Annotated in this window: 40 protein-coding genes (2 of these 40 running past the window's edge); 22 read left to right on the plus strand and 18 right to left on the minus strand. The window is 42.5% G+C overall.

Translation table 11 applies throughout. The features are described 5' to 3' along the window. On the minus strand, window positions 1-1,569 hold the 5' portion of the coding sequence (locus tag C2869_RS21220) for a TonB-dependent receptor (RefSeq protein ID WP_108604814.1). 876 nt of this gene lie to the left of the window's left edge; 1,569 of the gene's 2,445 nt are visible here — the first part of the coding sequence; its start codon is at window positions 1,567-1,569; its stop codon lies off the left edge, out of view. A 798-nt stretch (window positions 1,570-2,367) separates the two neighbouring features. On the opposite strand from C2869_RS21220, the gene C2869_RS21230 reads away from it, so the two are divergent. Next, window positions 2,368-2,910: a hypothetical protein gene (locus C2869_RS21230; protein ID WP_108604816.1), complete on the plus strand. Its 543-nt coding sequence runs from the start codon at window positions 2,368-2,370 to the stop codon at window positions 2,908-2,910. Between the two features lie 210 nt (window positions 2,911-3,120). On the opposite strand, the gene C2869_RS21235 is transcribed toward C2869_RS21230, so the two are convergent. Further along, the gene (locus tag C2869_RS21235; protein ID WP_108604817.1) at window positions 3,121-3,483 is read right to left on the minus strand and encodes a response regulator; all 363 of its coding nucleotides are present in this window, start codon (window positions 3,481-3,483) and stop codon (window positions 3,121-3,123) included. A 220-nt stretch (window positions 3,484-3,703) separates the two neighbouring features. Between C2869_RS21235 and C2869_RS21240 the strand changes: the two genes are divergently transcribed. The 3 genes from C2869_RS21240 (at window position 3,704) to C2869_RS21250 (ending at window position 8,695) form a co-directional block, all read left to right on the plus strand. Continuing rightward, window positions 3,704-4,096: a hypothetical protein gene (locus C2869_RS21240; protein WP_108604818.1), complete on the plus strand. Its 393-nt coding sequence runs from the start codon at window positions 3,704-3,706 to the stop codon at window positions 4,094-4,096. Window positions 4,097-4,252: 156 nt separating this feature from the next. After that, window positions 4,253-5,545 (plus strand): efflux RND transporter periplasmic adaptor subunit, encoded by a 1,293-nt coding sequence (locus C2869_RS21245; RefSeq protein WP_108604819.1) that lies wholly within the window; start codon window positions 4,253-4,255, stop codon window positions 5,543-5,545. 21 nt (window positions 5,546-5,566) lie between these two features. Continuing rightward, complete coding sequence (locus C2869_RS21250) at window positions 5,567-8,695, plus strand: efflux RND transporter permease subunit (RefSeq protein WP_108604820.1); 3,129 nt, start codon at window positions 5,567-5,569, stop codon at window positions 8,693-8,695. A 183-nt stretch (window positions 8,696-8,878) separates the two neighbouring features. Here C2869_RS21250 and C2869_RS21255 read toward each other — a convergent pair whose 3' ends face one another. Both C2869_RS21255 and C2869_RS21260 read right to left on the minus strand, forming a co-directional pair. Then, the gene (locus tag C2869_RS21255; protein ID WP_108604821.1) at window positions 8,879-9,259 is read right to left on the minus strand and encodes a cytochrome b562; all 381 of its coding nucleotides are present in this window, start codon (window positions 9,257-9,259) and stop codon (window positions 8,879-8,881) included. A gap of 208 nt (window positions 9,260-9,467) precedes the next feature. Beyond that, window positions 9,468-11,870, minus strand: a complete 2,403-nt coding sequence (locus C2869_RS21260) for a DNA polymerase II (RefSeq protein WP_108604822.1) — start codon at window positions 11,868-11,870, stop codon at window positions 9,468-9,470. A gap of 342 nt (window positions 11,871-12,212) precedes the next feature. Here C2869_RS21260 and C2869_RS21265 point away from each other — a divergent pair, with 342 nt between their 5' ends. Then, entirely contained in the window at window positions 12,213-14,210 is a 1,998-nt protein-coding gene (locus tag C2869_RS21265) for a TonB-dependent receptor plug domain-containing protein (protein WP_108604823.1), read from the plus strand. Beyond that, window positions 14,198-15,205, plus strand: a complete 1,008-nt coding sequence (locus C2869_RS21270) for a type 2 periplasmic-binding domain-containing protein (RefSeq protein ID WP_108604824.1) — start codon at window positions 14,198-14,200, stop codon at window positions 15,203-15,205. The genes C2869_RS21265 and C2869_RS21270 overlap by 13 nt, the downstream gene beginning before the upstream one ends. A gap of 30 nt (window positions 15,206-15,235) precedes the next feature. Here C2869_RS21270 and C2869_RS21275 read toward each other — a convergent pair whose 3' ends face one another. From C2869_RS21275 to C2869_RS21305, 7 genes are all read right to left on the minus strand, one after another. Next, the gene (locus C2869_RS21275; RefSeq protein ID WP_108604825.1) at window positions 15,236-15,673 is read right to left on the minus strand and encodes an IS1096 element passenger TnpR family protein; all 438 of its coding nucleotides are present in this window, start codon (window positions 15,671-15,673) and stop codon (window positions 15,236-15,238) included. A 548-nt stretch (window positions 15,674-16,221) separates the two neighbouring features. Then, the gene (locus C2869_RS21280) at window positions 16,222-16,629 is read right to left on the minus strand and encodes a hypothetical protein (RefSeq protein WP_108604826.1); all 408 of its coding nucleotides are present in this window, start codon (window positions 16,627-16,629) and stop codon (window positions 16,222-16,224) included. Then, entirely contained in the window at window positions 16,607-19,894 is a 3,288-nt protein-coding gene (locus C2869_RS21285; protein WP_108604827.1) for a reprolysin-like metallopeptidase, read from the minus strand. The genes C2869_RS21280 and C2869_RS21285 overlap by 23 nt, the downstream gene beginning before the upstream one ends. Before the next feature lie 109 nt (window positions 19,895-20,003). After that, window positions 20,004-21,278: a permease gene (locus C2869_RS21290; protein WP_108604828.1), complete on the minus strand. Its 1,275-nt coding sequence runs from the start codon at window positions 21,276-21,278 to the stop codon at window positions 20,004-20,006. After that, the gene (cueR, locus tag C2869_RS21295; protein ID WP_108604829.1) at window positions 21,278-21,697 is read right to left on the minus strand and encodes a Cu(I)-responsive transcriptional regulator; all 420 of its coding nucleotides are present in this window, start codon (window positions 21,695-21,697) and stop codon (window positions 21,278-21,280) included. The genes C2869_RS21290 and cueR overlap by 1 nt, the downstream gene beginning before the upstream one ends. A 265-nt stretch (window positions 21,698-21,962) precedes the next feature. Further along, the gene (locus C2869_RS21300; protein WP_108604830.1) at window positions 21,963-22,736 is read right to left on the minus strand and encodes a class II glutamine amidotransferase; all 774 of its coding nucleotides are present in this window, start codon (window positions 22,734-22,736) and stop codon (window positions 21,963-21,965) included. A 30-nt stretch (window positions 22,737-22,766) separates the two neighbouring features. Then, window positions 22,767-23,153 (minus strand): hypothetical protein, encoded by a 387-nt coding sequence (locus tag C2869_RS21305; protein ID WP_159084266.1) that lies wholly within the window; start codon window positions 23,151-23,153, stop codon window positions 22,767-22,769. A 364-nt stretch (window positions 23,154-23,517) separates the two neighbouring features. Here C2869_RS21305 and C2869_RS21310 point away from each other — a divergent pair, with 364 nt between their 5' ends. The 4 genes from C2869_RS21310 to C2869_RS21325 all read left to right on the plus strand — a co-directional run bounded on the left by C2869_RS21310 (window position 23,518) and on the right by C2869_RS21325 (window position 27,522). Beyond that, window positions 23,518-24,414 (plus strand): acyltransferase, encoded by an 897-nt coding sequence (locus tag C2869_RS21310; protein WP_108604832.1) that lies wholly within the window; start codon window positions 23,518-23,520, stop codon window positions 24,412-24,414. Window positions 24,415-24,546: 132 nt separating this feature from the next. Then, a complete protein-coding gene (locus tag C2869_RS21315) occupies window positions 24,547-26,487 on the plus strand; it encodes a TonB-dependent receptor plug domain-containing protein (protein WP_159084267.1) in 1,941 nt (646 codons plus the stop codon). 66 nt (window positions 26,488-26,553) lie between these two features. Continuing rightward, window positions 26,554-26,796 carry a sulfurtransferase TusA gene (gene tusA / locus C2869_RS21320; RefSeq protein ID WP_108604834.1) on the plus strand — a complete coding sequence of 81 codons (243 nt, stop codon included), beginning with the start codon at window positions 26,554-26,556 and terminating at the stop codon, window positions 26,794-26,796. Between the two features lie 519 nt (window positions 26,797-27,315). Next, entirely contained in the window at window positions 27,316-27,522 is a 207-nt protein-coding gene (locus C2869_RS21325) for a hypothetical protein (protein WP_159084268.1), read from the plus strand. Between the two features lie 222 nt (window positions 27,523-27,744). Here the strand turns inward: C2869_RS21325 and C2869_RS21330 are convergent, their stop codons facing one another. Both C2869_RS21330 and C2869_RS21335 read right to left on the minus strand, forming a co-directional pair. Then, window positions 27,745-29,670: a methyl-accepting chemotaxis protein gene (locus C2869_RS21330; RefSeq protein ID WP_159084269.1), complete on the minus strand. Its 1,926-nt coding sequence runs from the start codon at window positions 29,668-29,670 to the stop codon at window positions 27,745-27,747. 151 nt (window positions 29,671-29,821) lie between these two features. After that, window positions 29,822-30,025 carry a hypothetical protein gene (locus C2869_RS21335; RefSeq protein WP_108604837.1) on the minus strand — a complete coding sequence of 68 codons (204 nt, stop codon included), beginning with the start codon at window positions 30,023-30,025 and terminating at the stop codon, window positions 29,822-29,824. Between the two features lie 917 nt (window positions 30,026-30,942). Here C2869_RS21335 and C2869_RS21340 point away from each other — a divergent pair. Then, the gene (locus C2869_RS21340; RefSeq protein ID WP_108604838.1) at window positions 30,943-31,149 is read left to right on the plus strand and encodes a hypothetical protein; all 207 of its coding nucleotides are present in this window, start codon (window positions 30,943-30,945) and stop codon (window positions 31,147-31,149) included. 159 nt (window positions 31,150-31,308) lie between these two features. On the opposite strand, the gene C2869_RS21345 is transcribed toward C2869_RS21340, so the two are convergent. Beyond that, window positions 31,309-34,890, minus strand: a complete 3,582-nt coding sequence (locus C2869_RS21345; RefSeq protein WP_228710721.1) for an acyl-[ACP]--phospholipid O-acyltransferase — start codon at window positions 34,888-34,890, stop codon at window positions 31,309-31,311. Window positions 34,891-35,168: 278 nt separating this feature from the next. Between C2869_RS21345 and C2869_RS21350 the strand changes: the two genes are divergently transcribed. The 7 genes from C2869_RS21350 to C2869_RS21380 all read left to right on the plus strand — a co-directional run bounded on the left by C2869_RS21350 (window position 35,169) and on the right by C2869_RS21380 (window position 45,925). Further along, window positions 35,169-35,900, plus strand: a complete 732-nt coding sequence (locus C2869_RS21350) for a helix-turn-helix domain-containing protein (RefSeq protein ID WP_108604839.1) — start codon at window positions 35,169-35,171, stop codon at window positions 35,898-35,900. A 167-nt stretch (window positions 35,901-36,067) separates the two neighbouring features. Further along, window positions 36,068-36,262, plus strand: a complete 195-nt coding sequence (locus C2869_RS21355) for a hypothetical protein (protein WP_108604840.1) — start codon at window positions 36,068-36,070, stop codon at window positions 36,260-36,262. 427 nt (window positions 36,263-36,689) lie between these two features. Further along, entirely contained in the window at window positions 36,690-40,004 is a 3,315-nt protein-coding gene (locus C2869_RS21360; protein WP_108604841.1) for a transglutaminase family protein, read from the plus strand. 116 nt (window positions 40,005-40,120) lie between these two features. Next, complete coding sequence (locus tag C2869_RS21365; RefSeq protein WP_108604842.1) at window positions 40,121-42,634, plus strand: circularly permuted type 2 ATP-grasp protein; 2,514 nt, start codon at window positions 40,121-40,123, stop codon at window positions 42,632-42,634. A 13-nt stretch (window positions 42,635-42,647) separates the two neighbouring features. After that, window positions 42,648-43,538, plus strand: a complete 891-nt coding sequence (locus C2869_RS21370) for a transglutaminase family protein (RefSeq protein WP_108604843.1) — start codon at window positions 42,648-42,650, stop codon at window positions 43,536-43,538. Window positions 43,539-43,550: 12 nt separating this feature from the next. After that, entirely contained in the window at window positions 43,551-45,005 is a 1,455-nt protein-coding gene (locus tag C2869_RS21375; protein ID WP_108604844.1) for a circularly permuted type 2 ATP-grasp protein, read from the plus strand. Further along, window positions 45,005-45,925, plus strand: coding sequence for an alpha-E domain-containing protein (locus C2869_RS21380; RefSeq protein ID WP_108604845.1), 921 nt, complete (start codon window positions 45,005-45,007; stop codon window positions 45,923-45,925). Before C2869_RS21375 ends, C2869_RS21380 begins: the two co-directional genes overlap by 1 nt. Before the next feature lie 135 nt (window positions 45,926-46,060). Here C2869_RS21380 and C2869_RS21385 read toward each other — a convergent pair whose 3' ends face one another. Next, window positions 46,061-46,807, minus strand: a complete 747-nt coding sequence (locus C2869_RS21385) for a hypothetical protein (RefSeq protein ID WP_108604846.1) — start codon at window positions 46,805-46,807, stop codon at window positions 46,061-46,063. Between the two features lie 315 nt (window positions 46,808-47,122). Between C2869_RS21385 and C2869_RS21390 the strand changes: the two genes are divergently transcribed. Together C2869_RS21390 and rpmE are read left to right on the plus strand one after the other, a co-directional pair. Beyond that, the gene (locus C2869_RS21390) at window positions 47,123-49,522 is read left to right on the plus strand and encodes a beta-galactosidase (protein ID WP_108604847.1); all 2,400 of its coding nucleotides are present in this window, start codon (window positions 47,123-47,125) and stop codon (window positions 49,520-49,522) included. Between the two features lie 234 nt (window positions 49,523-49,756). Then, window positions 49,757-49,972 carry a 50S ribosomal protein L31 gene (rpmE, locus tag C2869_RS21395; protein WP_108604848.1) on the plus strand — a complete coding sequence of 72 codons (216 nt, stop codon included), beginning with the start codon at window positions 49,757-49,759 and terminating at the stop codon, window positions 49,970-49,972. Between the two features lie 507 nt (window positions 49,973-50,479). On the opposite strand, the gene pmbA is transcribed toward rpmE, so the two are convergent. Further along, on the minus strand, window positions 50,480-51,814 hold the full coding sequence (gene pmbA, locus C2869_RS21400) for a metalloprotease PmbA (protein WP_108604849.1): 1,335 nt from the start codon (window positions 51,812-51,814) through the stop codon (window positions 50,480-50,482). 162 nt (window positions 51,815-51,976) lie between these two features. On the opposite strand from pmbA, the gene yjgA reads away from it, so the two are divergent. Then, entirely contained in the window at window positions 51,977-52,504 is a 528-nt protein-coding gene (yjgA, locus tag C2869_RS21405) for a ribosome biogenesis factor YjgA (protein WP_108604850.1), read from the plus strand. An 88-nt stretch (window positions 52,505-52,592) separates the two neighbouring features. After that, window positions 52,593-55,463: an Ig-like domain-containing protein gene (locus tag C2869_RS21410; RefSeq protein WP_159084270.1), complete on the plus strand. Its 2,871-nt coding sequence runs from the start codon at window positions 52,593-52,595 to the stop codon at window positions 55,461-55,463. A 97-nt stretch (window positions 55,464-55,560) separates the two neighbouring features. Here the strand turns inward: C2869_RS21410 and tldD are convergent, their stop codons facing one another. Together tldD and C2869_RS21420 are read right to left on the minus strand one after the other, a co-directional pair. After that, window positions 55,561-57,015 (minus strand): metalloprotease TldD, encoded by a 1,455-nt coding sequence (tldD, locus tag C2869_RS21415; RefSeq protein WP_108604852.1) that lies wholly within the window; start codon window positions 57,013-57,015, stop codon window positions 55,561-55,563. Continuing rightward, window positions 57,012-57,671: the 3' portion of a carbon-nitrogen hydrolase family protein gene (locus C2869_RS21420; RefSeq protein WP_108604853.1), read on the minus strand. 183 nt of this gene lie beyond the right edge of the window; the window shows 660 of its 843 coding nt (coding positions 184-843); the start codon falls outside the window, past its right edge; it ends in the stop codon at window positions 57,012-57,014. The genes tldD and C2869_RS21420 overlap by 4 nt, the downstream gene beginning before the upstream one ends.

Raw genomic sequence — 57,671 nt, forward strand, 5'->3', positions numbered from 1 at the left:
TTGCTGAGCATATTCTTGGGTTGTGATCTGCTGTTGGGCATGTTGCGCAAAAGCGGCAGAGGCAGACACATCGCCAAAGTAGCCGCCTTGCACATAATCATTTTCTATAGCTAAACGCACCAAGCGTTGCCCAATAGAAAAACGCCAATGGTCAGCTAAGGTTAGGTCTACATTAGCAAACAGGCTTTTTTGTTCGATATTTTCCTGACGATCTGAAAAAAACCAAGTGTCGTGACCTATAACACCAAACGTATTAGGGTCAGATTGTGCTGCGGCTTGATAATCCTCATGCCAATAAAACGGGATATAACTGGAGTAAGCGGTTTCGATCCCTTGGTAAATTTCTTGCTGCTGCCAGTTGTTATGCTCTTTGGCGTATTGGCCACCAAAGGTCAGCAGCCAATGTTTGTTCTGATATTCAGACAATAACTCTAAATTGTATTTACGAAAATGAATAGGACGGTTACGGATCGAGTTAGCAGGTTGGCCATGATTTAATTGTGCATCAAGCTCGGCATTATAATTTGAGTTGAAATCGCCTACCCAGTAATCCAAACCTTGTGAAACACGACTAAGATCTTCAATTCTTTTATATTGGCGATCCACCACTGAGCTATTTAACGACAGGGTCAAGTCCGCTATTTGATGACTTACCAATAACTCAGCTAAGGTGAAGTCATCAGAAAAGTGCTCTCTGAAACGAGCCGCCGCCTTATGACGACCAAAATGATTTAAGTTAGGGTTCCAATTACTTAAGCCACCGGTTTTTTGGTATTGGTGGTGAATTAACAAATTAACTTCAGTGGCATCAAAATCATATAACGCTGATAAACGCAGACCTGTGGTATCAAGATAGTTGATATTTTTTTCTGGCTCGACACCTAAGTGAGCCATTTTCTCGTAAGTTGTGGTGTTAACGTACCCCAGATTATCGATCCATCCACCGACTTTATCTTTAAATACTGACAGGCGGTAAGCGGATTCTTGACTGTTAGCCAAATTAACCGTTGAAGATAAGTGGTAACCCGCACCACCACCTTGCACCTGCGACATACCAAGCGATGAAGTCAAGGAATTATCAAACGTCGGCTTATTAGGGATATAAGCAATCATGCCCCCCATAGCCGATTCACCGTGTAATAAAGATTGCGGCCCCTTAACTAGCTCTATACTTTGCATGTCGATAGGTAACAAATCTGGCGTCATACCGGTTTGCGCGATTGAGGTTTTACTAAGAAAGACCGAAGTTAACGGCTTTTGAAAACGGCTAGACGGCAAGCTAACCCCACGAATAGCAATACTTTGCTGCCCTGGACCAAAACCTGGAGAGTAAGATGCGCTAGGCATTAATGATATGGCGTCAGCAAAACCTGTTATATGCAATGAGTCGATATCATCGGCCGATATTAGCTCAATATCTTTGGCAATTTGCTGTAATGGCGTTGCCTTTTTTAACGCTGTAATTGAAATAACTTCAATATCTTGCCAATTTTCATTAGCAGAAACTGAATGCGAAACTAGACATAAATGCGCACAGAAGCACAGTAAAACGTTATCGAGTTTTTTCATTATATTTCTTATCTACAGGAAAGGGGGTTGCCGAATTACGACGCATTACAAATAAAGATTGTCACAATCTTTAACTTGAGAATGATTATATTACTGAAATTAAACAAAAATAAAGGATTGATAGTACCGCAAAATCACAGAGAAATATCGAAATATTGGTCAGTTCACAAATATTTTAAAAAACCCCCTAAACCCCTGAATATAAAGAGTTATTTTTTCAAAACAAGTGATTGAATGTTAGCGGCAAGTCGCCATTTTTTATGCACCTTTGTTGCAACCGCTCACTTAAATATTGCGTTTTACGATAGATTTTTATTACATAATTTTAACAGTAATTAGAGGTAATTTACATAACAGCGCTTAAATTTCAGCCAGATAAGGAAAGTCAGCTAAATCAAGCCTATGAATGAGTCGAACGAACTCTCGTACTTTTTCAATTTAATTTTGATTAGTTGAAACAATGCTAGCTATTTTTGTAGGTTCGACGCTTGCGTCGTATTTAAAGCTTTTGACGAAGCAGCAGCTTCGACCTACAAAAGATTCAACAGATCATTTTTTATTGAAACAGTACTAGCGCTTTCCGAGCCAATTACTCAACTTCGAAGCCAAACCTATAGCAAAAATCTTATTCTGGGTTAACTCTATGTCATTAACGATATTAATCATAAAACTCGAGCAAGAAGACTATACCTACATGTATTAAGCGGATAGCGTAATACAATTAGGACAATGTCTCACATCTAAAACCCCGTATATAAAACTATAATTAAGCCGTTAAGAATGGATATCACGAGGACGATGATGATTAACGTTATCACTCACTTCATCAAAGCTTACGAGCAACTACATTTATTAGCCGAGTTATACCCTGAACTTGGCAATTTCTATTATGGCGCGGACCGCTATTTAAAGTATCACGCACTAATCAATACGCGCGTGTTTCTCAATAACGGCGGTGACGCGGCGCAACTGTGTGAAGTTGCTAAACGCATTGGCTTGTCGAACATAGGTTACAATTTCGCATATGAAAGTACTTACCTAGCGAAAAACCAAGACGTTAATCAAACCTCGCGAATTTTACAGGATGTAATGGACAATACAGAACAAGCTTGTATTTTACTGGCTAACTTGGCGTTATTAATTTCAAACAATGAGCAAAACCCACAAACCTTAATTCAGTTGATCGGACAAATTCAAAATGCCGAATTGAATGATGAATTTACAGAAAAAAATAAGCAGTTATTATTAGAACTAGTAGAAGCCCAACAACTTAGGCTAATGCAAATGCCAAGTCCAATCAGTGCAATTGAATCACCCCAAGCACAGGTTATGGTTGCCTAATTTATAATCTGTGCGAAGTTTTACAGAGGTGGGATGTTGACGAGCATTTCTGCTTGTGAACCTGCAATTGTAGACGAGCATTTATGCTTGTAGAACCTGCAAGCATAACTCAAAAGAGCAAGTCTAAAGTCTCGCCCACAAGCCTGCAAGCCAAGCCTATAAGGTAACGTGAATGGGGAGAATCCCGCCCCCCAACTAAGCAAACCGTTTTTATAAAACCTTATTCACTGTCGCAATTAGCTTGTCTGGGCTAAACGGCTTAACAATCCAGCCTGTAGCGCCTGCGGCACGGCCTTCTTGCTTTTTATCCATTCCGGCTTCTGTCGTCAGGAGTAAAATAGGCGTAAATTTAAAAGCAGCTATATCCCGCACTTGTTTAACCATAGTAATACCATCCATCACAGGCATGTTGATATCACTTATTATCAATTTAATATCGCTGTTATTTTTTACCGCATCTAAGCCTTGCTGACCATCTTTAGCTTCAACAACTGTGTGACCCGCCCCTTTCAAGGTAAATGCAGTCATTTGGCGCATTGATGTTGAGTCATCAACGATTAAAATCTTCGCCATTTTCATCTCCGGTTTTTATGATTTTCAACGCTAGCATAATGCGTCATTTTTGCAGGTATGTGCGCAAGAATAAACGCAATATTTAAAAAATAGGTTAAAGCGGCTGCTAAAAGCTAGTATTAACCAACAATGTCTTTGTACCTTATAAGTAATCTTAATGATTAACTATCGTTTTTTTGCGATTTATTTCATAATATAAAACGAGACTTAAGGAAGTGAGATGATACGCAGCGTTATTTTAATTGTTTTATTAATCACGGCTAACTTTGGCGCCCTCGCCAAAGCGTACTCGTGCGTTAAAATGACGAACCTGTCTGCACTGCAATCACCGCAAAATGAGCACAAACAAAGCTCAAATCATGATTGCTGCCCATCTCAGAAAAAACAGCAAGTTGAAGTACAAGTCAGCCAGTTGCCTAACCTACAAGCCGAACAACAAAATCAAGCTGAAAGTAATCTGTGCCAATGCCCTGAGCAATGCACATTTTCATTAGGCTTTAGTTATGTTGCAAAACCGCTATCTGCACCCATCAATTTAGACGGCAAACCAAATTATTATCAAACGACTATTGTGGTCAATATTCAGCCCTTATTACGCCCCCCCATCTCCTAATTAATTATTTGTTTATCAAAATTAATTCGCGAGTTACTCATGCTTTATTTTTATCGCATATAGTCTTCTCGCTCAGGCCTTATGGTTCATTGTCAGCGCTTTGACTATAGATGAGAGAGCTAGCGTTGCCATACATTATTAATTAAGAGATTTATCATGTTTAACGCATTTAAAACTTATGCTTGGTTAGCTAACTTCTTGTTGCTAACAAGCTTATTGCTTTCTAACCAAACTTGGGCAGCAAATGAGCATTTATTATCAGATTTACAGCCAGCACCTGCGGCCTTACCCAGCGACACAGCTCAAGCGACGCCAATTTACATGTGCCCTATGCATCAACACATTAAGCAAGACAAGCCTGGCGTGTGTCCTATTTGCGGCATGGATTTACAGCTTAGTAAGTCAACAATTTCAACCTCTGAACTCGGTATTGAGCTGAGTGGTGAATTACAACAAAGCTTGGCAATAAAAATAGAGCCGGTCGAGATAGGGCCATTGTGGCGTTATTTTGCAACAACGGCAGAGGTCAATTATAACGGCGATAACACCCACCATTTTCATTCTCGCGTATCGGGTTGGATCCAACAAACCGATCTCACGTCTGCCCAAATGCAAGTTAAGGCTGGGCAAGTGTTATACACGGTGTATTCGCCCGAGTTACAAGTTGCACAAAATGATTTACTCAATGTCATTGATGTAACAGGCAATAACCCTAAGCAAGCGGAACATAAGCGCCTGTTAAGCAAAGCCAAGCAACGCTTAACCCTATTGGGTGTTAGCCCTAGAGTGATAAACCAAGTAATAAAAGAAAAGCAAACACTGACTTACGTACCATTTTATGCCAGTCATGATGGTATTGTGATTAAAACAATGTTGGCTCATGGCATGTATATTGAACCTGCCACACAGCTTTTAAGTATTGCTGATCAATCTTCATATTGGCTGTCGATCAACATTCCACAATCTCGTCGAGATTGGTTTACCTTAGGCACTGAATTTGATGTTAGCGCTTTTGGTCAAGCACAAACCTTAGTCAGTGGCAGTATTGATTACTTTTATCCTGATCTCCATGTCGCGAATCAAACCCATATAGCTCGCTCAACGATTCAAGCTAGCACGTTAAAAGTGGGGCAAAAAGTTAAAGTGGCCCTGTATGGTGGACGGGTAAATGAACAACTGCATATTAATCGCCACGCGTTACTCAGTTTTGCCGATACGACTAACCGCGTCGTGGTAAAAAATAAAGCAGGACAGTTTGTTATTCGACCAGTCAAGGTTAGCCTTCTAACGCAGGAACGGGCAGCTATTAGCCAAGGTTTAGAAGCTGGTGAGTTAGTGGTTACTTCTGGTCAGTTCTTGTTTGATTCAGAAGCGTCGTTACAGCAAAGCATCAACCAATTAAATAGCAACCAAGCTGTAGAGCATGACGCAAGACATCAGCATCATTAATAACACGGACATAAAAACACTATGTTGAACTTAATTATTGATGGTGCCATTAAGCAGCGCCAAATCGTGTTGATGCTGAGTATTTTGCTAACGCTTGCCGGTATTGTCGCTATACAAAATACTAAAATAGACGCGATCCCCGATCTATCTGACACGCAAGTCATAGTCCATGCCGAATTTGCCGGTTTACCTCCCGAACAACTGGATGAACAAGTCACTTACCCTCTTAGCCGCGAGTTACAAAGTGTCGCGAAAGCAAAAACCGTGCGCGCTTATTCGTATTTCGGTGAAGCCTTTTTATACGTTATTTTTGAACAAGGTACAGATATTTATTGGGCGCGTAGCCGTGTACTTGAGCAATTGTCTCAAGCACAAGCTAGATTACCCAATCAAGTTAAAACACGAATTGGCCCAGATGCCAGTGGCGTAGGCTGGGTTTATCAGTATGCGTTAATTGATCCTAGCCAAACTCAAGATCTAGCCGAATTAACCCGCTTACAAGACTGGTATCTCAAACCTAATTTACAAGCTGTGCAGGGTGTAGCTGAAGTCGCCACGGCCGGAGGCATGCAAAGCCAAGTGGAGATTGTGCTAGATCCGCTAGCGATGTCAGCTTATCAGGTCAGTTTAAGTCAAATAAAATCTGCGGTAACGCGCCATAACCAAAGCACTGGCGGCGGTATGTTGGAATTGGCTGAACAGGAAGTCATGTTAGTGAGCAATCAAACCCTAACATCACTAGAGCAGATCCGCCGTCTGCCGATCAAAGCCAATTTAAATAAAGCTATCCAACTCGCCGATGTAGCCGACGTGCGTTGGAGCCCTGCTTTTCGCCGCGGGGTGACCGAGTTAAATGGCAATGGGGAAGTGGTGAGCGGTATTATTGTTATGCGCCAAGGTGAAAACGCCTTAACGACAATCACGGCGGTTAAACAAAAGCTAGCGCAAATTAAACAAGGGTTACCGACTGGCGTTGAAATTGTTGAGGTTTATGACCGCTCACAACTCATACATCAAGCCGTCGATAACTTAAAACACAAGTTACTGCTCGAAATGCTGTTAGTAGCCGCGGTGATCATTGTATTTCTTTGTCATTTAGGCTCTAGCCTGATTGCGATTATTTGTATTCCGTTATCAGTCGCTTGCGCTTTTATTGTCATGCAACAATTTGGTGTAAGCGCCAACTTAATGAGTTTGGGCGGTATTGCCATTTCTATTGGTGCGTTAGTGGATGCCGCTATTGTGATGATAGAAAATGCACATAAACACTTATTGCAGTTTCAACGTCAGCATCAACGCTTGGCACAACCTCATGAGCATTGGCAATTAATTGGCCACGCTTGTCGAGAAGTCGGCCCCACCTTATTTATTTGCTTGTTGATCATGACCATTAGTTTTTTACCGGTATTTGCCTTAGATGGCCGTGCGGCTCTGCTGTTTACGCCATTGGCTCTTACCAAAACTTTAAGCATGGCGGCCGCTGCCGTATTAGCAATAACGCTTGTGCCTGTGTTAATGGGATGGTGGATCCGCGGTAAAGTGTTAGATGAACAACAACACAAATTAAGCCTTGGCTTAAGTCGACTGTATCGGCCTATTTTACAAATGAGTTTAAACTCGCCCAAAGTTAGCATTGTTATTGCCATCTTAATTTGTGGTTCTGCTTACTGGCCGCTCTCGCAGTTGCAGTCAGAATTTATGCCAGAGATCCGTGAAGGCGATTTAATGTATATGCCGACAACGCAACCCGGCATTAGTCTACAAAAAGCCTCGCAACTGCTACAACAAACTGACAGGCTAATCAAAAGTGTGCCTGAAGTGAAAAGCGTATTAGGCAAAGTCGGGCGCGCGCAAACCGTAACCGATCCTGCCCCTGTCACTATGTTAGAAACCATCATTCAATTTAAGCCAAAATCTGAATGGCGAGCCGGCTTTAACCAACAAGACATCATTAACGACTTAGACTCTCGCTTGCAAATACCAGGCTTAACCAATGCTTGGGTACAACCCATTAAAACCCGAATTGATATGCTATCCACTGGGGTTAAAACACCATTGGCGCTGCAAATTAGTGGCTTTGACCAAGCTGAATTACAAACCCTAGCCACACAAGTGCGCACGCAATTAGCCAAACTAGACGTTGAGCAACACCTGTTCGCCGAGCAGCCCAGTTCTGGCAACTATCTTAATATCGAGCTAAAGCCACAAGCGTTACGCGAATACGGCATGACAGTGAGTGACCTACATGTTTGGATAAACCAAGCCATAGGCGGGCAAACTTTTGAGCAAATGTTCAAAGCAGAAGAACGTTTTGCGATTAAATTACGCTTGGCTAAAGCTTATCGACAAACGCCCGAAGCCATCGCTAGTTTGTTAATTGATACACCAAGTGGTGCGCAAGTCACATTAGATACACTCGCCTCACTGAATTTTACTCAGGGCGCAAGCTTAGTTAAAAGCGAAAATGGCTTAAAAACCGCCACCTTGTTTATTAGTACGCAGCACAACGCGCAAGACTATATTCAACAAGCTACGCCTTTGCTTAAACAAGTAGACTTACCTGCACGCTATTTTGTGACTTGGTTAGGCGATTATCAGCAGCAACAAGCGGTTACCCAAAAGTTATTGTGGATAGTGCCTGTCGTGCTCTTACTTATTTATATGTTGCTGTACTTAGCGTTGCAAAGTCATAAACAGAGTTGGATTGTGTTAAGTGTTTTGCCTTTTGCGTTAACTGGCAGCCTTTGGTTTATTTATTGGATGGAGTTTGCCATCAGTTTAGCGGTTATCATTGGCATGATAGCCTTAGCGGGTGTCGCGGCCGAGTTCGCTTTGGTAATGTTGCTGTACTTAAATCAAGCAAGAAAAAATCCAGATACTTCCCCCCTACTAAATAGCGACTCAAGCCTTAATAGCGGAGACAGTAAGGCGCTCATTATGCAAGGTGCTCTGCAGCGTATCCGCCCTAAAGTGATGACTGTCGCCACCTTGTTATTAAGTTTGTACCCTATGTTTATTGGCCAAGAAGTCGGTTACGAAGTGATGCAGCGCATAGCGGCACCCATGCTAGGCGGTATGATTTTAGCACCACTAGCTTCGTTATTATTGGTGCCGGTTTTATATAACCTAATCAAGCCCAAAGTTTTGTAGATACGAGTTGTTCATTGCATAAGCCAATCTAGCGGTTGTAGAGCATAAGCTTTACACCGCTCGTGCTTTAACTCAAAGTTTTGAATGGTTGAGTTTATAACCTTGTGCTAGCCGAAATAAATTCGGCCTTACAATGGTTCTGGTCTTTAATTTTGAGCCGGTGAACAAGTTGCGATCAGCTAATTAACGCTGTGGCTCGTCAATAATTTTTTCGTGGTAGCTGTCTTTGATTTTCTTAATTTTTTTAACCACTTCGCCAATAACCTTGCGGTCACCGGTTTGAATAGCCGCTTCGAGTTCGGCCAGCGTGTCACCAATTTCGACTAAGCCTTTATCATAATCCGCTTGATCTTCTGGCTTAACTTGCATGGTTTTGGCCATTGTTAACGCCAGTTTAAACTGAGCCAAGCCTTGCTCACGCTCGTTTTCCTGCTTGGCTCTTGCTAGCGTTTTTAGTCCTTGTGCCATGTCTTGCATTGCATCTTGTAACGGTGTGGTTCGAGTACAAGCTGATAACGCCAATAAAGTGATTGCGGCTATACCGATTTTTAAAAAGTGAGACATCTTAAACTCAATAATTGATTACGCATTGTAGTGATTATATGTGGTGAATATACCCAAGTCGCTAAGCTGTGGCTAATAATAAAATGGCGATAGGAATAACAAGCTCTAATGTGGTCTTTTCAATTGTGAGTATGTTGTTCTTAGACAAGGTCGCCGCTGGAAACCAAGCCTGTAGCAGCTCAGTTGCTATTGTCGAAATAAATTTCGACTAAAACAAGCTTAACTGCCGATCAATGATTCGTTCAAACGACTGACCAACAAAAGGTAAAATACCATCGGCGATGGGTTTAAGCTGTTTGTCGATATAATGCTGGTAATCAAAATTAGCCGTTTGATAATTGATCGGCTGGGCACCTTGCGTTGTCAGCACGTATTTAACCCAGGCTTTTTTGTCGTACTGCAGGGGTAAATGACGTTTGGTATTTTCATCATCGGCAATCCGCGCGGCTTTAACATGCGGCGGCACGTTTTTCACATAATCACTCAGCTTTTGCCGTAAACGCTTACGATAAACGAGTTGTTGATCGCGCTCGCCATTCAAGGTTTGCGTGACCACCTTTTGCACATAATCTTGCACATCTTCGTCGTTAAACACTTTTTCATACAAGGTGGTTTGAAATTCTTTAGCTAGCTCTGTCCAATCACTACGAACGGTTTCTAGCCCTTTGAATACGGTTTGTATTTTACCGTTTTTATTAACCGTGCCAGCATAACGTTTTTTACTGCCCGCTTCCGAGCCACGAATAGTCGGCATTAAAAAACGCTGAAAGTGAGTTTCAAATTCTAGCTCTAGGTAACAATCCAGCGCAAAATCGTCGCGTAAAGTTTGTTGCCAGTTTTGGTTGATCATATCAGCTAACGAATTGCCAATATCAGCCGCTTGTGACGGGCTAATATCACCTTCCAACCAAACAAAGGTTGAGTCGGTATCGCCGTAAATCACCTTGTAGCCTTGCGCTTCAATCCATTTAGCCGTTTGCTGCATAATTTGATGGCCACGCATAGTGATTGAGCTCGCTAAACGCGTATCGTAAAAACGACAACCTCCCGAGCCAAGCACCCCATAAAAACTATTCATTAAAATTTTAATGGCTTGCGAGCGAGGCGCATCTTTATCACGCTTAGCTTGATCACGCTGGCGCCATAGCTCTGAAATAATATCAGGTAAAAAGTGTTTATCGCGCGAAAAATACCCGCCTTTAAACCCCTCTATGGCTTGTTCTGGCGTCAATAAGCCTTCAATTAAGCCCATAGGATCAATCTTAAACGTGCGAATAATTGACGGGTATAGGCTTTTAAAGTCGAGCACTAATACATTTTTATACAAGCCAGGAAGCGAATTCATTACATAACCGCCAGGGCTAGCTAAACCGCCACCTTTAGGTAAATTGGGTGCTATATAACCTGCGCGATGCAGTTTGGGTAAATAAACATTAGTAAATGCCGCAACCGAGCCGCCGATCCTATCCAACTCTAACCCTGTTAGTTGGCTACGTAATATAAGAAAGTCGAGGATTTGAGTATGCTCAAAAATATCAGAGACTAATTGGCAATCTTCAAGATTATATTCGGCCAGTTTAAGTTTGTTATGGAGAAAATCATGCGTAATATGCTCGCCACGATTACTGACATCTTCAATTTTTTTACCGCGCCCTAACAAAGCCTGCGCGACAAATTCTAAGCTAAAACTATCAAACTGGTAGGTGGCCGTTTTAAGCGCATCAATACCATCTACCACCACCCGACCAGGCAAGGTCACAAACCCTTGCGAGGGCGCACTTTTGTTATCGCGCCATGTCATAGCACTATGACCTCGCCCTAACTTTAAAGTTAAGCCGTATAAAGCCATGCGTTTAACTAACAAACGAAAGTCAAAGTTAACCACATTCCAGCCAATGATCACGTCAGGATCAAGTTGGGTAATATGCAACTCAAGTGCGAGCAATAACGCTTTTTCATCCGCTACCCAGCAAATATCTAATCTAGGCTGTGCGCCTTGTGCCTTTATCGCAAACTCTTGACTGTCGCCCCACTGCTCAGCATCTCCTATCATCAATACACGACGCACTCCCAACCCTTGCAGGGCAATACTGTATAGCTCGCCTTGCATAGAGCATTCAATATCTAATGATAGGGTTGAAAGCTGGGGTTTAAATTCACTCGGTTTAACTTTGGCTTGACGGATCACTTGATGACCTAAGCTCAACTGGCTATCGCCAATATAGCTTAACGAACCTTGAATAAAGCGTTCAATTAGGTAGCGGTTTTCAAGGCGAATATCATCTTCAAATAACACTATATTGTGTTTTTTCAGCACTCGCTGCGCTTTATAGTGGGCTGAGATTGTCGGAAAATAAAATGCGCCAATAGGCTGTTGCTCAAAACTTTTTAAACCAAGCGACTTATACTCAAACTCGATACCTTGTTTGGCTAATAATGGTTTAGCCTGTGCCGCATCAATTTGTTGAATAAAAAATAACGGTTTTTCGCCCATTATTTGCAATTTAACAGGGCCTTGAGTTGTCGCCAACCAAAGTTCAATTTGGCTACAAACACCTTGCTGGGTATCTATGTCTTGACTATGGCGGGAAAGTAAAAAGCCTTGCTGCACAACAACTCGATTATCTGAAATAATGAAATGGCATTATACCAACTTATAGTCAAAGTGATCAGGTTTTAGGGGCAGGTTTCTGGTTCCAGACGAAACCTAAGTACCTACATCCATGTAGGCAAAGCTGTCAAGCTTCGAGACCCCATGAGCATATGCTCTACTATGTGATTGGGGCTGCCTAAAGGGATTTAGGTAGTAGGACGACGCAGGAGCCAAAGTCGAGAGTAAGCGCCGACAATGAACCATAAGACCTGAGCAAGAAGGCTATATAATTTCACATAAGTTTTAGGTAACTCGCTAATAGTCGACTAAATTTAAAGAAGTTGTTTTTGAGGGAAAGGCATGTATAAAAATTTTTTATTCATCAGTATGCTCGCCTTAGTGTCCTTTACATCTGTGGCGAAAAACCACAACAGTGAATTAGATTTATTTGAACTAAGCTTGGAGCAACTAATCGACATCCCAGTGTCATCCGCTTCTTTATTTGCTGAAAGTCGCATTTCGGCAGCGGCGAGTGTGGAAAAAATAAATGAAGAAGAATGGCTAAGATGGGGAGCTAGAAGAAATACAGATGCCTTACTCAGAACCCCCTCGATTCAAGCTTACCCTACTTTTTTTGGCGGACATGCCATAGCGGTACGTGGCTATGCGCAACTCTTGTCTGTGCGCGGCCTCGCAACGCTAATTGATGGCGTGCCCGTTAACGACATGATTTTTGGCTCAGCCCAATACAATAGTGAACATACCACGCTAGGCGTGGTTGATAGTATTGAGCTGGTAAAAGGGCCAGGTTCAACCTTATATGGTACAGATGCATTTCACGGTACATTGCAGTTCAATACTTATTACCGACAAAAAAACGAAGTTAAACTAGGTGCACAACTTGCCTCACCCGATTATCAACAAGCAAACCTCAAATGGAGCCAAGAAATACCTAATGTTGGATGGCTGAACCTTTCGGCCGATAGCCGTAATAGTGAAAAATGGCGCTGGCACTATACTAATTTAAACGACAACTTACTTACCGCGAGACAGACTCAATACCAAGCTCAAAGCTTTAACTTAAAGCTGCACAACGCTGCAACGCAAAAATTAAGTTATAAAATAAGTTATCACCACAACAATATGCTCGGCGATGAATTTGTCGGTGGCGGTCACACCTTCGGCTATCAACAAAACGATATTAGCATGGCAGATCAATCGATTAATTTGTGGCAAGCCAGTAGCCAATATCAAATGACTGACGCCAGCCAAATAGGCATAAAAACCTATTTATGGAACAATAAACGCCTAAATAGTTTTGAAATTGGCACAGGGATTTTTTTACAAGACCATCAACTTAAAACCCATAGTGCACAAGCATTTTGGCAATACCAAGATCAAAACCGCAATCGACTTTATGTCGGTGTGGAAAATTATCAACAAAAAATAGCCAAATCACACACCCATATCATCGATCAACAAGGGCAAAGACAAAACACCATTGAACAAGCCGAACAAGGTGCAACTCGAAAAATTAACAGTGTATTTGCTCAAGGCCGTTGGGTTACTCCCATTAGCCCATTGTCCATTGAATTAGGAATACGCCTTGATGATTACCAAGCCTTTGGCAACCAAACTACACCTAGGTTAGGTGCTATATACCAAATAGAAAATAATAAAACTGTCAAAGCGCTGTATAGTACTGCGTTTCGCGCGGCGGTAAGTTTAGAGCAATTTGGCTCCACCGCCATCAAAGGCTCACAGAACATCAAACCAGAGGAAATTGAAACCTATGAACTGATTTGGCTACACCAACTCAATGACCACTTAGCCTATCAGGTCAGTTATTTTCATAGCCACTGGCAAGACGGAATAATATCGACAGCCATTGACAATGATCCTGTGTTTTCGACTCAATTCCAAAACAGTGGTGAAAACAGCAGCCAAGGATTGGAAGCCGCAGTCAAAGTAAAATTAGATGACTGGTTGTTGGATCTCAAATCCAGTTATGTCGCCAGCCAAAACGACATAACGCATATTAACTATGTGATGTTTCCCAAGTGGATGCTGAACATGGGGCTGAGTTATCAAATCAATCAACACAGTGCCATTCATGCTAATTGGACGTTTAAAGATCAATGGCAAGCCAATCAAAGCGAGAACAGTCAATCACTGGCAAGCTACAACCGTTTAGATATGGCATATTATTGGCAGTGGCGCTCAGATATCAGTTTTAATTTAAGTGTGATAAACCTGCTAAATAAAACACAATATATTCCATCTGTTTTAGGTTACCCTGAAGGGGAAATAGAACCTATCACCAGACAATTGAACCTTAGTTTGCAATGGCAATATTAAACCGTTCCGAAAATAGGCAACCAACTAAACAAAATCATCCCTCATTGCAATGGGTATGGCTGAAAAGCACTGTATTGTTAATTAGCGTATTAACATCGCTTGTTTGTTTTGCCCAAGTGCCAACACAATTAAAAGCCCCTACTCAATTAAAAACACCTATACAATTAAAAGTGCCGAAGGCCAGATCAAGTTTTGATATTTCACACGACTATCACATCAAGTTGTTAGAAAAAGCCTTAATCAAAGCCAGTGAAGGCCGCGCTATTCCAGACATTGTAGCCACGTTTGATATGTCACAAGGACGCGCTATGGCCGAGCTAATTAAAGGGGAATTGCTCGATGTATATTGGTTAGGAACCGATACGATTGCTGAACATAAATTACGGGCCATTCGAGTCCCGACAACCCGAGGGTTAATTGGCTACCGTAAGCTCATTATTCGCAAAGAGTCACATGCAGTGTTTGATAAGGTTAATTCACTAGAACGTTTACAAACTTTAGTGGCCTGCCAAGGCACTCATTGGCCAGACACCCAAATATTAAAAGACGCCGGTTTAAAAGTCACAACGAGCGTACAATACGAAACCTTGTTTAAAATGTTAGCTAACCGCCGCTGTGATTATTTTCCACGCGGCTATCATGATTACAAAAAAGAACTGGAACTGCGCTACACCCTATACCCAGATTTAGTTAGCTATGATGGCATTTTATTGCACTATCCATTTGCCGTGTATTTTTTTACACGCCATGAAAACGAAGCGCTCGCTAAATGGATTGAGGTTGGTTTACACGCATTAGCCAAAGAAGGGGAAATTGAGCGCTTTATGCAGCAGCATCCACTTACCGCGCATGTTTTCCCGCTGACTAACGAAAATCACGCCTTGTACTTAGACATAGCGAATTCCCTATTACCGGAAGACACGCCCTATCAAGATCATACGCTTTGGTATCAAGCAACTGACTTTGGTATGAAAACTAGCAATAAAAACCAATGATTTTAGGTTAAATAACCGTGCCTATTCGCCCTAATCATCGTCCCAGTCGTCATCCCAACCAGGATATTGTTCGGGTTTTGTGCCAGTTTCAGTCAACATTACCGGATACTCAACATTCGGATCGACCGCATACGGCTTTTTACGCGATTTAGATATTTGAAAACGCCAGCTGTCACCATAATCAAACATATAAAACAGCTTTTTTTTGCCTTTCATCAATTCAAGAATTTCAGCAATGCTAGTGTCTTCTATCGAATCTTCGTCACACATAAAAAGCTGTCGTTCGTGCGACAATTCAGTATTACCGATATAAAATTCAAACAGATGATCATTATCAAAATCGACCAATTTTTGAATCGATAAATGTAAATCGACGAGATCCCAATCGGTTGGCACCTCGAATGTACATTCCCAGTCTTCTCGTGCATGAATGCCGGACAATAACTTAACTTTTAATATTTGGATCATATTGCTGATTAACTACTAACAGTATTAATAGCCCGCAGTTTAGCATTTGCCCTAATGAATAAAAGCTGTAATTATTCAGCATAAGGAAATTGATAAGCCATAGGCCGTTTCATATCTTCGAATAAGTTAATGAATCTAATGACTTTTGCGAAAAAGCGGCTTTAGAGTATAAAGTTTTTGTGGCGAGCATTTATGCTTGCTGAGCCTGAAAACCACTATCATTTAACCATCGCTGGCGGTGGTTAAATCCGCGTAACCGGACATTTTGGTGTTATTCGAATAAATTCGAACCTACAAGGGTAAATTTCGCTCTTTGGGTTTGGCGTAATGTTTATTTGAATGGTTGCAACTTGCAACAGGCTCTATTTATTGTGGGCGAGCATTTATGCTTGCTGAGCCTGCAAACTTTTCTACCCAAAAGAACAAGACTACAGAATGTTGTTCCTAGCAAATACTAAGTACTTGCATCCAAACAGGCACGAAAACAGGGGGGAGCTGGAAGCCAAGGCTTACTGCTTGAAATGCAGAATAGTTACTAAAAGCCAATTTTATTGATTCACTGGAACACGTTTAGCCTGCATACAGTGGGCTAACATTTCTCGGTTGTACTGCTTAATAAACATCTCAGCGTGCTGACGCAAGTCGCGCACCTCTTTGTCTTTAGGTAATATGTCGCCCAACTGCTTGGCGATAATAATGCCACAATATTTTTTAACGTCATCCACACTGACAAAGCGCCGACTCGGGATCACCACAGCTCGTCGTGCATAAGCGTAAAGTCGATAATCTTTAACTTGTAAGGCTTGCTCAAGTGCCAACTTAACATCCGTTTGCTTAAACCAAGCTAAACTGTGTTTTTCTGCTTGGCTAGCACAAGCACTAGTCAACAAAATAGTGACCGCACAAAACAAACCAAGTCGCTTTTTAGTTAACTCAAGCTGTTTTCTTTTGCACATAATCGGGTTCATTAATTATGGGTTTACGCCATACTAGCAAACATGCAAACCACAAAACATAATAATATGCCAAGCCACCGCCAGCGGGCGGCACAGGCTCGGTACCTCGAGTTGTGGTTAAATTAGCCTCCAATACTGTTACCCGTACTGTCACTTGGCTGGTTGCACCTTGTTCATCACTTAATGTGTACGTGAAAATATCTAAACCACTAAAGGAATCACTAGCATTGTACTCAAGGTCATCGCCAATAATTTGTACCTGTGCCGCTCCTTGATAATCAAGCTTGGCGATACGCAGCGAATTAGAGTCTGAGTCCCAATCATTGTTTAACACAGGGATCAACACCCGCTCTCCTTGATTTATGGTCACACTATCATCGTGACCAATCGGCGCATCATTTACCGCATTCACTTGGACCGAAATGGGGTAAGTAACCAATTGCACCGTATCGCGATAAATGCTGACTTGCGCTGTTAACCCACCATGAAAATCTCGATTGGGAATAAGTGATTGCGCCTCGACACGGTAGTTGTCTCCGCTTTCAACGACTAAGCTAGTGCCATCTAACGACGAATGGCCCGAGAAAAAGTCCGCTACATCAAGCGTCAAGTGAGTATCTTCGTCGATTGAATAATGAAAGGCTTGAGTCTGATTAACTGGCGCCAACCCAAGCGGCAGCACACTAATTTGCACTTGCCCTTGGCTGATCAATTCACCATCGCTCACTTGATAGCTAAAGGTTTCAATACCTTGTTGCGATAAGCTACTAAAACTTAATGTATTACCGTTAATTTGCAGATTGTGCTGTCCTTGATAATTAACCGCTAGCAAATGTAATGGTTGCTGTTCAGGATCAACATCATTGGCAATAACGTCCAGAGTTAAATTATCACCAAAAGCCACGGCGACAAAATCATTCACTGCAATAGGGGCGTCATTGACAGGTAGCACAGTTACAGAAACTGGCGTAGGTTCACTATACAACTCACCATCAAATACTTGCACGTTGACATTAAGCTTGCCGCTAAACTCTGGCTCAGGGATCACTACATCATTTTCCACCCTGTAATTAGCGCCACTTGTGATCAAAAGTTTAAAATGAGTACTGTCTTGATCGACAATGTAGAAATCGCTAAGAGTTAAATGTAAAGTTTGATCTTCTAATATTTGCAGAGTCGGCAGACGGGTTATCTTGGGTGCTGATAAATTTTTTACTGCCTGCACATTAAGCGCAGCCGGCGTTAACGCAAAAAAGACATTACTGCTGCATTTAACCATTAAGCGTCCGTTATCGAGATCTTGATTGGGCATAAAATCAATGGTGTAAGCACCAGAATTAGCGACTTGGCTAGCTAACACATTATCAAATTTCGTTGCTTTATCATTCGATAAAATTATATCGACTTTTTGACAACTGATAGGCGGTTGATTGGTTCGTGCAACATCCCAATTCAACTGCAAATGACTATTGCCTTGTAGATTGACAGTGCGGCTCGGGCTAGTCACTTGAAATGGACCTGCCTGTTTAATAACCTTAATCGTTCGCGTATCACTGTCGACACCACCTTGCCCGTCGCGCACAATTAAACGTAAGGTCAAATCACGATCAGAATTTGGGTAACTTTCACCTAATTTGATACGCCCTGCCACCACGTCTTCTAAGCGCGGAAAATAACGGAAGTTATCTTGGGTCAATGGCCAAGCTCTAAATATTGGCTTATTTGCCACATCTTTCATTTGCGCGACGGAATTAGACGCTTCACCTAAATCAAATTGCTCCCATGAATACCACAATACATCCCCCTCATGATCACTTGCTTGGCCATGTAAAACAAATGGCGTGAGCGCAGGTATCACTTGATTGTTGCCCGCACTAACTAATGGCGCTTTGTTATTTAAGTTTTGTGTAGTGCCGCAGCTAGCGCCTTGACCAACGCGAATATAGTCATTGATTTGGTCGATAGAAATAGAATGAAAGTAATCGTCTGCGTCATATTGTAAATTTTGCGCACCGCAGATACCCGCATAAGACATAATTGTTGAGCCACTCCCTGGTTCATATGCGGCATTCGCAGCGCGCTGCCCTGCGCAACTACCCATAGTGCCATTATAGGTATGCAAAGCACCAAATTGATGGGCTATTTCATGAGCGACATATTCGACAGCAAATGCATCACCAATCGGATTACTCAAACCTGTAGCCGATTGGGCTTTAAAACCGGTTTGACCATTAGTAGATTGATGGCAAACACTACCAATAGTGGCTAAGCCACCACTGCCGGTCATAAAAACATGGCCGAGATCATAATTATTAACGCCGATTTCCCGATCCACTAATTGCTGATTAGCGCGTAAATCACGTGAAGTCGGGCTGTTTTCAAATGGGTCGCTATCTGGGTGTTCACTAACTAAAACTTGATTGTTGGCAATTAACGCTAAGCGAATAGCCAGATCTCGTTGATAAATTGCGTTAACCCGATTCAAAGTAGTCACTATGGCATTAATGGCTTTACTTTTGTCGCCAAAATATTGGGTATATTCACCCGTGGTTGATATTGCGATGCGGTAAGTGGTTAACTCGACTTTTCCGCCATTGCTGTATGAGCCGCGAGCGGCAATAACTGGCGTTTTTTGCTCTGAGCCATGAGGCTCGTCTTCACTTTGAGTTGCACTAATATGTTGTAATTGATCAGCGACCGTGCGCCCTTGCTTAGGCCTAGGGTACAAAACCTGTCGCTGTTGACTATCCAATATCGCGTCTAAATACCAAGTTTCACCATTCACCTGATACATACCATTAAAACCTAAAGGGCCAATATCAAACCGCCCTGTTAATATAGGGTTGTCTACCGCGTGGCCTTTAAAAGTTAAAATATCTGGGTGTTGAAACGTAAAGTCAGCACTATATACAGGGTCATAACTAAGTTGATAGCGAATACCTTGACCGTCTTGGGTTGGTAAAGTCACGTTAATTTGACTGCTGCTATTGAGCAAGGAGTCTTCATAAAGCGCTTTGAGATCCGCAATTATTTCGTCTAATGGCACGATAAAGTGTTTAGCATCTGGGTAATCTTGTTGGGTTAACGTACCACCATGCCCAGCAATAACTTGCCAATGCCAATCGACACTTTTTACATTCTGCTCAGATCCTACTTGTTGCTGCGGGTCGTCAAGCCGCTCCCCTTGCCGTTCAGCATAACTGTTGCCTAAAACCCCCAAGCCAACATACAGCAAAACAGCCAAACGCAAACATAACAACTTCATGTTCGCCTCAGCCAAATTTTGAAAGGAACTGTTATAAGCTTAGGTTATTTAGATAGCTTTTTGAGATAACTTTGTTCTAATTGCTCAGTGAGAGTTAATTAAATTGTTATTAAAATGTAACATTTAGGGCGTAAGCAATAACCAGCACTTGCGGTAAGGTTAGTAAAGGCAAAAATAATGCAACTTTCCAAGAGCCTAGAGTTTGCTTGATCACCATAACTTCAGTGTAGTCAGTCGCCACCCCAGCCATTAAAAAAGCAAAGCTATTTCCAGGGGCTTGCGCTCGGGTCATTAAATCGCCAGCAATAGGCGCTGAGCCTTCCGAACACACTTCAATAATAGTCGCGGCTACCAAGGTCAAGCTTAAGCCAATCAAGGTCGGACCAAACCAATCTTGAAAGTTATCCAAACTGACAAAAGTCCGGATCGCCACCGCCATTAAAATACCAATCAGCAACCACTTGATCACAATAACAGAGCCTTTTACACCTTGCTGCAAGGTATTTTGCCACCACGCTTGATTAAACTGCGTCGCCCTAAGCGAGGCTTTAGCGGCAGGCCAAAATTTAAAGTCGGCTGCCAACGCATGCTGGTAAGGGTTTTTCGGTAAAGTGCCGTTTTGTTCAAAGCGGTCAAACAGCCAGCCGGTACTGAGTGCCAATAAAGCCGATAGCAATACAAAAGCCAGTGTCCATTGCCAGCCCATTAAGGCGATCAAAATCAAAGTAAGTGAAATAGAATTCCACGGGCTAGCAATCAAAAAGGCCATGATCTGCCCGAGACTGGCGCCTTTTTGGTACAATTTCATGCCAACCATTAATATGCCGTGATTACATAAGTCCATTAACACACCAGCAGCGGTTGCCCGTAGCAAACCACGCTTAGTGCCGCCTTGACCTAAAATAGCGGTTACAAACTGCTGAGGTATTTGACTTAACAAGCCAACAAATAAAATAGCTAACAACACACTCCACCACATGGTGTTCACCAATTCATACACGCCAAACGCAGCATGTTGCCATGAACTGTGGGTTGTCTCGCTCGACACTAATGCCGTCAGGTACAACCCCAAGCAGGCCAATATACTTAGCCAAAGCACATAATCTAAGCGGCGCTGCGTTGGTGCACAGCAACCCGCAGCCTGATGGTCGGATTGTTCAAGCCCACTCGGCTTTGGCTGTTGGCACGTTGTAGTTTGCGTTGCCGCGTGACAACAAGATGGTGTTGCCACAGCCTCTTTATGCGCGTGTTTATGCTCGTGTTTATGTGCGCGTTTAGGTGTAAATGGCGTACCTTGGCTATCGGTATTTGGTGCAACCGAGGTGATCTTTAGCTCAGGCTCAAGCTCAGTCTTTGCTTTAGAAGAACAACAATTAGACATCATCAACTATCCTTTAAGTTTTGTTGAGTTGGTGATTGGGCACAGAGGGCTTCGAGAATGGCACAGCGAGCGCCCTCATCGCCTGAACAGCGATCAGCTAGGGCTTGCAGGGTATTTTGCATTTGCTGCAAGGTGGTAATTTGCTGTTCAATCAGCGCAATTTTGTCGATAACTAGGCGTTTCACATCTTTACTGTGGCGCTGTTGGTTACTGGCTAAATCCATCATTTGCCGGCATTCATCAAGTGAAAAACCTGCCGCGCGACAGCGTTGAATAAACTGTAATTGATTAACTTGCGTTTGGCTGTATTGCCGATACCCATTGGCTGCACGCTCAACTGGCGATAGCAAACCTTGCGCTTCGTAAAAACGTATTGTTTTTACCGGTAATCCGGCGAGTTGGCCAACTTGACTAATCTTCATTATGACAACCAAAATCGTTCACATAATGTAAGTGTAAACCTTACATCTAGTGTAAGGTCAAGCCAAAAACAAAATTACTATAGTCAAAGCGATCAGGTTTTAGGGGAAGCCGTCAAGCTTCGAATCCCCATGAGCATATGCTCTATTATGTGATTGGGGTTGCCTAAAGGGATTTAGGTAGTAGGACGACGCAGGAGCCAAAGTCGAGAGTAAGCGCAGACAATGAACCATAAGACCTGAGTGAGAAGACTATAAAAAGCACAAGCTACAAAGGCGTTAACTCACCTAAATTAAACAACGCTGATTCACCTGATTGCATTTGATGCCAGTGTTCATTGGTGGTTAAAGGCTTAGTCGCAATTACAGTAACCACATCATTGGGCGTAGTTTCTTGTTTAAAGTCGACCGTCATTTCTACATCTTGTAATGTTGCTACACCAAAGGGCGCGCGGCGGGTGATCCAGTGCAAGTTATTACTGCAATGGCAATATAAATAGCGACCATCACTTAAGAAAAAATTGGCAATACCCATAGCGTTTAATTGCGCGGCTAACTTATCAACATAACGGAATAAAGTTTTCATATCACGCGGCGCTTTATTGGGATATTTGTCTTTAATACGTGACAATAACCAACAAAACGCATGCTCGCTATCGGTTGTACCAACCGGTTGATACCACGACAGTTTTAGCAGCTTTATCCCTTTTAATTGGCCATTGTGGGCAAATGTCCAATCTCGTCCCCACATTTCTCGCGAAAATGGATGGGTATTCTCTAAACTCACCCGACCACGGTTCGCTTGGCGTATATGTGAAATAACACAACAGCTTTTAATTGGGTATTGCTTAATTAGTTTAGCGATTTCAGATTGGCAACTAGGCAAAGCATCTTTGAAAGTGCGACAGCCTTTGTCCTCATAAAAGGTAACACCAAAGCCATCTTTATGAGCAGCTGTTTGGCCACCACGCACCATTAAACCTGAAAAGCTAAAACAGATGTCGGTCGGTATATTGGCACTCATGCCAAGTAATTCACACATAACTCAAATCAACAGAACAATAACAGTTGTTTAGTGTAGCTTAGATTGACGTAAACCAAGTACATAACTAGTTGAAAATATTATACTTAGTATTGCACCTAGCGCGATGGTTTTAATAATGTCTGGCGTACCTGCAAGGTAATTAACCAGATAAGATACCCCTATCATAAACCCTGTTTGCACGGTAATAAACATAGCTAAAGCGCGGGCACCATGGTTGAGTTTTTTCGCTGCAATTTCATTAGTAACAGACAATAGCAAGGTAATAGAAAACGAATACAAGCCATAAACCCATGCTGAGAAAAATGCCGCCGCTGGGTCTAAGTTGTAATTAACCCATAAGGTCCAACTGGCGTAAATTAGAAAGGCTCCGACGGCCATCAGCAGCAATCGCCAAACAGGACTAAGTTTAAACACAGCAAACAAATGGTAACCCCTAAACTTGTTATTAAATCAAATGCCTTCTATTATCCAAATATAGTCTTCTCGCTCAGGTTTTATGGTTCATTGTCTGCGCTTACTCGCCCCAATCACATAGTAGAGCATATGCTCATGGGGTCTCGAAGCTTGCCTACATGGATGTAGGTAAGGAGCGTGAGCACGGATGCGGTAGCTTTGACGGCTTTGCTTACATGGATGTAAGTACTTAGGTTTCGTCTGGAACTAGAAACCCGCCCCTAAAACCCGATCGCTTTGACTATACAAAGCTAAATGAATATCGCCCATTTAGCTTTTTTGTTTGTTTTAATATAAGCCAAGACATACTCATCAATACCATTTTATGCTAAGACACCTACCCTGCTTTATCATTCGCCCAATCATCACCCTGTTGTTATCGTTAAATTTAGTTTATTGGGGTAGTTTGATTATTCTCGGCGGGGTGATCAAACTCTTGCTGCCAAGCCAATTAAAATTTAAATGGTCACGTGTGCTTGAAAGCTTTATGCACGCTTGGGCTTATATCAATATGCTGGTTATCCGCTGCTTTAATCCGATTGAGTTTGATGTACAAGGCATTGAGCATCTAAATACGCGCAACTGGTATTTACTGCTAGCCAATCACCAAAGCTGGTTCGATATTATGCTGATCAGTTATTTATGTATCAACAAAATGCCGGCGGGCCGCTACTTTCTTAAACGTGAATTACTGAAAATTCCTTTTATTGGCCTAGCAGCATGGGCGTTGGACATGCCGCTAATGCAACGCTATAGCAAACAATATTTAAGCAAATACCCAGAAAAGCGCGGATGCGATATTGCCACCACCCAAAAAGCTTGCGAAAAATTTAAGTTTATACCCGTCACGGTTATTAATTTTGTTGAAGGCACGCGTTTTACCAAGCAAAAACATCAACTGAAACAAAGCCCTTATCGCCATTTACTACCCGCAAAAGCGGGCGGGATCGCCTTTGCATTAGCCACCATGGGTCAGCAATTTTCCGGTATTTTAAATACAACCTTATGCTATCCAGACAACCCAGAGGGAGCAATGCACGCTGCCGCCTGCGGAAAACTAAAAAGGCTAACGGTACGCATTGAATTTATCCCTATAACCACGCAACACTTAGGCGATTACGATAATGATTTAGCTTTTAAACAAGGCTTTCAAAATTGGCTGAATGGCTTATGGCAGAAAAAGGATATAGAACTGCAAAAATTAAGAGATAAAAACCAATAACTCAATTTTAAGTAATTTATTAATCAGTAATTAATCAAAATTACGACTCTGCTCTATACTTTAATGATTATTCAAAAACTTAAACCTTTTTTGCATATGCTCCGTCGGTCATTATCAATAAGCCTAGTTGCTATGCTTAATACTTTCGCTTCTATGCCTTACGCCTTAGCGGTCGAAAGTATTTGGGATATGTCATTGCAGCAATTGATGCAAATCGAAGTGGTTACGGCATCGAAAAGCGCAGAGCAACAAAATAATGCGCCAGCGAATATCACTGTCATTTCAAAGCAGGAAATACAAGCATTTGGCGCCAATAACCTGCACGATATATTGCGTAGAGTCTCTGGCCTCAACCCACTTAGCGGCAGTGTATTGCGCGATAACTTCGTTTCTATCAGAGGGCAGCATTCCAGTTCAATTGATCGCCGCACACTGTTATTAATCGACGGACGCCCCTTTCGCGATGGCAACACAGGCGGATTAAACACCACTATTTACCGCACGTTTCCAATCCAAAGTATCGAGCGCATTGAGGTTATCAAAGGCCCCGGTTCTATCCTATACGGTAGTAATGCCACGTCGGGGGTGATCAATATCATCACCAAGCCAACACAAAAAAACAGCCTGAAACTTGGAGCCGGCAGCTTTGCGACGCAATTACTTGAAGGGGCCTATGGCTACCAACAAGGTGATCTCAACCTGTCCGCCAATTTAAAATGGTTAGACTCTAATGGTTGGGATTACACCACGACGGATCAAAACGATATTCGCGATTCAGTTAACTATGCTCATCGTGATTTCGGCGGGCGCTTTGCACTAAACTATAAAAACTTTAATCTCAGCTATTTTATCAGCCAAGTAGATGAAGTGATTATCAGTTCTGGTTTTGTGCAACATTGGCCTGCCACAACTTACGACAAACATCATCAAATGTTAGATTTAGGCTATGAGCAGGCGATTAATCAAGACTGGCAGCTAGCCACCCACCTCACTTTAAACCACCACAAACGCCACACAGCTGATGGAGGGATAGATATTGACGGGCATAACACCCTGCTAGAAGTGAGCACTACAGGTCAACTCAACTCATCGAGTCAACTTACTGCAGGGGCGACTTATCACAGGTTAAAAGGTGACGATTTAGGCAACCCCAACTTAAGCGCATTCTGGGATTTAAAATGGTGGTCAGCGTACTACCAACTAACCAGTGCTATTACTCAAGATTTAACCCTGACTCTTGGCCAGCATTATAATGATATAGCCAATATGACCCATGCCAATCAAGTAAGTCGTGATTCTGATTTTTCATCTAAACTCGCGTTAAATTGGCACTTACATACCGATTGGCATCTAAAGTTATTATGGACAGAAGCGTTTCGTTCGCCTTATGGTGCCGAGCTAGCACTGCAATCACCAACCCTTGTTGGCAATCCCAATTTAAAGCCAGAAAAAGTCACAACCGCGGAGATGCAGTTAATTTATCAATTGCATAACCTTCGTGTTGCCGCCGCATGGTTTAATACTGAATATGAAGACGCTCTAGGGCCTGAATTAACACCTGGTTCACCACCTCCTTTTAGTTTTTCCAACAAAGCCGCCTTAAAAGTGGATGGAGGCGAATTAGAAATGTCGTATGAAGCCAGCAAACAGACTTACTATACTGGCTCTTGGAGCTATCAGTCCAATCAAGATCATAGAGGTATTGCACAAATACAAAAAACGCCCAAGCATATGATCAAAATAGGGATCCATCACAGCTATAACGATACACTGTCATTAGGTTTATTTAATACATGGTTAAGCGCTCAACCCAAAGCGGAACAATTTAATCCCAACACCCGTGTAATTAATAACAATACTGGGGCTTACCACCACCTAACACTAAAAGCCAATTGGCAATTGTCGTCACTCACAACTAGCCAAAGGTTTAACTCGGCCGATATAAGCTTGTTTATTGATAACTTATTGCAAGCCAATACCGTGTATCAACCTGATATTGCCAATACTCGAATTAATGCCTTACCACAGCGTGCAGGTCGTTCACTGTACCTAAATTTACAGCTGGGTTTTTAACGCTCTGCTTGCATCACATAATCAGTTAATTAAAATAACCGGCTTCGCTTTAAATGAGATGATAAGATGTCGGACTTTGCTAATGCAGATCAACAATTAGATGCCATGGGCTTACGTTGTCCTGAGCCAGTAATGATGGTGCGAGTCAACATGCGTAAATTAGCAGAAGGTCAAACCCTATTAGTCACAGCAGATGATCCTTCAACCACCCGAGACATCCCTAGTTTTTGTCGCTTTATGGATCACACTCTCATCGCAAGCCAAACAACCCAAAAACCCTATTTGTACCTGATCCGTAAAGGACTTTGATTCTAGCTAGCGCCAAGTTGGCAAAACATTATTCAATTATCTTGCTAAACTTTTTATTCCTTCGACAGCCAAGCAAAGTACAAGATTCAAGTTAATGCCAAGTAACAAAAGACCCAACAATAGATATAGTCTTCTCGCTCAGGTCTTATGGTTCATTGTCGGCGCTTACTCGCCCCAATCACATAATAGAGCATATGCTCATGGGGTCTCGAAGCTTGACGGCTTCCCCTAAAACCTGATCGCTTTGACTATACCTTTATTTAACAATGGTTGGTAGCTGTCAAGAGTAGCGGAAATATCCTACAGCAATAGCGCTTTTGACTGATTTTTTGCCGATACACATCCATTAAACTTAAGCTAAGAGTAATGTCTTAGTGACCCCGTTTATACTACAAAATTGCTAGTAGCAATCAGAACAGATTCATTCAAGTGTCACCTTAACTCATTACTCTTGCCTTATCTAATTGGTTAAATACCACACAAGATAAGCTCGTAGCTAATGTGTAAATGGAGGTCGAGATGATCACTCACAAAAAACACTCTGACAAACTGTCGCTGATCAATGATGATCGCTGGTTTGATATATTCTTTAACGGCTTTAGTTGGCAAGGTCACGGTGAGGATATCAACTTTATTTATGATGACACGTTTGAAGCGCCGCAAACATCAGGCACAGACTCAATACGCTCATCAAGTACTTCACAGGTTATGAGAACAAAAATTTAAAAAGAAAAGAGTGGCTTCCTTGCTACTCTGTCGCCATTACATTTGGAGCAATGTTGGCGAAACCGCAATCCTCTGCATTCAAGTTTGGGGGGGAGGAATATTATTATTAATAATATTGACTCAGTGCTTATTAGTAACAACTCTGGACGTAAAATAGAGTTTCTATTTCTCTCTAAAACCCTATTTGATTTATCCCCTTTCGCTATTATCCATTCTCTATTCTTACTTCACCTTATAGGCTAAAACAATATCATGCATACTGTTGGCTATTTCAGCCAATTGGTTGGCGGAACTAGCAATTTGCTGAGCCCCAACCACATTTTCAGTCGCTTGTTCATCAATTCGACAAATATTGCTATTTATCTCTCGGATCACATAGTTTTGTTCATTCGCCGCACTGGATACGGTTTCAGTTACCGTATCGATTGAACGCATGTTGTTGACGATACTTTTTAAAACTGCAGTGATATTTTCAGCCGAACCCACTGCATCCATCGCCCGCTGCTTACCTAATTCAATCACGTTGTAAGCTTCCTTAGCCCCCTGCTGCAAGGCATTCACATTACCTGAAATTTCTTCGGTCGATTCTTGAGTACGAAAGGCCAAATTACGTACTTCTTCTGCAACAACTGTAAATCCACGCCCTTGATCTCCTGCCCTTGCCGCTTCTATCGCCGCGTTTAACGCTAACAAATTAGTTTGTTCCGAAACGGAACTAATCACCTCAACCATACCGGATATATTAACGACGCTACTGTTAAGGTTATCGATAGTTGAGCCCAAGCTAGTCACATCTTCAGCTAATTTCTGAATTTCCGACACGGCACTCTCAACAGCATAGCTACCTTTTTCGGTATCTTCGGTTGCGCGTTTAACGTTTGCCGAGCCATCAAGCATATGATTACTCACATCTTGAATACAGGCACTCATTTGCTCAACAGCACCTGCAATACTAGTAATATCTTGCTTTAACAAAGTTAAATTACGGCTGCTTTGCTCTACGGCCACAGAGGTTTCTTGAGTTGCCGTAGCAACTTGCTCGGCATATTGTTGAAATACCAATAAGTCAGACCGAAACTTACCTAGCACACGATTAATATTACTCGCAGCACGCCCCAAGTCGTCTTGGCAAATAATAGGAATATCTTGAGTTAAATCACTCTGACTAATCACTTGGTCAATAATATGGTTTATTGCGCCCGCTTGCTGCTGTGTCGAGCGCAAACAAAAATAGATAGCCGCGGTAATCGCTAGAGCCAATAACGTGATCACCACATAAACCAGTAAGTTAATAACATTATTAAAATGTAGCGTTTGTGCTGTCTGTTGGATTTGACCAAGTAACACAGTCTCTGTTTGTTTTAACTGATTGATACGCTGAGTCGCTGCATCGAACCAAGCAGTCGCCTCAATAGCAAAGTTGGCATTTTTCGCCAACGCTGATTGCCTAAACCGCTCAACTTCGCGCTGTTGTGGCGAACTTAATAAGCGAGTTATCTCTTGGGTAAAGTTGCTTAATGCCAAGGCTTGGCTCACGGCTGTATAGTTGTCTTGGGTATTAACCAGTTGAATAAAACGTTGATAAAGCGATCCGCTAAATTCATCTTGACTAAAAACATTACTAAGCACAGCACGCTCAATACCGGCTTGTTCTTTGGCTAAAGAAAACGCATACAAGGTGACAAGTTGCTGAGATATTGTCTTGCTGGAAGTTTGTTTGGCTAATTCAGCATTTAACGCCAACACAGTTTTATTATTATTTGTGTAATAAGCCAGCATGTCTTGAGTCTCAATGGCGAACAAATCAACTTGCTGCCTAATCTGCTCACGCTTATTTAAACTAACCATTAATTGCTGCAACTCCCCAGCTATCAACTCATTTAACTCATGCTGCTCTATCACTTGTTTTAAAGTTTGCAAGCGCGAGTCAACTTGCTGCCGTTGTTTAGCTAACTGCGCTACGAACTTTTTGCCTTTGGCCCCTAAAAAGCCCGCAGACATGCCACGTTCCTTTTGCATTTCATGCACGAAATTATTGGTCGCCTTAACTAAATGGGCATGCGACAAAATAGCTTTAGCATCGTTCATTTGGTAATAAACAGCCGTCGTTTCGTATGCCAGAACTAGCAATAATAAAAGACAAGGCAAAAGGATTAACCTTGTTAAATGCTTAGACAAAAATGGGATCATATCAACCTTAAAAACACTTATAGTGAGTGGTTAAACAAATTAACACTCAGGTTACCCTGTGTAAGAAACACACACATATGTAAAACTTAATCTTGAACTTGGAGTATGCTTATTTAACGAAAGGTTTTAGTAAAACTTCATTAGCGGCATATTCTGTTGCCATACGCCGCTCAATTCCTTGTTGCTCAGCGATATTGGATTGCACAAAGTAATCAAACTTGTGAATATTGGCTGTTTGTGCCGAAGAGGTTGCCGCGTTTAATAATCGCTCGAGAGCTTGCTTTGATTTGTTATTTATTTCATCAGCCATCATTTTCCACCCATTAAGTGATACTGCCTATCTTGCCTTTTAATCTTTAATTACCTCTAATTAAAGACACAAAGATAAACATCATCCTGATTTCCAATTGAGCCAAAAGCGCTACCCTGCAGGTTACAAACAGTTCCAAACTAACAACAAACAGGGTTATAGCCCTGTGTTGCTATTTTTAGCTCTCACTTTATTTACAAAATCGTAAAAAAATTAACACATATATGCAAACAAGGTTTTGCTATAAAACCAATAAAATCAACAACTTGACCACGGGTCAATATTGTAAGAGCGACATTTCAGTGTACCAAGTGATCACTAATTTTGTTTTTTAGTACATAAACCGCAATTTATTGGACTCATTTTGTTTAAGCGAAAAAGTGGCATGAAACCAAATAGAACAAGGGGTAGACGTTTACGCACTCAATTTGTGCGCATATTCGCTAAACAAACTTGCTATTTTTTCGCTTTAAAAGCAACAAAATCTCCGTTTGCGAATAATTCAAATGGTTTGCCTGTTGAAAAAAAATGTATTTTTTTTCAACAACAATTTAATTGACCACAACTCACTTATTTATATTATTTTTAGCCATATTTCTTAAAACTTGATTGATATAAATTTGGTAAAACCAATTAAATAAGTAATAAAAAGCAGGTTCACAAGCATAAATGCTCGTCTACATAGGTTAGGCTTGCTGGCCCACAAGCATAAACGCTCGTCTACAAAGGTTAAGTTTGTTGGCTCTATTTGCTTAGTTGAATAGTCAATTTTACATCGACAAACCTTGTGTTAGCCGAAATAAATTCGGCCCTTGCAATGCGTAACGTTTGTGCCGAACACTAGTTACACTTGGTTACACTCTCGATTGCGATTCACTGCTAAATTAAAAATAGTTAAGTGAGCTTAGAGGATGTAAGTCATGAAAAAATTAGCACCTATTCTATTTTTATTTGCGGTTGTTGGTTGCCAGCACGTAGTTTCAGGTCAAGGATTTCACGCACAAGAATGCAAATCTGTTCGAGCCAACTGCCGAACTGGGGTATATGAAGAGTGGTATCAAAAAAATGGCGATCTGGCCTGTAACTGCAACAACCCTGATCCACTATTACCGAATAAGAACTATTAAATAAATTTTTCCCAAAAACTTTATACTTGAATGCCAACACTAACTCTTTGAGATCCTAATGCTAGCAGCCTCTGCAAGCATAAATACTCGGTCAAAAATAGAAAGTGCTGACATCAAGCTCAGTTAACTAACCCACTGGCAATTAGAATTAGGCGCATATTAAACGCTTAGCTCAGCGCTTAACTTTTTCACTTCTGTGAAGTTTATTTTGCCACTGCCAAGCTTAGGGATCGCGAAAACTTGGTAAACATGACTCGGGATCATCAATGGGTTAACCTTTGCTTGTACTAACCTTTGGCGAATATCCAGTGTATCGTTACTTTCTGTAGTCAGCAGCACGACCTTTTCACCTTTCTTAGCATCTTTAACGCTAACAGCGGCTATTTCAACTTCACTGTTATTGATTATCTGTTTTACCATTTGCTCAACTGCGCCTAGGCTGATCATTTCGCCGCCAATTTTGGCAAAGCGGCTATAGCGATCAACGATAGTTAAAAAGCCATCTGGGTCTAAATGTCCTTTATCACCGGTTTTGTACCAAGTTCGACCATCTAACTCGACAAGCACTTGTGAGGTTTTACTCGCATCTTTTAAATAGCCTAACATCACCTGTCCACCGGCAATTAATATCAAACCATCTTGCCCTTGCGCTAATGTTTGCAATGTATCTGGGTCGACAATTCGAAAACAACTACCCGGCAATGGCAAGCCTACCGTCCCGACTTTTTGCCCAACTTGTGGCCTAAAAGTATCCAAATCAAGCTTATCTGGTACATTAACACTGGCAACCGGCGTGGTTTCAGTCGCGCCATAGCCTTCGTAAATCGTTTTATTAAATTTGCTTTCAAAGCTAACCCGAACATCGTCGCTCAGTTTTTCAGCACCCGCCACCACGGTACGCAGACTTTGCAACATAAGAGGTTGCACTTTTTTATTACGCGAGTACAAACGTAAAAAGGTAGCGGTACCACACAATAATGTCGCTTGATGCTTAGCTATCATTTTGGCGTTAGCTAAAGCATCAGTTGGGTCTGGATGACAGATCGCGGTTAGTCCTTCAACTAATGGCATTAATTGCGTCACTGTTAAACCAAAACTATGAAATGGAGGTAAATTAGCCATGACACGATCATCACTTTGCGTATTCAAAACTTCAGAAATCTGCTTAATATTAGCCATAATATTTTGATGGCTCAGTTGAACGCCCTTAGGTGTACCTTCACTACCACTAGAAAACAGAATTTGCGCCGGCGCTGGTAAACGGCTCACTCTACCAAATAGACGGTACAACCAAGTAGCAGGCAAAATATAAGCTGCTCCGAGATAAGCTAGCATGGTCAATGAGCTTAATTGCGCTTTAATATCCTCCATAAATAGCACCCTCACTTGAGTTAATAAGGGGGTTATGTCGATACCACGTTGTTCTAATTTACTAACAAATTTACGTGACGTAACAATGGTTTGAATATCTGCGCGTTGACTACAAGCAATTAAACTGTCGATGCTTGAGGTGTAATTTAAATTAACCGCCGTTTGACCATTTAACATCACCGCCATATTGGCTATAGCCGCTCCCGCTGACGCCGGTAAAATAAGACCAACATTTTGTTGCAAGCCACTTTGTGATTGACTGAATTGGCGGATCTTGTTAGCAAATGCTAATGTCGCAGCCATCATTTTACTGTTACTTAATTGACTGCCTGAGACATCGATTACACTGGTTTGACTTAGATTTTGTTTAGCCGCTTTTAACCAAGCCAACGGGACAGGATCAAGCTCAGTTGTATATTGCTGCCAAGCATCAATCGATAGCTCACTGACAATCTGTTTAACTTGCTGAGCTTTCGTATCGATAGCTAATGGCGCACCAAACGCTACCGTTACATCGCGCTTAAGCCCTTTGGTTTGCAAAACACCTTTTTTAACCGGTAGCAAACTTTGTGGTATTAGGTTTTCTAACAAGCGGCTTCCCGCTTTCGATAGCCAACTGCCCCACAAACCACGTAAGTAAAAAGGAACAATCGTCGCATTTACATGCTGGCCATTTTCATCCAACACGGCGCGCTCAAAACCGGTTTTAAATTGCGCTAGTTGGCCATTACGTGAGATCGCCCCTTCAGGAAACAAACAAACCACTTCACCATTTTGTAAACTCAAGCTAACTTCACGTAACGCCCCCTTGCTACGACCAGAACTAATCGCAATAGCACCAAATAATTTAGCAATAGGTTTGATATACCAGCGCTCGTAATAACTGCGCAACATAACAAAGCGCACCGGACGCGGACAGGCTATTTGTAGCATAGCCCAGTCAATCCAACTAATATGATTACCTAACAGTAATACACCACCCTGTGCAGGCAAATTATCTAAGCCCGTTACCACTACACGATAACGACGCGTAAATACCGCGGCCATAACCACACGAATCAATGACTGAGGTAATTGATAGATAGTGTACACACAACCAAGTAAAGCAATGCTAGCTAGGCCGAAGAATACTTCGCTGCTATAAATACCCTGAGTTGCTAACACACTGGTCACGAGTAAAAAAACTAACATAGCGACATTTTGTATCCAATTATTGCCAGCCAATACCAAGCCTAGTTGCTTTTTCGGTGCACTGAATTGAATTAGACTATTAAGTGGCACAATAAATAGGCCTCCGGCGACACCAATCACCATAAAATCAAGGGCGATCAACCAAGGGCTAGTCAAGCTAGGTAGTAAATATAAGCCAACAAAAACACCAATCGCACCAACGGGCACCAAGCCCAGCTCAATATGATTTTTTGATACCTTACCGGCAATTATCGAACCTAAAACAATTCCGATACCAGAGCACGCTAATAAGCCTTGGATTAGCACTGTATTATCAATCAACAACTGAGACTTAATATAAGCCGGAAATACCGCCAGCATGACTTGGCAAACCGCCCAGAAAATAGCTAAACCGACTATAGATAACCAAATAGCTTTACTCGAGGTGATAAATGCCAAGTTACGCTTTAAATATTGGCCTTTAGCATACGGTTTAATCGCAAATTTCTGTTGGCGATCCCCATGATTTTTCTTAGGTAACAAGCAAGTTAAGCCATATTCAAAAACAGATAAGCCAATTAACAACCAACCTAGCGGTGCAATTTGCCTTAATACTTGTTCAGGTGAAGACGTATTGGTGATTAACAAGGCTTCAAAACCCGCAGAAAACGCCAAGGTGCCAGCTAAAATGGCAACAATAGTCACGCCTTGCAGCCAAGCATTACCTTGGGCTAATTTCTCTATACCCACTAATTCACGAATATATCCATACTTGGCAGGGGAATAAATGGCCGATTGCACTGCTAAGGCTAACGTCATAACAAATGCAGATTTGAACCAGCCAAGATAGTAAAACACAGTGATCAAGCTTGTCGCGCCCACGGCAAATAACGCACTACAACGCATGACTTTGGTTTTAGCAAACCGATCGGCTAAAAAGCCTGATGGCGAAAACAGCAGAACAAAAGGTAGTAAAATCAAACCATTAACAACAGCCGTTAAAATAACCTGCGTATCATCCTGATACGTTTTAAAAATCGTATTCTGTATCAGTATTTTGTGACCTAAATCGACAAAGGCATTAAGAAAAGCAATCAATAAAAACGGCATAAAGCCTAAAATATGCAGGATTGATTGCTGTTTTTTGACCTGGCGACTTGCTGTAAAGCTAGATTGCACCTTGCTAGTAGACGTTTGCACAAGCGTATTCCTTGATAAGTTTATAGTCTTCTCGCTCAGGCCTTATGGTTCATTGTCAGCGCTTACTCACCCCAATCACATAATAGAGCATATGCTCATGGGGATTCGAAGCTTGACGGCTTCCCCTAAAACCTGATCGCTTTGACTATAGTAATAACTGAATTTCTGCAACGCATCTTGCCTTGGTTTAAATATATAACCACCTATAAACAAAAAGTTGCACAAACAACGTCTAAAAGTATTAATATTTAATACCCAACAAAGAATGGAAAAATACAATGGCGCAAACCCTAGCCTTGTTACAAACGTTGAAACGTTGTTTAAAAGCCCAAGGCAAAACTTATCGAGACGTAGCAAGCGCGTTAGACTTAACCGAAGCCAGCGTCAAACGTCTCTTTGCCGAGCAAAGCTTCTCGTTACAGCGCCTAGAACAGGTATGTCAAATGCTAGATATGGAACTGAGCGACTTATTTCGACAGATGGAAGCACAACAAGCTCAGTTGCAACAACTGACTTTAGAGCAAGAAAAAGAAATTACAGATGATTTAGTCCTGCTACTTATAACGGTTTGTGTACTCAATCATTGGACTCTCGCCGACATCGTCGACTTTTACACAATCCCTGTACATGACTGCATTCAAAAATTAGCTTGGCTCGATCGCAATAAAATCATCGACTTACTGCCAAAGAATAAAATAAAGCTCAAAGTCGCCGCCAACTTTGCATGGCGCGAAAATGGTCCCATACAAGGATTTTTTCAGGCAAAAATAGCTAATGAATACTTTAACAGCCAGTTTAACGCCGAAAATGAAAAGTTAATTGTGCTGAACGGTATGCTGTCGAAAACCTCCAACTTAGAAATGCAACGTAAACTGAAACGCCTCGCACGCGAGTTTGAAGAACTCAACCAAGAAGATGCTAACTTAGACTTTAACGAGCGGCACGGAACCACTGCCATTTTAGCGGTACGCGGCTGGAACTATGGGTTATTTAAACCGCTGATTAAATAACCCAATTTGGGCATTTTAATGTTACCCTAGCGCACTAAACATAGCTAAAGAACTTAAAACGTTAAGAAATTTTTACCAATGTAAAACCAAGTAAACCCAGTTGTACTGCTGACAGCTTAGGTTTAAATTAACATTGTGGTAAAAGTAGAACATTAACCGAGGTTGTAATGAAAACATCCAGTATATTGCTTGCCTTAGTTTTAGGCGTAAGCGCTGGAGCTGCAATAGCCAAACCAACCAAAGAAGAGCGCAAAGCCGCTTGGATAGAGTGTGGTGAAGAAGCGAAAGAACAAGGCATTGCTAAAGAAGACAAGCTAGACTGGCTTAAGGCTTGTGTAAAAGAAAAGTTAGCAAACCTGTAACTGATTTGAAGTTTTACTGTTTTATAAAAGATTGATTAGGGCGTCATTTGACGCCTTTTTTTATTAGGCCAACAAAGTTTTCTCGCTCAGGTTTTATAGTTAGCGCTTACGATATATAGATATCAATAATTTAGCTTCATCCAGTACTAGAAACCCGCCCCTCAACCCCAATCGCTTTAACTAAACATTATTCTTGCAGCCAGCAACAGAATTGCTTATAAATGGGGTTGGCTATTTTGCCACCAATAACACTGACGTTATTTCTCATCTCAAAAATATATCGTTTTTCTACAGCGTCGTAGCAATAAAGTCATCTTAAGCTGCTCAAATGCGAACACAAGAGCAGCATGAAAACCATTAATCATGTTAGCTATGCGAAAAAATATACAAAGACGCATAGTCAGCTCCACTGGAGAAGGAAAGCATTATGGCGATCACTGTGGGTATTACCCATCATACAGAATACAAATACGATAAGCCGATCAGCATGTCCCCACATGTTTTTCGTTTAAAGCCGGCAGCCCACAGTCGAACACAAATTAAGAGTCATGCTCTAAAAATTAAACCTGATAACCACTTTATCAATTGGCAGCAGGATCCCTTTGGCAATTATTTGGCTCGGGTGGTATTTCCTGACAAAACCGACTTTTTCTCCTTTACGGTTGATGTTGTCGCTGAAATGACAGCGATTAATCCGTTTGACTTTTTTTTAGAAGAAGACGCAGAAACTTTACCTTTTACCTACGATAGCCAACTTGCTCATGACTTGCTGCCCTATTTAGAAAAAGAAGCCCCTTGCGCTGAATTTATCGACTTACTTGAAACGTTAAAATTTAAAAGCGAACCCCGTACCGTCGATTTTTTAGTTAAAGCCAATCAAGTCGTCAATCAACTTGTCGACTATTGCATTCGCCTAGAGCCAGGTGTGCAAACGTGCGAGCAAACCTTAACTAAAAAATCGGGGTCGTGCCGTGATTCTGCTTGGCTATTAGTGCAACTGTTCCGCCATTTAGGGTTAGCTGCAAGGTTTGTATCTGGTTATTTGGTGCAGCTCACCCCTGACGAAAAATCGCTTGATGGCCCCAGTGGCCCAGAGCAAGACTTTACAGATTTACACGCTTGGACTGAGGTATATATTCCCGGTGCCGGTTGGATTGGCCTTGACCCGACCTCTGGCCTATTTGCCAGCGAAGGCCATATTCCACTAGCTTGTACGCCAGAGCCAAGCAGCGCTGCGCCAGTAACCGGCGCTATCGACGAATGTGACTCAGAGCTTTCGTTTTACAATAAGGTTACGCGCATTCATGAAACACCGCGCGTCACTAAACCTTACTCAGAACAACAGTGGGCAGAGATAAACCAACTGGGTATTCAGGTTGATAAATTATTAGAAAAAACCGACGCCAGACTGACCATGGGCGGTGAGCCGACGTTTATTTCAATTGATGACATGGAGAGTGCCCAATGGAATACCGCAGCCGATGGCGAAGACAAACGCCGTATCGCTCAAATTTTATTCCAGCGCATGTGCGAGCAATATTCAACCGGTGGCTTGCGTCATTATGGTCAAGGAAAGTGGTATCCGGGTGAACCATTACCGCGTTGGCAATATGCTAGCTATTGGCGTAATGATGGTCAGCCTATTTGGCACAATCCAGACAATTTTGCCGACATCAATACTCATTATAATTATTCAGACCAGCAATTAACCGACTTTACCAACCAACTCAGTCAACAGCTTGGGCTTAATCCAACGTGTGTCACGCCACTATATGAAGACGTGTTATATCACTTATGGCAAGAAGGTAATTTACCGGTAGATGCTTCGCCTGATGCTCCCGACTTACTGCATGCCATGAGTCGCAAAGCCTTTTTGCAAAAATTGGAAAAGGGACTCGATGCCGTCGTAGGTTATGTCATCCCTCTTGACTGGGATAACGTGAATCAAGCTTGGCAAAGCTGCAAATGGCAGTTTAATCGTAGCCATTGCTTTCTAATTCCCGGCGATTCGCCAGTCGGTTATCGCTTGCCACTCGATAGCTTAGGTGGCGCCGACCCGTTTTTAGAGCGCGATCCATTCAGCATTCCACAAACCTTTGCCGAAACCGGCGACTATACCGATAAACAACAAGGTTATGTTGGCACTCAACTGATAAAGACAGCCTTAACACTAGAGATCCGCTATGGACGCCTTTATGTCTTTATGCCACCACTCAATGCTATGGAACAGTACATTGCTCTATGTCATGCGATTGAAACCATAGCAGAACGCTTAGCTATTAAGGTTGTACTGGAAGGCTACACACCGCCACATGATAGCCGCGTCAATAAATTCGCGGTCACTCCGGATCCTGGGGTGATAGAAGTCAATATTCATCCTTCTAGTAACTGGCCAGAGCTAGTCGAAAGAACCACAGAGCTATATCAACTAGCCAAAGAGTGTCGACTCGGTACTGACAAGTTTATGCTAGATGGTCGCCATACAGGTACTGGCGGCGGCAATCATGTCACTATGGGTAGCTATCGCCCAGAATTTAGCCCCTTTTTACGTAAGCCCGATGTATTGCGTAGCTTTATTACTTATTGGCAACATCACCCTGGTTTATCGTATTTGTTCTCAGGTTTATTTATTGGCCCCACCAGCCAAGCCCCTCGGGTAGATGAAGCTCGCAACGAATCTTTGTATGAACTAGAAATCGCCTTTTCTAAAATGCCAACCGGTGAAGTACAACAGCCTTGGTTAGTTGACCGCCTGTTACGTAATCTGCTAGTTGACTTAACCGGTAACACGCACAGAGCTGAATTTTGTATCGATAAACTCTACTCACCCGATTCGGCAACGGGTCGTTTAGGTATTGTTGAGTTTCGTGGCTTTGAAATGCCGCCACATGCTCGTATGAGCTTAATGCAAATGCTCTTGCTCAGAACCTTATTTGCTTGGTTTTGGCAGCAGCCTTATCACAAGCCTTTGGTACGCTGGGGCACTGAACTGCACGATAAGTTCTTGTTGCCGCATCATGTCTGGGCAGACATTCAAGCCGTCTGTCGCGATTTACAAAGCGCAGGCTTTGCCTTTAATGCTGAATGGTTTGCTCCCTTCATGGAATTTCGTTTTCCGGTGATCGGCGAACGCAAAATTGAAGATATTAATTTAGAGCTACGCACAGCGATTGAACCTTGGCATGTTCTAGGCGAAGAAGCCAGTTCCAGCGGCACTGCCCGTTTTGTTGACTCCTCTCTTGAGCGTGTGCAAATTAAACTCAGTAATATGGTTGGTAATCGTTATGTACTCGCCTGCAACGGCCGGCGCGTACCACTCAAAGAAACCGCGACTAAAGGCGAATATGTCTCTGGCATTCGTTATCGTGCTTGGCAACCGCCTTCGGCATTGCATCCGAATATTGGTATTCATGCACCATTAACATTTGATATTTATGATACTTGGTCTGGGCGCTCGATCGGTGGCTTTACCTATCACGTCAGTCACCCTGGAGGACGTAATTTTGATACCTACCCAATTAATGCGTTAGAGGCTGAAGGCCGTCGCTTAGCTCGGTTTTGGGAACAAGATCACAGCCCAGCGACTATTAATGTCGGTGTTGATACTTGGTCACACGCGCAAACTAAACGTAACTTTAGCCAGCATGACGCCATTAGTGACTTTGTGGTACCGCCAGAGGAAGATATCAATAGTGATTACCCCAACACCTTAGACTTACGGCGTGAACCTAAATTTAGATAACGTAGTTTTAGGTGGGTTATTAAGGTGAACATCGAAGGTGAAAATAACCACTACACCAAGTTGGAATGTGTGGCGTATACTGAGAACTAATCTTTATTGCTTTAAAGGAAACTAGCTTGTCTCAAGCTCAATTTACCGCAGACTGGATCGTAGAGTATTTAGAAAGCCAACCGATCCACGACGAACTACTTAGCCACTCCAGTGCTGATGCCGAGCACTGGTCGTTGCTGCTGGGTCGTTTAAACTCATTGTCGCGGGAAGATATTTCCGGCTGGTCAAACGAAATCAAAGTGCTATTGCAGAACTCTGGGATCGGTATCAGTCACAATGAAAGCAATTGGCATCTTGATCCCATCCCGTTAATGTTGGACGAAGTTGAGTGGCAGCAAATTGAGCGAGGGATCCAACAACGCCTAGAACTATTAAACCGCGTTAAGTTGGACTTGTATGGCGAACAAACCTTATTAGAAAATGGTGTGATCCGCGCTAATGCATTACGTAAACATGCCAGTTTTATGCGCGAATGCTTTGCGCCTAACCGTCCGCAAACTGATTTATTTTTAGCTTCCATTGATCTATACCGCGCACCTGATGGTGTATTTCGCGTGCTAGCTGAACGATGCCAGTGCCCTGTTGGCATTGGCGCTTTGTTAGAAAACCGCATGGTCGTTAGGCGAGTCATGAGTGACGCCTTCTTTGAATGCGAAGTGCAACGTATTGCTGACTTTTTTCAACAAATGCAAACCGTACTAGAAAAACCGGTTTCACAGCAACCTGACCAAACCATAGTTATTCTTACCCCTGGGGTTGAAGATACAAATTACTCAGAACATGCCTTTTTAGCATCCTACCTAGGTTACCCTTTGGTACGCAGTGCTGATCTCACCGTGCGTAAAGGCATTGTTTGGCTTAAAACCTTAGATGGTTTACGCAAAGTCGATATCATTTTCAATTGGTTAGATGAACAAAGCATAGACTCTTTAGAGCAAGCCAAATTTTCGCTCAACGGTATTCCCGGTTTATTGCACGCTGAACGCACTGGCGCAGTGAGGATCGTCAACCCTCTCGGTTCCGGAGTGCTGGAATCAGCCCCTGTGCAATTAGCTATGGATAACATAGCGCAGGAATTACTGGGCGAGTCACTCATTTTACCCTCACAAGCCAGTTATTTATGCGTAGAGTACGACGTGACACGCTTGTCAGAATCTCAGCTAGAACAAATAGAACTCTATTCATTAACCGATCAAACCTTATGTTTAGACGGGGTTAAAGACCGAACAGAAATATTTACCCGTGTCGCTGAAAATACTCGAGACTACTATTACAAGTACAAACCTATGCTCAGTACCGCGCCTTATTGGCAGGACGGCGAGTTAAAGTCTTTACCTATATTTATGCGCTGCTTTGCTTTATACACGCCAGAGGGTGTGCAAGTTTTGCCTGGCGCACTGTGTTTTGCACAAACCAAAAAACGGGGCAGTAACTGGTTAAAAGATACTTGGATCCGCTCTGTAGCGGCGGATAAGCCAACCTCACGACCGTTATCTTTACAAGCTCGCTTAACTGATCATGCATTACTTGACGGCTTAATTCCCAGTCACACCGCAGAAAATTTATATTGGCTAGGCCGCTATTTAGAACGTGGGGAAAATACGGTTAGGATCTTACGTTTATTGATTGACCGCTATACTGAGCTATCTATATTTCCTGACGACAATATCAATAAAGTTTTTGACAATATCATTAATGATATTTTTAGCCAGCAATTGCTATTTCCGTATTGCCTACAAGCGTGTGGTGAAGAACAAGCTGACGAAAAACCCAGTGAGCCGGCCGAGATCCGTGCCTTTATCGCCAGCCTATTTTTCGATACCAGTAACAACGGCAGTTTACTGTCGATCCTTAATGCGTTTTTCTTTTCTGCCATGCAGGTTCGCGAGTTTTTGTCTGATGATAGCTGGCAAGTAATCGATGCAGTAAAACGTGAAATAAAACGGGTAGAAACCATTAGCCAAGGCACATCAATGCGTGCATTACAAACTACGCTCGATCGATGCCTTAGCTACTGGATGGCATTTACCGGCTCAGTTGCTGATTGTATGGCTAATTCCAACGGTTGGTTTATGTTTGAGATGGGACGGCGCTTAGAGCGTAGTAATCATTTAATCGCAGTCATGAAGTCGTTAATGATTGAAGAATACCCAGAGGTAGAACAACACATAGTGCTTGAATCGGTATTAGCCAGTCAAGTCAGCCTAATTACTCACAAACGCCGCTACCGCATGTATCAAAACCCAGCCAGCGTAATAGAGCTGTTAATTTTAGATGCCGATTACCCGCGTTCACTCTTGTATCAGTTACTACAACTTGAAAATCTCTGCCAACATTTACCTCGTCGTCAACGGGCAGGTATTTTAGCAGCGCAAGACAAAGCCATACTGAAATCGAAAACGACATTACATCTACTTGACCATGACTCACTGGCCGACGTAAGCAAGGGTAAACGCCAACAACTGGCAACATTACTAGATGATATCAATAGTAATTTACTGATGTTTTCGGAAGTGTTGTCGTTAAACTACTTCTCGCACACCAAGCAAGCCAAATCGCTTAATTGGTCGGCAACCTAGGGAAAGAAAACACGTGATATTTAATGTCAAACATGTTACTACTTATACCTATTCAGACATGGTTAGCTTATGCCAAAACCAAGCACGTTTGACCCCAATGACGGTAGGTCATCAGGTGTGCCATGCTAGCGAAATACATGTCAGTCCAGCGGCGGACTACAAAGAACAATTTGTCGATTACTTTGGTAACCAAGTTACCGTGTTCGATGTCCCGACCCAGCACAATACTCTGCAAGTCACCGCCATCAGCACAGTAGAACTATTACCTCGTTCACAAGATGATCTGTTTAATTTTCAAATTCCTTGGGAATCCGTTCGCGATAGTCTAAGACGCCCCCACAATAGCGAACTGTTAAACGCCGCGGAATATGTTTTACCTTCAGGTTTTGTGCAGCGAAGTTCGGCAATGAAACAATTTGCGCTGCAATCATTTACAGCTAATCGCGCCATTGTTGACGCTTGCCAACATTTAATGGCTCGCATTTTTAACGAATTCACCTTTGATCCGAGTTTTAGCACCATTAGTACTCCGCTTAGCGAGGTGTTAGAACATAAAAAAGGTGTTTGTCAGGATTTTGCGCATTTTGCTATAGCTTGTATACGCAGCATAGGTTTAGCCGCTAGGTACGTGAGTGGTTATATCGAAACCTTGCCTCCTGAAGGGCAAGAGAAATTAGAGGGCGCCGATGCGACTCATGCGTGGTTTGCGGTGTATATACCCAATTTTGGTTGGTTAGAGTTTGATCCCACTAACAATTTAATACCAGAAAAGCAGCACATAACACTGGCCGTTGGCCGAGATTTTGCCGATGTATCACCCTTAAAGGGCGTGGCATTTGGTGGTGGAGAACATCAACTCCAAGTAGCAGTCGATATGATGCGCATGGAGTCATTGAACATGTAAGGATTAAAAATCATGACAATTGACTGGCATAATTATCAAGCGTCTGAAGTGTATGACGAGTTAATTAATAAAAAAGGTACCCCTCGACTTGCAGGCCAAAAGTTGGCTGACTATATCGCGCAACTCGATGAGCAAGATTTAGAAACCGCCAAAACAGCAGCGGATGCCGCTATTAAAGAAATGGGCATTACGTTTACGGTTTATGGTGAAAACAGCACGATAGATCGTGCTTGGCCTTTTGATATTGTGCCGCGCCTCATTGAAAAGCAAGAATGGGATCAAGTTGAATTAGGCTTAAAGCAACGGGTTAAAGCCCTCAATTTATTCATTAATGATTTGTACAATGAGCAAAACATTATCAAGGACGGTATTTTCCCTGCCGATTTATTAGATAAATCACAAAACTTCCGTCCGCAATGTAAAGGCATTACACCGGCCAACGGCATTTGGGCACATATTTGCGGCTCAGATTTAGTGCGTGACGGCAATGGGCAATTTTACGTATTAGAAGATAACTTACGTGTTCCTTCTGGCGTATCTTATATGCTAGAAAACCGCTCTGTGATGAAACGCGTCTTTCCTGAATTATTTGAACATTATTCGGTAATGCCAGTAAATGACTATCCCTCACAATTATTTGATTTGCTTGTTGCCTTATCGCCTCGCAAAATAGCTAAACCTGAAGTGGTGGTATTAACCCCTGGTGTATATAACTCGGCTTATTTTGAACACAGCTATTTAGCACAAGAGATGGGCTGCGAATTAGTTGAAGGACGTGATTTAGTCGTTGAAGACGACGATTGTGTTTATATGAAGACCATTTATGGTTTAACCCGAGTCGATGTTATTTATCGCCGAATAGACGATATGTTTCTTGACCCAGAGGCATTTAACCCTGATAGCATGCTAGGTGTTCCCGGTTTAATGCGTGCGTGGCGCGCGGGTAACGTAGGTTTGGTAAATGCACCTGGGGCTGGTGTAGCCGACGACAAAGTGGTTTACGCCTATGTGCCGGAGATCATTAAATATTATTTAGATGAAGAAGTGATCTTGCCCAATGTCCCGACCTACAAGTGTTTAAACCCACAGGATTTAGACTTTGTTATCGACAACATTGAGCATTTGGTGGTTAAACCGGCGAACGAATCTGGCGGTTATGGCCTATTAATCGGCTCTCGTTCAACCTTAGCCGAGCGTCAACAATGCATTGCCGCAATAAAAGCCGACCCACGTAACTATATTGCCCAGCCCATTCTTAACTTATCCACCGTACCGACTTTAGTCGGCGATAAGCAAATAGAACCGCGGCATGTTGATTTACGCCCCTTTATTTTATCCGGTGGCGAAGACACTTATGTCACCATGGGCGGTTTAACTCGTGTCGCCATGGTTAAAGGATCGCTGGTCGTCAACTCATCGCAAGGCGGCGGCAGCAAAGATACTTGGATTGTTGAGGAGAATGCGTAATGTTATCAAGAGTGGTTGAAACCTTATATTGGATGGCTCGTTATATTGAACGCGCTGAAAACGCAGCTCGCTTAGTCAACATAACCAATTTAATGCTCATGGATTTGCCGAAAGGAGTATCAACCGGCTGGGAGCCGATCATTGATATTATGGGCGTACGCGAACCTTATCTAAAGCAATATAAAAGCTTTCATCAAAACCATGCGTTAGAGTTTGTGTTGGTCAGCGAACATAACCCAAGCTCGATTGTTAACTCGTTATGGAATGCACGTGAAAATGCCCGTACCGTACGTGATGTTATGCCGCGTGGCGCGTGGGAAGGGATTAATGCTTTGTATAATTACGCTAACGAGCATAGAGATTTAGGCTTATCTAAACGCGGTCGGTTTGAATACTTAAAAAACATCATCTCCGGTGCGCACCTAATTTTTGGTGAACTCGATGCCACTATCAGTCACGATGAAGGCTATTTGTTTATTCGCATTGGTTCATTGCTCGAAAGAGCCGATATGACCACGCGGATTTTAGACGTTCGTTCCGCCAATCTGATTATTGACGACCAATATCGCCCATTTGAAAATATTCAATGGACGAGTCTGCTACGATCGCTCAGTGCCTATCAAATGTATCGCAAAGATATGGGCATGAGAATTAAAGGCGAACAGGTATTGGCTTTCCTTTTACAAAACCCGCACTTTCCGCGTTCGGTCGATTACTGTTTAGCCACATTAAGCCAATTGGTCACCTTACTACCGAATTCAGAACAAATAGATGCCGCCATCAATAAAGCCAGCCATGCCGTTAACCAAGCAGACACCAGTCAGCTGAAAAATGGCGTATTGCACCAGTTTATTGATGAAATACAAATAGAGCTCACCTATATTCATGACGAGTTAGCCAAAGCTTACTATTTGAAATAAAAGGCAAGAACCGACTAAAATAAAAAGCAGCAACCTAACGTTTGTCGTAACGATTCAAACGATTTAGCCCAATCAGGATCGTTACGCTAAACGCTTCTTCCTATCGCTTTTAATAGCATAAAAAAGTAAAGTTAATTAAGGCTGCACCTGAATATCAACACTCCGCGCCTGCATCGCCCAAACCGAACCACCTTGACCGTAATTAGGGTCCAAGCTTCCTTGAGCTTCGCGCTGTAAGCTTACGGTTATTGGGCAGGCTTTATTCATATCAAACTTGTCGCGATCGCTGCGACTGTTTAACAAACTACTCACACCGACACTATGTACACCATTATCAATCAATGTTGTCACTGTCGAAATCGGTAACTGGCTGCTATCGTCAATCGAGTAACAATAGCCAGCAAAGTTCAACTTAATATTGCCGCCATTAACTTCAGGTGACCAAGCTAATTGAATAAAATCATCCGCGCTAAAAGTTGTATTAGCGACTGGCGTTTGAATAACAAAATCTTGCGGTAAGGTAACACTAGAATTAGGCATACTTTCATCACTGGTGCGATACAAGGAAATGACAAACTCTGTCGGGCCATCATCAAATAAGAAATCCGTAGTATAACCGACATTGCGACTCATACGCTTGCGGTTACCCTTAGCTTCCACCTCCAAGTAATCGCCACCATCTAATTTAATGCCATCCGCATCAATGCCACTGCCTGTACTTAAATTGACCGTCACGTTGGTTTGCCCGTCTCCTTGCGCACTCACTCGCATATTGGCGTAAAAACCAGAAGACTTTAAATCAGTCGAGCTAACATCTGAGCAACCACTGATCACCGCGATACTACTCATTAATAAAAACAAATCCAATTTAGGTATGTGCATCTTAATATCCCTTAACATCTACATAATTAACACTCAGTATAACTCGGTTTGGGATTCAGAGGACGCCGCTAACAATAAAATATGAAATAGCGCAAACTACAACTTGCTTAATACTGCCAACTGGATTTGAAAACACGCCCTCGTAGCGATTATCTACATATCTTTACAAACAATTGATAATGGCTAATAATTTTTGTCAACAAAATACCATTAACAACAATTTAACTATGCTTAAATTGTTGTTTACCTGTGCGCTAGTCCGCACCTGAGCCATCACTAACTCGCTTTTATTCTGTAATCATTAAGGAGAGCTAAATGTTTAGCCAATCTCGCTCACAATTATTAAAACTCGGTGGCATATGGATTATCTCCAGTGTTGCCTTGTCCGGCTGTAAGGCTGTTGAAGACACTAACACACAAACGTCTAATCAAACTGCGAAAAGCACCTCAAAAAAACTAACTCATGACATCATGTTGTTCAATTTTGAAGATGGCAAAATTCCGGCCGATGTCAAAATTCGCAACGGCAAAACCACACTGACCAATAAAGAATCTGCGATTGACGGTAAGCATTCGCTATTAGTTGAAGTCAATACCAAAGACAACAGTAAAGCCGGCATGGCGTTACGCCCAGCTAAACCTTATGACTGGAGCATGTACGAAGACTTTCACTTAGCATTTGATTTAACCAATAAAGGCACAGAGTCAGTGCAAATCAATTTAACCATGACAGATAAAAGCGGCGGTTTTTATACTCGTGGTTTAGTCGTGCCGGTTGGTGAAACCGCCACTTATTACGCAAAAATGGATGGTCACGACCAGCAAGATCCACCTTGGGCTACGAAAAGTGAATTTAACTTTGCATCTGGTTTTCGCTCCAACCCTGTCACTTGGCAATCGGATGATCGCCAAGTGTTTTCGTTTTGGGGAAATAAACGCTTAGATCTTAGCGGGATCACGGCAATTAGCTTTGGCCAATCGGGTTTATTAAGTGATCGGCAATTTACCATCGACAATATTCGTTTACGTCCCAATCCTGAAATGGATGAAAACTTTTTGGCCGGCTTAATCGATAAATTTGGCCAAAACGCCAAAGTGGATTACCCAAGTAAAATCCAATCTGACGAGCATTTAGCTGAAGTGACAGCTGCAGAACTGGCCAGTTTAAAAGGCGAGCCAATGGCCGATCGCTCTCGGTTCCACGGTTGGAAAAACGGTCCACGCTATGAAGCAACTGGTTATTTCCGCACGCAAAAAGTCGAAGGCAAATGGGCACTGATCGATCCAGAAGGCTATTTATACTTCTCAACCGGTATCGATATTATTCGTTTATCTAATTCGTCTACCATGACAGGTTATGACTTTGATCAAAACCTGATCCCTAAACGTACTAAAGACATGACAGTGGCTGAAGATGATCAACCACTAAACCCCGCACCTGTCGAGGCTCGCCCTACGCGTTTTGTCGCTAATGAAACACGGGCAAGTGTATTTAACTGGTTGCCAGATTATGACGATGAGCTAGGTAATCACTTTGGCTACCGTCGTGAAACCCAAAGCGGGCCATTAAAACACGGGGAAACCTACAGCTTTTACAGCGCCAATTTAGAACGCAAATACGGCGAAACTTACCCTGAATCCTATATGGATACTTGGCGCAGCGTAACTTTACGCCGCATGATCGATTGGGGTTACACCTCATTAGGCAACTGGTCGCAACAAGAGTACTACGGCAATAACAAAATCCCTTTTGTTGCCTTTGCCGACATTATTGGCGATTTTGGCACGTTAAGCAGTGGTTTTGACTTTTGGCATGGTGTACCAGATCCATACGATCCACGCTTTTATGTGCGTTCTGTCGCCGCGGCTGAGCATGTTGCGGCTCAAACCAATGGTACTCCTTGGTGCATGGGGGTATTTATGGACAACGAACAAAGTTTTGGTCGTCAAGGTAGCGACGAAACTCGCTATGGCATTGTTTTAAACACCTTAACCCGTGATGCTGCCAAGGTACACGCTAAAGCAGCTTTTACCAAAATACTCAAAGCCAAATATAAAAATATTTCGAACTTGAACAAGGCATGGAACAAAAATATTGCCTCGTGGGATGCCTTTGCTAAAGGCATCGATGCAGGAATTAACACCCCAGCTCAATCTAAAGATTACTCTGATTTAACTTATCAGTATGGGGTTAAATACTTTGGTACGGTTAATAAAGCGCTAAAATCGGTATTGCCTAACCATTTGTATTTAGGTTCGCGCTTACCAAAATGGGGCATGCCAATTGAGATCATTCGCGCTGCGGCAGAAAATAGCGACATTATCACTTACAACTTGTATGAAGAGGGCTTAGCCGCCAATGAATGGGACTTCTTAGCTGAAATTGATGCACCAAGCTTAATTGGTGAATTTAGCTTTGCTTCTTCTGATCAGGGCCATGTCCACCCAGGTATTGTGATCGCAGCGGATCAAAAAGATCGCGGCGTGAAGTTGAAAAAGTACCTACACTCAATTATCGACAACCCATACTTTGTTGGCGCGCATATGTTCCAATATATGGATGGACCGATTGCAGGTCGCGCTTATGATGGTGAGAACTACCCAACAGGTATTGTCAGTGTGACCGATGTGCCTTACGAACACATGGTTAACGCCGCCAAAGACGTGCACCAAAACCTTTATCAGCGTCGTTATGGCTACTTGTTAAATAAATAGTATTTATAGACGCAATGGAAACTTAGCGGGCGCTGGCACAACCTGCGCCCAAATATGATTATTTATTACTCAATACGCGGGAATTTAGCTTGATCCTCAACGCTAGATCCCTTAGTATTCGCGCCCCTAAGCCTTTGGCTTAGATTTTAATTATATATTGTTTATTTCGCATGGTGTTTGACGACAGTTAATACAACCCGTCATTTAGCGATGCGGCCTATTGAGGTAATCCTTATGAAATCTGGTATCCATCCGGAATATGCAGAGATCACTGCAAAGTGTTCTTGCGGCAACGTTATCAAAACACGTTCAACTGTTGGTAAAGACTTAAACCTAGACGTATGTTCAGAATGTCACCCGTTCTACACTGGTAAGCAACGTGTTGTTGATACTGGTGGTCGTGTTGACCGCTTCAAGAAGCGTTTCGGTGCACTTTCTAGCAAAAAATAATTGCTTAGAAAAACTGAAGTTTCAAAACAAAAGCCCGGCATGTCCGGGCTTTTGTTTATCTATCGTGAGTGAACTTTGTTTTTTATCTAATGTAGGCGAGCATTTATGCTTGCAAAGCTTGCAGAGCTTGCAGAGCTTGCAGAGCTTGCAAACCTAAGCCTAAAGTCTGTCTCTTGATCACAAGTTTCATAAGCGCTCTTTTACGTCAAAAGGTTGAAATTTTATCACCCAGGCTTAGGAAAATACCCTCGTCATCCTCGCGCATGCGGGGATCCAGCGACTTTTGTTGGATAAACATAGTTTGGTTTAAGTAAAAGCCACTGGGTTCCTGCCTACATGGATGGAGGTACTTAGCACTAGCAGGACGCGGTAGCTGTGCTTTCGCAGGAAAGACGGTACTTTTTAAACCATTAAATATTACCTACTAATCCGCATTTATCTTCGACTTTTGGTTAGCTTGAGATAATTAATATTTGTGTAGAAGAGACAACCCCTAAAGTACGCAGACTAAGCACCAGCCACCTGTAACTCTTCTAATAAAATAGAGCCAGAATAAATACTGCCACGCGGATCAATATCATCACCAATCGCTACAATATTTTGCAACATGTCTTTTAAATTACCGGCTATGGTAATTTCCTGTACTGGGTACTGAATTTTACCATTTTCAACCCAAAAACCTGCGGCGCCGCGTGAGTAATCACCGGTTACGACATTAACGCCCTGCCCCATAAGTTCTGTAACCAGTAATCCCGTGCCTAAGGCTTGCAACATAGCATCAAAATTTGCCGGCGATTGATTAGCTTTTTGTAAGCGCCAATTGTGAATACCGCCAGCATGTCCGGTACTTTGCAAACCCATTTTGCGCGCGGCATAACTCGACATTAACCAAGTTTGCAATACACCTTGTTCAACTATATTGCGGGTTTGAGTAATAACGCCTTCGTTATCAAAATAACTACTGGCTAAACCTTGCTTAATAAAAGGATCTTCGAGAATGGTAAGCCATTCTGGAAAAACTTGAGTATTAAGCGCATCCAATAAGTAAGATGATTTACGATATAAATTACCACCACTGATCGCCGCAATAAAATGGCCAAACAAGCCACTCGCGATGTCTGAACGGAACATGACTGGCATTTTGCCTGTGCTTAGCTGCTTGCCATCTAAACGCGACACAGTTTCTAATGCCGCGTCTTGCCCTACTTTTTCAGGCGAGTCCAACTGCGCCATTAAGCGTGATACCGTATAAGCATAATCACGTTGCATATCACTGCCCGACTCACCAATAACCGCGCAGCTTAAACTGTGGCGCGAACTTGGGTAAGACTGCAATACGCCATGGCTATTGCCGTAAACGCGAAAACCATGATGACTAGAAAAACTCGCGCCATCAGAGTTTTTAATTTTACTGTCGGTATCAAACGCGGCTTGTTCACATCGTTTCGTTATGTCTATCGCTTGCTCAGGGGTAAGATTACTTGGGTGATATAAATCTAAATCGACCTTATCTTGCACCATTAAACTGGCATCAGCCAAGCCTGAACACGGATCTTCAGAGGTATATTTCGCAATATCGAACGCGGCTTTAACCGTTTGCTCAATTGCCGCTTTAGATAGATCAGACGTAGAAGCCGAACCTTTGCGTTGGCCATTCCATAATGCAATACCTAATGCACCGTCATGATTAAATTCGACCGTTTCTACCTCACCCAAACGCGATGAAACTTGTAATCCTTGGGTTTTCGAAATTGAAACCTCGGCCGAAGTGGCCCCCAGCGACTTAGCATAAGCTAAGGCATTATCGACAGCGGATTCAACACGTTTCATTTCATCAAGCATAATTAGGAAGCACCTATCATTTTTTGTCAGTTTCTAACGGAATATATTGCTTTATCAACAACTGACCTTGGGTAAAAACAACACCTTAGTGTAACATAGGTATAACGAGATACTTCAATTATAGTCAACCTAGTCAGTTGATTTGCAAAAGGTAAAGATCCAATGAGTGATAATTGGCAAGAAGACGAGCCGCAAGAAGAAATAATCTATGTTAGCAAGTCAGAAATTAAACGAGACATGGAAGAATTGCGCGAGTTTGCCAACGAACTCGTCGAACTGTCACAAACCAAGCTCGCTAAGCTACCATTAAATCAAGAACAGAAAGAAGCAGTAGAGCTAGGTAAAAAGATCTACAGTAAAAAAGATGCCTATCGCCGTCATTTGCAGTATTTCTCAAAAATTCTGTTTAACAAAGATTTATCTGAGATCCATCACGCCCTAAATTTAATTAAACAAGCACCGCAATTATCTAACCAGCATTATCAAAAGTTAGAAGAGTTGCGCGATGAATTGATAGCACAAGGCGATACCGCAATCCATAACTTGCTTAACGACAACCCTGAATTAGATCGGCAAAAATTGCGCCAGCTAGTGCGTCAGGCGCAAAAAGATCAACAAAGTGATAAGCCAACAAAAAAACCGGCACAGCAAATTTTTAAATATCTAAAAGAAGTTTTTCCATATGAATAAAAATTGGAAAAATATCTATTAAAACAACCTGTATAACCAACAAAACAGGTATTACACAACAATACATAAAATGGGCAAAGGATCCGGTATGCGCCTGATACAAAGCTTAATATTATTTACATTCGCTCTGTTTTTAGTTGCATGTGGTGGTGGGCATTCTGGAGACAATTCAGATGCCACCAGCAGCCAAAACAACTACACATTAACCATCCAAGTTACCTCAGATTCGTGTAGTAGTAACTGTAGCAGTTTTGCTATTGGTGAAACCTTAACTGCCAGAGTTCGCCTAACCTTAAATGGCGTGCAGCAAGCTGGGCAAACTGTTGTGTTTAGCGCGACTAATGCTACAGCTAGCGACGAAAGCACGACGACAGGCTCCGACGGACGCGCTGCAATCACCTTTACCAACAGCGACTCTCCTGGCAATGCATCTATTACTGCCAGTTTTGGCGACTTAAATGTATCCCATGACTTTGTTTTTACCTCAAATAACAATAGCGTGAGTAATAACCGTTTAACGACCCTGACGCTGACATCGGATAACTGCGACGGCCAAACAAATAAATGTGTTAGCTTTACCCAAAATACCGATATTGTTGTAACCGCAACCTTGCAAGACTCAACGGGCGTTGCAATTGCTGGCGAACTTATCAATTTTTCGGCTGCGCTTGGCGAGTTTAATGTTAGCCAAAAACTCACCAATGCCAATGGTCAAGCTATCGTTACCTTATCTAACCCCAATAACTTACTTGGCGCCGCACAAATCACCGCCTCTTATACCGGACAAGAGCAAAGTCAAAGTTCATTAACCGAAAACTACGAATTTGTTTTTTCTGATACCAGTGCAACCGAAACGTTAAATGTTGAACTTGAGTTTGTTGACGGCATTCGCTTTCAAGTAGGTCAACAAGTCACTTTAAGCGCCAGCGTTACCCAAGGTGAACTCACCCCTGCTAATCAACTCGTTACCTTCAGTGTCAGCCAAGGTGCATTAAATTCAACAACCGCCCTCACTAACGAAAATGGCATAGCTCAGGTTACCTTCACGCCAGTTGCCGCCGATATTGGTGCTCATCTAGCAAGCGTATCGACAACAGTTAATAACTTAACTGCAAGCCACTCAAAGTTGTACGAAGTTCAGGCCAGCACGACAGTTGCAGAAGATATTGTGATTGGATATTTTGATAGCAATGGTGATTTTCAATTAAACAAAATTGGCATTCAAGGTGCCACCCCAGATGCAGATGTAACACTGGCAGCCGGCGCAACCACCAGCTTAAGTGTATCGCTTGCCAAAGAAAATACCAATGGCGGCTATGATGCATATACGGAACCTGCAACCATTAGTTTCTCGTCGTTATGTGTCGAAGCAACGAAAGCCACTATCGACCAATCGGTTAATACGGTAGCTGGGCGCGCAACATCGACTTACGAAAATACATCTTGCTCGGGCACAATAGCCAATACCGACACCCTAACAGCCTCGGTGACTATTAATAATCAAGTCACCACCCTAACACGAGAAATTAGTTTAGAGTCGACTTCAATAGGCTCGCTCAGCTTTATCTCTGCATCTCCCACGAGCTTAGTATTAGCTGGCACTGGTGGGACTAACCAAAACGAAACCTCAACTTTAACCTTCCAAGTGTTAGATTCATTAGGCAATGCCATTCCACAATTAGATGTAAGCTTTGCATTAGCAACTAACCTTGGCGGCGTCAGTATTTTCCCGACTAATTCTGTCACCAATTCTCAGGGTTTTGTTACTACACAGGTTTCATCAGGTAATATCCCAACATCTGTGGTTATAGAAGCAACAGCCACTCTCAATAATAAAACAGTTAAAACTCAATCTTCGGAGTTAACTGTAACTACGGGTTTAGCTGACCAAGATAGTTTTATTATTTTCGCTGATGTTATTAACAGCGAAAGCTTTAATCAGCTTGATACTTTAGTAACCTTAACCGCCTACTTATCCGATGCCTCGCAAGGTGCGGTGCCAGATGGCACGAGTGTGACTTGGCGCGCTGAAGGCGGACAATTAATTGAAAATCAATGTACGACCACTAATGGAGCTTGCTCAGTGCAATGGCGTGGGGGCTCACCTATTCCAGATAATCATCGAGTGACTATTTTAGCTACCGCCATTGGTCATGAAAGCTTTACCGATATTAATTCCAACGGCCAATATGATGAAGCTGACGGTGAACCATTTGACGATGGCGATGGTGCAGGTTACCGTTATTTCGGCGCAACAGGCGGCAATGGAGAGCAAGATGATGCCGGCAGTGATTACGATGACAATGGTATTACTGAAGACCCTTATACCGACAGAGACGGAAATGGCGTTTTTGATGGACCAGGTTTTATTGATTTACCCGAAGCTTGGTTAGATGCTAATGAAGACAACAAACGTAACGCCAATGAAATCTATAGTGACTTTGATGGCGATAACAGCTTTAGTTTAGGTGATGGCAAGTTTAATGGTCCACAATGTTCAGGTGATGACTCAATATGTGCAGAGAAAAATCGAGTCGAACTGAGAGCCAGTACGGTACTAATTTCATCAAGTTCTAACATCATCAGTAGCTTAACCAGAACTGATATCACGCCTAATATCAATTTAAGTACAGGTGACTCTATTAGCTTAGGCTTAAACCAAGCTGCCACATTACAATTTAGTTTTTCCGATACAGGTAGACAAATTCCACCTAGCAATACTCAAGTTAGTTTCACAGCCACAGCGGGTGATCTCAGTACATCAGGAGTGATTATTCCTAACTCATCTGGCAATGTCGACAGTAACTTAGACTGGCTTGATGGTGAGATCAGTTTTACTATCGCTAATGACTTAGTAGCAACCGATGATCCTATATCTGGGGTATTAACCATAGCTGTTACAACCCCATTAGGGTTTACTACAACGACATCTATTGGCATTAACCTTGGCAATAATTAAATAATAATTAAGCAACTTTTTCAGAAAACTATACAATCAAAAAAGCCAGCTAGCGCTGGCTTTTTTGTGTCTTTCAACTGGCTAGTCAATAATGTTATTACTGAGTCCCACCTACCACGAGTTCATCGACTTTTAAGGTTGGCTGGCCGACGCCGACTGGTACGCTTTGGCCGTCTTTACCACAAATACCGACACCGCGATCGAGCGCTAAATCATTACCCACCATAGAGATTTTACCCATAGCTTCTGGACCATTACCGATTAAAGTGGCGCCTTTAACCGGCGTGGTGATTTTACCGTTTTCAATTAAATAGGCTTCTGAGGTCGAGAACACGAACTTACCTGAGGTTATATCAACTTGGCCGCCACCGAAGTTAGGCGCATAAATACCATTTTTAACTGAGGCAATGATCTCATCTGGCTCAGATTCACCAGCCAACATATAAGTATTAGTCATACGCGGCATAGGTAAATGCGCATAGCTTTCGCGGCGACCATTACCGGTAGGCGCTACGCCCATCAAGCGCGCATTTTGCTTGTCTTGCATATAACCTTTTAAAATGCCGTTTTCGATCAAGACATTGTATTGGCTCGGTACACCTTCATCATCAATATTCATCGAACCACGACGATTAGCTAAAGTGCCATCATCAACGACGGTACACAGGCTAGATGCGACTTGTTGCCCAACTCGGCCAGAAAAAGCTGAAGAACCTTTGCGGTTAAAATCACCCTCTAAGCCATGGCCGACGGCTTCATGTAATAACACGCCTGGCCACCCAGCCCCTAAAACCACAGGCATAGTACCAGCCGGTGCGGGGATTGCATCTAAGTTAATTAATGCTTGGCGCACGGCTTCTTGCGCATAATGTTTATAGCGCTCTTGACCGTTCTCTAATTCAAAGAAATAACTGTAATCCGTACGGCTACCGCCACCGGCACTACCGCGTTCTCGTTTGCCATCATGCTCTACTAACACTGAACAATTTAAGCGCACCAAAGGCCGCTCATCAACCGCATAAGTACCGTCGCTCGCGGCAATTAGTATCTCTTCGTATACACCACTGATACTGGCAATCACTTGTTTAACACGGCTATCTTGCGCTCGTGCAACCGCTTCAACTTCGTTAAGTAAATTAACTTTTTGCTCTGGCGTTAAACGTCCTAATGGATTTAATAATGGATGGATCGCATTTGGCTGAGTCACACTAAATGCTTTTACTTTAAAGTCTCCAGAACTGGCCGTGATACTACGCGCGGCTTGGGCTGCGCTTTTTAATGCGTCGGCATTAATTTCATCTGAATAAGCAAAGCCAGATTTTTCGCCGTCGATCGCTCTTACACCCACACCGCGTTCAATATTAAAACTACCTTCTTTGACTATGCCATCTTCCAATACCCAGCTTTCGTGTTGACTGGTTTGAAAGTAAAGATCAGCATAATCAAGTTGTCTTTGATGAATGTAAGATAACGTGTCTTGTAAATGATTTTGATCAAGGCCACTGTCATGCAGAATATTTTGTTCGACTGTACTCGTCTCAACTTTGCTCATAGAGAGGATGCAACCTGTATTTTTCTATGCTGTAAATTAGGCATCTTAGCACGGATTTGCTGTAAACTCGTTATATCAACCTCAGCAATTACTAATCCGGGCTGAGAGCCACGTATGTCTAATAACTCACCCCAAGCGTCAATCACCATGCTGTGGCCCCATGTTTCTCGGCCATTGTTGTGTTGACCGACTTGGTTAGCTGCCACCATAAAACATTGATTTTCTATGGCTCGCGCTTGATTTAATATTTGCCAGTGCGCTTGTCCAGTGACATAAGTAAATGCACTCGGTACACAAATCACATCAGCACCTTGCGCTTGTAAAGCGCGAAACAACTCTGGAAAGCGTAAATCGTAACAAATAGCTAAGCCAATTTTGGCACCTTGTAAATCAAAGGTGACAATATCCGCTCCGGCTCGGGTATAAAGGCTTTCTTGATAAGAGCCAGTTTTATCAGCCACTTCAACATCAAATAGATGAATTTTGTTGTACTGTGCAACACATTGGCCATGCGGGTTGTATACCAAACTAGCCGCATAAAACTTAGATTGCGGTTGGGCACTTTGCCCTTTTATGGGAACTGAGCCACCAACTAACCAAACTTTAAATTTGGCAGCCAACTGACTCATAGCATGCTGAATTTGTCCAACCCCGAG

It is taken from the genome of Saccharobesus litoralis, from assembly GCF_003063625.1.
GTDB lineage: Bacteria > Pseudomonadota > Gammaproteobacteria > Enterobacterales > Alteromonadaceae > Saccharobesus > Saccharobesus litoralis.

Excerpts from the sequence above, each read along its gene's own strand:
- rpmE (WP_108604848.1), top strand. The coding sequence starts at position 49,757 with ATGAAATCTGGTATCCATCCGGAATATGCAGAGATCACTGCAAAGTGT.
- C2869_RS21270 (WP_108604824.1), top strand. The coding sequence starts at position 14,198 with ATGGCAATATTAAACCGTTCCGAAAATAGGCAACCAACTAAACAAAAT.
- C2869_RS21250 (WP_108604820.1), top strand. The coding sequence starts at position 5,567 with ATGTTGAACTTAATTATTGATGGTGCCATTAAGCAGCGCCAAATCGTG.
- C2869_RS21325 (WP_159084268.1), top strand. The coding sequence starts at position 27,316 with ATGATCACTCACAAAAAACACTCTGACAAACTGTCGCTGATCAATGAT.
- yjgA (WP_108604850.1), top strand. The coding sequence starts at position 51,977 with ATGAGTGATAATTGGCAAGAAGACGAGCCGCAAGAAGAAATAATCTAT.
- tusA (WP_108604834.1), top strand. The coding sequence starts at position 26,554 with ATGTCGGACTTTGCTAATGCAGATCAACAATTAGATGCCATGGGCTTA.
- C2869_RS21275 (WP_108604825.1), bottom strand. The coding sequence starts at position 15,673 with ATGATCCAAATATTAAAAGTTAAGTTATTGTCCGGCATTCATGCACGA.
- C2869_RS21375 (WP_108604844.1), top strand. The coding sequence starts at position 43,551 with ATGACAATTGACTGGCATAATTATCAAGCGTCTGAAGTGTATGACGAG.
- C2869_RS21360 (WP_108604841.1), top strand. The coding sequence starts at position 36,690 with ATGGCGATCACTGTGGGTATTACCCATCATACAGAATACAAATACGAT.
- C2869_RS21235 (WP_108604817.1), bottom strand. The coding sequence starts at position 3,483 with ATGGCGAAGATTTTAATCGTTGATGACTCAACATCAATGCGCCAAATG.
- C2869_RS21265 (WP_108604823.1), top strand. The coding sequence starts at position 12,213 with ATGTATAAAAATTTTTTATTCATCAGTATGCTCGCCTTAGTGTCCTTT.
- C2869_RS21310 (WP_108604832.1), top strand. The coding sequence starts at position 23,518 with ATGCTAAGACACCTACCCTGCTTTATCATTCGCCCAATCATCACCCTG.
- C2869_RS21285 (WP_108604827.1), bottom strand. The coding sequence starts at position 19,894 with ATGAAGTTGTTATGTTTGCGTTTGGCTGTTTTGCTGTATGTTGGCTTG.
- pmbA (WP_108604849.1), bottom strand. The coding sequence starts at position 51,814 with ATGCTTGATGAAATGAAACGTGTTGAATCCGCTGTCGATAATGCCTTA.
- C2869_RS21340 (WP_108604838.1), top strand. The coding sequence starts at position 30,943 with ATGAAAAAATTAGCACCTATTCTATTTTTATTTGCGGTTGTTGGTTGC.
- C2869_RS21410 (WP_159084270.1), top strand. The coding sequence starts at position 52,593 with ATGCGCCTGATACAAAGCTTAATATTATTTACATTCGCTCTGTTTTTA.
- cueR (WP_108604829.1), bottom strand. The coding sequence starts at position 21,697 with ATGAAGATTAGTCAAGTTGGCCAACTCGCCGGATTACCGGTAAAAACA.
- C2869_RS21315 (WP_159084267.1), top strand. The coding sequence starts at position 24,547 with ATGCTTAATACTTTCGCTTCTATGCCTTACGCCTTAGCGGTCGAAAGT.
- C2869_RS21335 (WP_108604837.1), bottom strand. The coding sequence starts at position 30,025 with ATGATGGCTGATGAAATAAATAACAAATCAAAGCAAGCTCTCGAGCGA.
- C2869_RS21385 (WP_108604846.1), bottom strand. The coding sequence starts at position 46,807 with ATGCACATACCTAAATTGGATTTGTTTTTATTAATGAGTAGTATCGCG.
- C2869_RS21255 (WP_108604821.1), bottom strand. The coding sequence starts at position 9,259 with ATGTCTCACTTTTTAAAAATCGGTATAGCCGCAATCACTTTATTGGCG.
- C2869_RS21245 (WP_108604819.1), top strand. The coding sequence starts at position 4,253 with ATGTTTAACGCATTTAAAACTTATGCTTGGTTAGCTAACTTCTTGTTG.
- C2869_RS21300 (WP_108604830.1), bottom strand. The coding sequence starts at position 22,736 with ATGTGTGAATTACTTGGCATGAGTGCCAATATACCGACCGACATCTGT.
- C2869_RS21380 (WP_108604845.1), top strand. The coding sequence starts at position 45,005 with ATGTTATCAAGAGTGGTTGAAACCTTATATTGGATGGCTCGTTATATT.
- tldD (WP_108604852.1), bottom strand. The coding sequence starts at position 57,015 with ATGAGCAAAGTTGAGACGAGTACAGTCGAACAAAATATTCTGCATGAC.
- C2869_RS21355 (WP_108604840.1), top strand. The coding sequence starts at position 36,068 with ATGAAAACATCCAGTATATTGCTTGCCTTAGTTTTAGGCGTAAGCGCT.
- C2869_RS21240 (WP_108604818.1), top strand. The coding sequence starts at position 3,704 with ATGATACGCAGCGTTATTTTAATTGTTTTATTAATCACGGCTAACTTT.
- C2869_RS21280 (WP_108604826.1), bottom strand. The coding sequence starts at position 16,629 with ATGTGCAAAAGAAAACAGCTTGAGTTAACTAAAAAGCGACTTGGTTTG.
- C2869_RS21290 (WP_108604828.1), bottom strand. The coding sequence starts at position 21,278 with ATGATGTCTAATTGTTGTTCTTCTAAAGCAAAGACTGAGCTTGAGCCT.
- C2869_RS21230 (WP_108604816.1), top strand. The coding sequence starts at position 2,368 with ATGATGATTAACGTTATCACTCACTTCATCAAAGCTTACGAGCAACTA.
- C2869_RS21350 (WP_108604839.1), top strand. The coding sequence starts at position 35,169 with ATGGCGCAAACCCTAGCCTTGTTACAAACGTTGAAACGTTGTTTAAAA.
- C2869_RS21390 (WP_108604847.1), top strand. The coding sequence starts at position 47,123 with ATGTTTAGCCAATCTCGCTCACAATTATTAAAACTCGGTGGCATATGG.